We start from the raw sequence: 57671 nt of genomic DNA, 5'->3' as shown, positions 1-57671 counted from the left end.
CTGAAGCGGATCAACAGCAACACTTGGCGCAATACCCGAATCCGCTATCAGCCGGGGCTGGACTTTGATGAGATTGAGGATTTCGTGGCCGGGAAGCCGATGCTGTCCCGCAGTACCTCCAAATGTCTGGCGCTCAGCACCCGGGTGGATATTGCCCCGAACGGGATGGTGAGTGCGTGTAAATTTTTTGGCGAGCTGGCCATTGGCAATGTGGAAGAGCAGACGCTGACAGACATATGGAATTCTGCGCGTTACGACCGGCTGCGGCGGATTCTGGATGAAGGCTTATCCCCCGCCTGCTCCAAATGTAATGTGCTGTACTTGAACACCTATGCTGCGCTGGCTCAGGTATGAGCAGTATGGTAGAGCAGGTAACCTATAAGCTAGGCATTCTGGGCGCCTCGAATATTGCGGTTCCAGCAATGCTGGAACCGTCACGGATAGTGGACAAGGTGAAGATTACGGCGATTGCCAACCGTACCTTGGCGAAAGCAGAGGCCATGGCCGAGGCGTACCAGATTCCCTATGTGGCTGGTAGTCTGGAGGAGCTGCTGGAGCTTGATGGGCTGGATGGAGTGTATATTGCGCTCAGCAATGAGTTACATGCTCAGTGGGCGATCCGGGCCTTGAATGCGGGCAAACATGTCTTGGTGGAAAAGCCGATCTGTCTCCATCCTGAAGAAGCGGAGCAGTTAAGGCTGGCGAAGAACAACCCTGCTGCTCCGAAGCTCGCCGAGGGGATGATGATTGCCTGTCACCCATGGCAGCAGACGCTGAAGGGCATCGTCGATTCGGGCGAGTTCGGCGCGCTGCGCAGGATCAGCACCCGGATCTCCATTCCTGCCAAGAACGGGCATGCCGGGAATTACCGGAGTGTCAAGGGGAAGGGCGGAGGTGTTTTTGCCGATCTGGGCTGCTATTGGCTGCAGTTCGTGCAGACCCTTGCCGGTCTTCAGCCGGAGGAGATCCTGGCGCAGTCTGCCTTTGACGGGCCGGATGGCTGCGACTGGACCTTTCAGGCAGCGCTGCAATACAAGAACGGGCTGAGGGCCGAGTGCCTCACTTCCTTCGAGCTGCCATACCGGGCCTCGCACACCCTGTATTTCGACCAAACGGTGCTGACGGTTCCGGATTTCTTCCGGCCGATCAAAGGGTTCTACAAGCTCAAAATCCGGCATGATCTGCCGGACAACCGCACCACCCTATGTGAATTCGAACCGCTGAACTATTATGTAGGCCAGCTGGAGGCTTTTGCGGCGATCATGAGCGGGCAACAAGCCGAGGGTCTGGGCGCTACCTGGGAACGGGTGCAGCTGCAAGCCCGGATCATGGCCGGGGCTCAGCGGTGCCGGGTTTAGCTGTGAAGCAGACCGACGATGACCGAAACAAACGCCACAGCAGCGCCCCCCTAACCGGAGAGTCGCTGCTAGTGGCATGATTACCTGATAGGACAGGAGCCATCCAGACATCCGGGGCTGGTGGCAGATTCGGTATTATCATCGGATACAGTCTCCACCTTGGACCATGCCTGATCCAGCACCTCTTTGAATACTGATTGATCCCGGGCACCCGATATGGAATATGTTTCATTAAACAGAAAATACGGCATTCCCCGTACGGAGGCAAGGCGGCTATCTTTTTCATCCTTATGCACTTCTGTTGTGTATTGGTTACACTCCAGGACCGCCAGTGATTTCGTCCCATCCAGACCCGCTTCTGCTGCCAGTAAGGCAAGGGTACTAGGGTCGTTTATGTTGAGTCCTTCTGTAAAATAGGCTCTGAAGATACGTTCCGAGAGTGCATAAGCTTTCCCATGGGCGGCCGCATAATGCGTTAGGCGGTGTGCGTTAAAGGTGTTTGCCGGGATGGTCTGATCAAATCGATAATTGAGGCCTGTCATTCTTGCCATATCAGTAACCTGCATATAGGCATGCTTTGCCTGGGAGACACTCATCCCTGCATGTTTGGAAGCCGTTTCGTAAATCGATTCTCCTGCTTGCGGATAATAACCAGGCACCATTTCAAAGCTGTGGAGCACGATTTCTACCTCATTTTTATAATCAAACTGTTCCAAGGCGGCTTCAAACTTTTTTTTCCCAATATAGCAAAACGGACAAGTATAATCGAACCATATTTCTACTCTCATCTTCATCTCACCCTCATTTCTTAATCACGATTTTCCCGCGTTTAGGCTGCATCTCACTTTTACGGTATGCCTGGTATAGGCCTTGGGCGGTAAATGGGTATATTTCATCTACATGAATGCGCAATTTCTCATCCTGTATATTACGGATTATAGTCTCCAGATCGGCACGGTTAGGTCTTGTTTGAAAAAAAACCGAGTCTATGTCCCGGACCTTTGGAGTTTGTCCAATCCCAAAGGCAACGATTGAAATATATTTTCCTCCATTCTTCAGAACAGCATAGCTTTCATTTCCAGTATCTCCTGGCAATCCTGTTTCAAATGTGGATGGGTCCGCGATGGTATCCAAAACGATATCTACAGGCTCGGAAATTTTGTTTACGAATTCATCTGTTGTATAATCAATAACTTCATCCGCACCTAATTCCATGACGAATGGACGATTGGAATCCCTCGCCGTCGTAATTACATACGCTCCGTGTTGCTTCGCTAATTGAATTGCGGCATGCCCTACGCCCCCTGCGCCTCCATGAATAAGAATACGCTGACCCTGCTGAAGTCTGCCATGCTCAACCAGGGCTTGCCAGGCCGTCAATGTAACCGTAGGTATGGCTCCAGCCTCTTCGAAGGAAAGACTCTCCGGGATAACAGCAAGATGATCCTCTTCTACAGCTACATAATCCGTGTAAGAACCAGTGGGGACCATCCCCATCACACGGTCACCTGGTTTGAGATGCTGCACCAATGTGCCAACTTCCTTTACAATACCCGCCACATCGAAACCAAGAATATACGGAAACTGGACTTGAAACATTGCCCCCATCGGACCCTGCTCAATTGCACCTGAGCGTAAATGAGCATCTCCAGGATTTATGGATGAGGCGTGCATCTCCACGAGTACCTGGGTGTCTTTAATTACAGGAACAGACACTTCCTGCTCCTCCAACGATTCAGGAATTCCGAAGCCGGTTAAAGCTATTGCTTTCATTGTTATATCCATTCCTTCCTTTGTAAATAAGTAGTCACAAGTTGTTTAGGCAACACTTGTTTGATATGATATTAGTACGATATTCCCATGAATACAACCAGCAGATATTCACGAAACGTATGTTAAGCAACAGATTATGAAATTTGATGCTTTAAGATAAATTTGCTTTTCTGGAAGAAATTACAGCTCTGGCCTTTGACAACATGATCCCTGAACAAATGGTTGCCGCACAAGTTGATAGTACAATGAAGCGGACTTTACATCGGAGCATTGAATCTCTTTTGAGAAGAAGCGGGGATTCGGTCCATGCAGCTATCAACGCGGCCATGATAAGTGCGGCCATTTACAATGCTGCTTACTACTGGTATGAGACAAACGAGGATGATAATATTGAGCAGCTCACTATTGCGGTTATCCATTTCATTAATCACGGCTTACAAATGAAGAGCTCCTGAATCTGGGCCGAGGCGCAGCAGCGCCGGGTCTATCTGTGAAGCAAACCCGCCAATAGTCTAAACACACAAGCAGCGACTTCCGGTACCGGAGAGCCGCTGCTTGTGTGTTATCGGTTCTGCAACGAAGGCGGCTGCTCTGTCCAGGAGCGTTCGTTGTTCAGCACATATATTCCCAGCGCCTGCTCGAAGGAAAGGCCGTGATTATAGAATGTCAGCATCTTCGCGGCGAAGCGTACACTCTTATCTGCGCTGGGCGACTGCAGCAGATCTGTTGCCAGCGTACGGAAATTCTTCGGCTGGGCTTCCGCAGCACCGACGGCATCCAGCAGCCCCTTGTGGCTTGGAAAAAGCATGCGGTTATAAGCCAGGATCATTCTTCCGCTGAAGAAGACCAGATTGCTGGCAGTATGGGCGAGCAGGTAGGCGTCGTCCTTCCGGGTTGCCTCTTTGGCGAAATACAGCCCGAATAGATAGATCTGGGCGCAAAAGTCCTGCAAATTGCGCTCGCGGTTCTCCTCAGGATAGACGGGAATCCGGGCCACCAGCTCATCCAGCTCCGGGATTCTGGAGAAGAGCACCTCTGCACCAGTAAAAGCATACCTTGTCGGCTCATTGGCCTGCCGGGCTGCAAGCTCCAGAAACCGCCGGTTAATTACCTTGATATCGGCGTATCCGCCTTCATAGGTGCTGACTTCGCGGTCCACATAGGAGAGCCTGTCGTTCCGCTCATATTCCGCATAGGCTTCATCGGTGAAGACCAGATGGACATCCACATCCGAGGTCTCGCTGGCGGTTCCCTTGGCTACTGATCCGCTGGTGATTGCCGCCAGACAAGAAGGGTCTTGCTCCAGCTTCTCCGCCAGCTTCTCCAGTGTCTGTCTGTGGTGCGCGTACATATTGCGTTCAGCCTCCTTGAATGAATTCTGCTGCGTTAAGCGTATCAATAGGAAAGCTTGCCAGCTATGGTCAATTCAGACATTCAGGCTCCCGCCTGCTCTGTCTTCCCCTGAGTCGCCTGCTGCTCTGCGGCACCGCTGCGGATGAGGCTTCTCCGTCCGGCGAGGGTGACCGCCAGAATAGCTGCACCGGAGACGAGCAGAATGAGTGAGCCGGGAAGCCGGTCGAGGAGGACTCCATAGAGCAGCATTCCGAGCGGAGCGATGGAACCGGCGGTGCCCTCTACCAGACCGAATACGCGTCCACGGTACTTTTCCTCGGTAGTCTGCTGCAGATAGACCTGAACCGGAATGTTAATGACCATAATCATGACGCCGATAAGGATCAGCAGCGGCAGGAAGAGAAGGAAGGTGGCATTCGGGGTGAAATCAAGCAGCAGCGGCACTGCCAGCGCGAGGAATAACACTCCCAGTGCGCTTAAGCCTCCGAGGATCGGCTTCACTGGACTCTTGCTCTGGGGAAGTACAGCAAGCAGCAGCGACATCAGAAGTACGCCTGCCGCCAGCATCGCTTCGAGAACTCCATATTGCTTCGAGGAGAGTCCGAGTGTCTGTACTGCAACGTAGGGCAGCACAACATTCAGGGCGACGACGAAGAAATTAATCCAGAACACAATCCCCATCAGGGAGCGGAGGACCGGACGGCGGATCACATAAGCGAAGCCTTCCTTCAGATTCGTGCGGACCCCGTTAACAGCAGTGCCCAGACGTTCGCGGAGCGGCTGGGGGCCTGAGGCTTCGGCAGGTTCACCGGCAGCTTGAAGCCGTGGAGTCGGCTTGTATCTCAGCATGCAGCCCATCACGGTCGAAAAGGTGAAGCCTGCTGCGTTCAGCAGCATGAAATCCTGAAGGGGAAGGAAGGCATACAGAAGACCGGCGAGAATCGGAGCCAGCAGGTGGCCAGCCGATCCGGCAATCTGATTCAGAGATCCGGCCCGCTGGACGGAGCCGCTGTCTACAAGCATCATCATCGAGGAAGAGACTGAAATACTATAGAAGGTAGAGCAGATAGATAATAGAATGAGCGACAGATAGATAGTCCATAGGAACAATCCCTCCAGCGAGACGAACAGAAAGGCTAGGGACATAATCAGGGCACTGGCCAGGTCCGAGCCGATCAGCAGTCTGCGGCGGTTAACTCTGTCGGCGAGCACACCGGCGAAGGGGGACAGCAGGATTCCGGGCAGCAGCCCGCAGAGCAGTGTAACGGCGAAGCTGCTCCCTGAGCCAGTCTCGTTCAGAATGTACAGACCGGCTACGAAGGTATACATACTGGAGCCGAGAACAGAGATCAGCTTGCTGCCGAAGAAGAGGAATATGTTACGGTTAGTCGCTGCCTTATCATGGGTTGCGGATGTTATTTGAGACATAATAGCACTCCCTTAGTCAAAAGTTAAATTTTATTAAACTTATTGTATGAGTAAAAGTTCAGGAATGCAATAAAAAGTTTAATTAAATTTAACTTTACCGTATTTCCAGCTTTCTCTTAGAGTATAGGTAAGCTATACTGAAAAGAAAAGCATCCTGGAAAGTTGGCAAGCAGATGACCACCAAACAAACTATCGGAGAGAAAGTCAAGCAATTGCGCAAGTCTAAGGGACTTACGCAGACGGACCTTGCCGGAGACCATATGACCAAGAGCATGCTGAGCCAAATCGAGAATGGACGCGCCTTGCCCTCGATGAACAGCCTGCAAGTTCTGGCCGGCCGGCTGGGAGTTGACCCGGGCTACTTCCTCGAAGGCGAGGAGGAGGCTGAGCTGGCTCCGCTTGTCCGGGAGATGGAGGCCAAGTTCAAGGCGAAGAATTACAGGGAGGTCATCCAGCGGCTCCAGCCGCTCACGGAGCGTATGCTTCCGATGACGATTGACGCTGCGCGTCTGCTGGAGTTCTATGTAAGCTCCCTTTTCTATACAGGAGACGGAGGCGGAGAAGCGGAGCTGGAGCGGGCAGCGCTAATCTATGAACGCTTCGGCTTATTCGTGGAGCGGGCGAAGGTGCAGTATATTTCCTATGCCCTAAATTTCGCACAGAGCAGGTACGCTGAAGGGCTGGAGCTGATCCGCCGGGTCCGCAAGGAGTACGAGGCTAACAAGGTGGGGAATGATTTTATCTTTGAAATCGATCTTCATTATGCCGAGAGCGTTAGCTTGTCTGCCCTGGGGGATTATGCGGGAAGCCGTGAAGTTACATTGGCGGCGCTTCAGGTGTCGCGGGAAGAGGGGATCTACTATATGACGGATCATCTCTACCGGGTGCTCGGGATTCTGGCGCTGACCGAAGGAGAGACCTTGGCGGCAGAGGAGGCCTTGAAGAAGGCCAGAGCATTCGCAGAATTCACCGAATCTCAGGATTCACTGAAGCTGGTGTTGATCGGAGAGATCAGACTCGCGGTAGCTAAGGGAGAGTACAGTAAGGTTCTTGCGCTGGCAGAGCAGTATCCGCAGGAGGATGAACAGTACGCGCCAAGCGTTCAGCTCATGTCCGGCATCGCCTGGTATCATCTTGGGCAGGACGATGAAGCGCTGATCTGCCTGTCCAAGGCCGAGCCGGGTGATCAGGTCTACCACCCGCTTGACCGCGGCAACCTGTTGACAGCTTTTGCTTACCGGGCACAGATCTGTATGCGCCGGGGTATGAAGGAGGAAGCACTGCGGCTGTCCCAGTTCGCCTATGATCAGGTGAAGGAATACCCGCCTTCCATATACACCGAAATGATCAACAAAACTTACCGCGAGCTGCATAACAAACTATCCTTATAGCGCAGCAAAAAACACCCGTGCGATTTTCCCGCACGGGTGTCCTTCTGCAATGAAATATAGGTGGAACTATAAATCCTCAGATAAAGGAGGGAGCGACGGAGGAGATTTTGAAACTGTAGGAGCGCTAGCGCCCGCCTTTGTTTCCGGATTTCTACCGCTTAGAGCGGCATAAATCAAGAAATTTGGAAACAACAGCGGCCGGAAGTCCAAAATCTCCGCAGTGGCGACTGCTCCTTTATCTGTGCATTTAAGCTCAAGCTATCTGAATAGCTTATTTGCTGCTCCACAGCTCCACACGGTCCTGCACATACTTCGTATAGCCAGCTTCCATTTTCTTAACGCCGGCTTTTTCCAGATCGGCCATGTAATCATCCCAGATTTTATCGAATTCAGCCGGTTTGGCCAGAATCGCCTGCGGGATGCGCTTCCACGTAATATCCTTCATTTTATTGCCCAAGATGGCGACTTCATCCTCGCCAGGGATAGCAATGTTCCAGGCAGCGCCGTATGCTTTTTCCTTGAATTCTTCCTCTTTCGGGAACAGATCCTTCCAAGTCGTAGCTTTGTAGGCTGCCAGCGTCTCTTTCTCAACATCGCTATAGCCCAGCACCAGCTGCTCAGGGAAGTTCTTAGTGTAGTAGTTGCCCGTGGAATCCTTGGCACCGTCACCATAGTGAACCATCATGTTCCAGTAGAAGCCAATGCCTGTTTCCTTCGTGAAGGCGGTATTATCGTTGTTGATGCGGTCCTGGACTTCCTGCGGAACTACGCGTTTGCCGTTCTCCACTTTATAGTGCTTGCCTTCAATTCCCCAGTTGTTCAGGATCTGACCTTCATCGGAGGCCAGGAAATCCAGGAACTTGATCGTCCGGACCGGATCGGGGTTGGTTGTGGAGATGGAGATACCGTAGCCGCCCATGAAGCCGGTAGGCCAGAAGCTGGTTTCCTTGAATTCATCCGTCAGTGTGACCGGATAGTGTCCGTAAGTCTGATCGAATTTGCCGGCCGTTTTGAGGGCTTGCTGCGCGTCATTGTAGTCCCAGTCCTGGTCAATCAGGCCGAGCACGCGTCCAGTGGCTACTTTGGCTTTATACTGGTCGTATTTTTGCACGAAGCTTTCTTTGTCAAGCAGGCCGATATCATTCATGTGGTTCAGCCAGCGGAAATATTCCTTTTCTTCCGGACGGCGGAAGTGGTAGATCGCTTCGTGAGTCTCCTGATCGACGTAATATTCACCATCATCGGAGCCGCCGGTAGTGGCTACCGCAGGGTTAGTAACGGAAATGTACATATGCCAGTCGTCTGCGTTCAGGGAGACACCGATGTTCTTGTTGCCGTTCTCATCGGTAGGGTGCTTATCCAGATACGCCTTAATGACATTTTCATAATCCTTGACCGTCTTAATCTCAGGGTATCCGGCTTCCTTCAGTACGCGGTGCTGCAGCTCGAAGCCGCCGCCCGCTACGAATTTCTTCTCATCCACCGCTGCCCAGGTCGGGATTGCGTAGATCGATTGGTCTTCGTTCGTATACTTGGCCCGGGCGAGATTATCACCGAGCACGCGCTTGATGTTAGGGGCATGCTTATCGATCAGATCGGTCAGATCCAGGACCGCGCCGGCATCCACCAGCTTGCCGATATCACCTTTAGCCGAGATAATGTCGGGATATTCACCGCCTGCTGCAATCAGGGCAATCTTCTGCTGCGGATCACCGACAGCGAATTCGGCATCGAGGGTGACGCCGGTTTTTTGCGTAATGACAGTGCTGACCTCATCCTTCATATTGTTCCAGTTCGGATTGGGGTCTTCCGCGAAGAAGGATAGTGTCAGGGGACTTAAGTCCTCAGCCGCAGCCGTAGCCTCAGCCGTTGCCGTGGCATTGGCGCTGTTCGTAGCCTTGGCCCCGTTATTCTCAGCCGTATTCTTGTTGCCGTTATTATTGCCTCCGCCGCAGCCTGCCAGCACACTGAGCAGCAAGGTCAGCACCATCAGCGCCACAACCGGTTTCGCCGTCTTTCTTGTCATGAATAGAAACCCTCCCTTTGTCTGGTGAAAATCATATTGTATTCACAGGCGTCAGCCTGAAGATACCGCTTTAGCAGATTAGCTTTTAACCGAACCCAGCGTCATGCCTTTGACGAAATAGCGCTGCAGGAACGGATAGACAATCAGAATGGGAACGGTGACGACAATGGTGATTGCCATTTTGACTGATTCCGGGGAGATCTGGGCCATGACCTCAGTCATATTGCGCCCGCGGAAATTATCCGCGTTGGTCGTGGTGCTCTGAATGACCTTCATCAGCTCGAATTGCAGCGTGGTCAGCGAGTCCTTCGAGCCGTTATACAGATAGGTGTCAATCCACGCATTCCACTGGCCGACGGCCAGGAACAGGGCGATGGTTGCCAAGGCTGGCTTGGTCAGCGGCAGAATAACACGCCAGTAGATGGTGAAGTCATTGGCTCCGTCCAGCTTGGCGGATTCCTGCAGGGCGTACGGCAGACCGTCGATGAAGGAGCGGATCACGAACACATTGAAGGCGCTCACCAGACCGGGCAGGACATACACGCCGAAGGTGCCCATCATATGCAGATCCTTGATCAGAATGTAAAAGGGGATCAGACCTCCCGATACATACATCGTCAGTGCCAGGAAGGTGGAGACGAACTTACGGGCCTGGAAGTCTACCCGGCTTAAGGTGAAGGCCAGCATGGACGCACTGACCAGTCCGAGCAGAGTCCCGATAATCGTCCGCAGCACCGAAATTTTGAACCCGGTAATCAGGCCGGAGAAGGCGAAGATCGTCTCATAATTCTTGAAGGTGAACACCCGGGGGTAGATCGTAATCCCGCCCTTGATGCTGTCCGTCGAGTCATTGAAGGAGATCGCCAGCACGTTCAGAAAAGGGTACAGCGTAGCAACAGTTACGACCGTAATCGCCAGATAGACAACCAAATCGAAGATGCGGTCCGACCAGGAGGCCGCAGCCAGTTTTTTAATCATGAGCAGGGCCTCCTATATGATGCTTTCCTTGGTTATTTTTTTGAAGATGCCGTTGGCGGTAAAGAGCAGAATCACACTCACCACGGAGTTGAAAATATTAATCGCCGTCCCGAAGGAGAACCGGCCCATTCCCAGCCCGTAATTCAGCGCATACAGGTCAAGGGTTTGCGAGTAGTCACGCACCAGATTGTTGCCGAGCAGGAACTGCTTCTCGAACCCGATGCTGATCAGATGGCCGATGGACATAATCAGCAGGATCACGATGGTACCCCGTATGCCCGGAAACGTAATATGACGCACCTGCTGGAGCCGGCTGGCCCCGTCCACCCTGGCTGCCTCGTACAGCTCCGGCCCGATGCCCGAGATGGCGGCGAGATAGATAATGGTATTCCAGCCCGTCTCCTTCCACACATCCGATGCGGTGACAATGCCCCAGAACAGATTGCCTTTGGCCATGAACTGAATCGGTTCACTGATGATATGAAGGCCCATTAGCAGGTCATTGACTGCGCCGTTGTCTGTGGAGAGCATCTTGGTAATGATCCCGGCAGCAACCACCCAGGACACAAAGTGCGGCAGATACGACACCGTCTGAACGAAGCGCTTCAGCACCTGCAGCCGTACCTCATTCAGCAGAATAGCGAAGATAATCGGAATGATAAAGCCTGCCAGCAGTCCCATGATACTCATGGCCAGCGTATTGCGCAGGGCGTTGAAGAATTGCTCATCCTGGAACAGCTCCCGGAAGTACTGGAGGCCGACCCATTTTTGCTCGAAAAAGGATTTGCCCGGCTTATACTTCTGGAAGGCCATCATCCACCCCCATAACGGAAGATAGCTGAAGACAAAGGCCCAGAGGACAAAAGGAACAGCCATCATATAGAGGTATTTCTGCTGCCGGAATTTCCCCCAGAAGCTGAAGGAGGATTTCTTCGGCTCCGGCTTCATCGCGGTGGTAATCGCTTTCATTTATGTCCCTCCTTCGATATAGCTTTATCATAATCTGCCGCCTGGCCGGGAAACACCCGAAGATTTAAGTGTAAAAACAGGGGAAAATCAGTCCTTTTCGTAAGCGCTTTCTGAAAAAGCGTTCTCAGGCTCCTTTCTCCGGTAAGCGGAGGGGGAGATGCCTGCGATTTTTTTGAACTTCTCGCGGAAATAATCGACATCGCTGAAGCCGACGCTGCTGGCCGCCTGATGGATTTTGCAGCCCTGGTCCAGCAGCTCCTTGGCCTTCTCAATGCGGATCGTATCCAGATAAGTATTGAAGGAGCAGCCCATGGTGTTCTTGAACAGCTTCCCAAGATACGCACTGCTATAGGTGAACACATCGGCCAGCGTCTCCAGCTTCAGATTCTCGTCATAGTGCCGGTGGATCAGATCGACCATCCGCTTCATCAGGACATCTATATCATCGCGGATAATCCCGGCAGCATATTCCTCCAGCAGACCTGAGATATAGCGCTGGAGCTGGGGGAGGGAGGTATGCCTGTAGATCTGCTGAATCTGCTCCTCCATCCGGCTCTGTGCAGCGCTAAGCTCCTTATAATGAACGGACAGCTTGCCTGACATGGAGGTGACGGCCCGGACATAGTAGGATTTCACCGCCATCTCGGATGAGCCGGCAGCAGCCATGAGGTCCCCTGCTTCCTGGATCAGGGCAGTGATTACACGGAGATTGCCGGTATCCAGGGCAAAATACAGTCGGTCCATTACGGGAGTGAGCCTGCTCTCCGTATCCTGGGGATTCGCAGGCATCCCCTGCTTTAGCTTGAGGGAATCCGGGCCGATCATCCCCGGCTCATCGTAGAAAAAGTGATCCTTCATCCGCGCCAGCGCGGACTGATGAGAGACCTGCAGCTCAGTCAGACTGTCCACCATATCCCCGGCGGTGATGATGCATTCCAGTCCCTCAGCGGCAGCGGCTTCGCGGATCTGCCCGGCCATCCGTTTGCTTACCAGCTCCTTCTGGTACGAGGGCTGCAGCAGCACCCCGAGATAAGAATCGAGCGCGAAAACGATGCCAGAGCGGTTGTCCTCGAAGCTTGAGGTCAGCCGGGACTTGACGCTGCTGGAAGGCCCGTTGTCCGCAGAATCCTGCAGCAGCAGCCGGATCAGCACGATCTGGTAGGAATCCCAGAGCAGCCCCGCTTCCAGCGCCGACTCCATCAGCGCGGGGGCGGGATGCAGACTGCTCTCCATCAGCAGGGATTGCACCAGCATCTCCCGGCTCCAGACCTTAACAGCCTCATGATTCTTGCGGTGCGCCTGCCGCGCATTCAGTACGGTGGACAGGCCGGTAAGATACAGCTGCAATTCCTCCTCATCAACCGGCTTAAGCAGATAGTTATCGATATTGTAAGACAGCGCCCGCTTGGCATAACTGAAGTCGGCATAGCCGCTCAATATGAGAATATGCAGCTCCTCATGATCCTCCCGCAGTTCGCCGATCAGCTCCAGCCCATCCTTCCCGGGCATACGGATATCCACAATCATCAGATCCGGGGAATACAGCTTAGCCTTATGCCTGGCTTCAACCGCATTGGCTGCTGTATCTACCACCCGGTAGCCGAGGCTCTCCCAATCCAGCAGAGTGACTAGTCCTTCGCGGATCGACAATTCATCATCAACAATTAACACACTATACATAGGAATCACTCCTTAAAGGGATGGCGAAGCTGATCTGTGTGCCGTATCCGCTCTGGCTGGCCAGAACCAGGCCGCATTCCGGGCCATAGGTCAGCTTCAGCCGCAGATGGATGTTACGCATTCCGATACTGTGGGTCTCATAGTCATCGTTGTTGTCCAGCATCTGCCGCAGCTCTGCGAGCCGGTCAGGTGAGATTCCGGTACCGTTATCGGAGACCTGCACCTTAAGAAGGCCATCCTCCACCCGGATATCTACCCGGACCATTCCGCCGTCGATCCGGTCCTCCAGGCCGTGAATGACACAATTCTCCACCAGCGGCTGAATAATAAGCGGCGGAATCCTTAGGGTATTCGCTGCCGGATCTACGTATAGCTCGTAGGCCAGCCGGTCATTGTAGCGGAATTTCTGGATAACCAGGTAACAGTTCACGGTCTCCAGCTCACTTTGCAGGGTGATTCTGCCTCCGCCGACCTCTAAGTTTTTGCGCATCATCTTGCCCAGCAGCCGGACAACCTGCGCAATATCGGTCTGGCCGCGGGTGTGGGCCTTCATCCGGATAGACTCCAGGGCATTGAACAGGAAATGGGGATTGATCTGGCTGGCCATCATTTTGAATTTGATTTCATTCTGCTTCAGCAGGATGGCATTCTTCTGCTGGTTGGATTCCTGCACCTCGCTCATCAGGTCATTGACATTGCGGACCATGTGGTTGAACTGCCGGGCCAGCTGGCCGATCTCATCTTTGCCGTCGATCACGAGCCGGGCTTCCAGATTGCCGGAGGCAACCTTGGAGATATGCTTGCTGAGATGCAGCATGCGTCCGGTGAGCAGGCGGGAGAAGTAGTAGATTAGGATGATTGCAAGAAATAGGGAGGAGATAATGACGGAAGAAGCCAGGGAAATAATCCGGTTGGGCTCACTCACAATACTCTCTACCGAGAAAATAGAGATAATCCGCAGGCTGTTCAAGCTGCCCTCGGGCTGCCAGTCGTCGATCAGCATTTTGAAGGACTGCCCGTCAATCGTGATATCCGCAGGCCCGTGCCCCGCAAGGGTGGACAGCGGCTTAAGGTTGATTTCGCGCAGCGACTTGCCGAGAGTGCCCGCCCGGTTGGAGGCGACAACGTTGTCATTCTCATCAACGATAAAGGTCTCGAAGCTCTCCTGCTTCAGAATACTGCTGAGCTGATCCGAATTAACATTCACGACCAGTACACCGGTTGTGCGCTGCTTGAGGAAGTCGACCTTGCGGATCAGGCTGAGATAGTACTGGCCGTTCCGGCTGTCAGGAATATAACTCCAGAACGCCAGCCCCTTCTGGGCGAGGGCGAGCTGGTACCACGGCTCCCTGGTAACCGCTTCGTCAGCCTGGAGGAATTCCCAGTTGTTAAGCACCGTCGGGTTGTCGATATACAGCCGGATGCTGGAGACCTCTTTGTACAGGCGGACGAAATCCCGGAAGTCGGGATAATCCCAGTAGGCCTGCACCACATCATAGACCGATTCGTACTGGTGATTCGCGGCCTCCTCCAGCCGGCTGTCATTGGACAGGCGGTAGACGATATCCACCGGAACGTTCAGCATCTCGCTGGTCCGCTTTTTCACACGGTCGACATTCGCCGTAATCTGCTTCAGCGCATTATTCATCGCCATATTCCGCAATTCACTGGTCAGGAACACCCCCACAATAAGCACCGGAATCAGGACAACACTGCCGAAGGAGAGGAAGAGCTTGGTCCTGAGCTTCAGGTTGTTCATGAAGGTGATGATACGGGTATACACGAATGAAATCCCCTCCGTTAGCACATTTGTAATAACGCTTACAATAGAGTATAGCGCGAAACTGTGAGCCAATATATGTCATGAAAATATTTTTTTGATAAACATTATGGAAAGTCCCATCCCCTCCCAATACGCAATATACCTAAAATCCTGCAACCCTGGCTGAACTTTGAAGCCTTATGATGAGGTAACTAATGAAATATAATAATGATATTAGAACAGTTGGAGGAAAAGAGGGCAGGAGATGGCCAGCATCAGGAGCTCGGCAGGGAAGTGGAAAAGGTGGTTTGCTGATTTATCCATTCATATGAAGTTGATCGGGGCGTATATCGTCATTATTCTGGTCCCGGTCATTGTGATCTCCAACTATTTGTTTGCTGGTTTCTATCAGGATACCGTCAATGACATTATTAAGGAGAACCGCTATCAGCTCAAGAACGAGAGACAAGAGATCATGAGCAAGATTGAAGTAATGGAAAAGTCATTCTTTATGCTTATTTCAGACAGGAGTCTGGGGGAGTATGTGACCGCTGAAGTGGAGCCCGGAGTGAATGAGATTAAGCAATTTCAGGACTATTCGTTAAATTACTTACAGAGCGTGTTGTTTAATAATCCCAATATTGCGAGTGTCCGTTTCTTCGTCAACAATCCGCGGGTCAGTGAGCTATGGCCGATTATTTATCAGGAAGAACGGATTAAAGACAGCCCCATGTACACGAAATTGATGAATCAGAAGGATAATGCCTTATGGGAGATCCAGCCAGAGGATTCTAAATTCGAGAATAGCAGTACAATGGTGGACGAACGGTCAAGCTCCATGGTCGCCTTGGCGGTCAGACTTAACCTGCCCAACCAGCAACATATTGGCATTGTCAAAGTTGAAATGCGGATTGAGGATCTTTTTGACAAGGCGTATAACAACAGCGGGGAACGCGATTCAAGGTTCTTCATTATAGATCAGCAAAGCAAATTGTACACCAACAGTATGGAGCCGCTCCCAGGTTTGAATCAAGCTCAAATCTTGAAGGCTGCCGTTAAGGTTAAGCAGGAAGGTGAGGCATCCTTGCAATTTTCAGCGGGGGGTGAAGATTTCCTGTATCTCCTTGAGCCCATCGACCGCTTACATGTGGATCTGGTTAACGTTATCTCTCTGCAGAGCACCTACTCCAAAATTGACAGCACCAGAAACAGGGTTATTCTGATCATCAGTCTTCTGCTGGTTCTGCTTGCGGTCATTACTTACTGGATTCAATCTATTGTTCTAAAAAAGCTGCATGTACTGAGGGAGTCGATGCAGAAGGTAGGCAAAGGTGACTTTCATGTGGAGATCGATGTGCAGGGCGGTGATGAGATCGGTGAGCTGGCGCGCCACTTCAGGGAGATGCTGGGCACCATCAATGGCTTGATTGCGGAAGCTGTACAGCGCAGCGCTGCCACTAAAGAAGCGGAGCTTCAAGCCTTACGCAATCAGATCGATGCCCATTTCCTGTACAACACCCTGGAGAATTTGAAAATGCTCGCTGAGGTTGAGGGCCAATACACCGTATCGGATGCACTTACTTCACTCGGCAGCATTATGCGTTACAATCTTAGATGGACTGGCGATACCGTGCAGCTGGCAGACGAGTTGAAGCATATTCAGCATTACATCTCGATTATGAACATCCGTTACGATGAGAAGCTTAAGGTTGAGATTCAAGCAGAAGACAGATTCCATGCTCATGAATTATTAAAAATGTCGCTGCAGCCCATCGTTGAGAATGCGTTGAAGCACGGGATGTATTCCGCTCTGATGAGGGGGGACGGGCTGATAATCAATGTGCAAGCGTATGCGGATGATCAATTCTTTTACATAGAGGTAACTGACAACGGGATCGGAATTCCAGCGGATGGGCTACAGCAGTTGAATCACAAGTTGATCATGAGTGACGAAGAATTCAATCAATTAACGCAGGAGACTGCCGGGTATAGCACAGGACATAACGGAATCGGCTTGCGTAATGTGAATCAGCGCATCCGGCTGCATTATGGAGAGGATTATGGAATTTGCATAGAGAGCAGACAGAGAAGTTATACCACAGTGAGGGTGAAGCTACCTTTGTTGACATCAGTTAGAGGAGGAATGCAGAGCCTATGAGACAGCTGCTGATTGTAGATGATGAGAAGAATATCCGGTGCGGGCTCCGGGCCATGATTGAGCGGGAGGTTGCAGGGCGCTATGATATCCACTTGGCTTGTGATGCCTTTGAGGCCCTGGACATGATCGCATCAATGAAAATAGAAATTCTGATTACGGACATTCGTATGCCCGAGTTGGATGGAATTGGCTTGATTAAGAAGCTTCAGGAGTTCAGGCCCAGGCCCGCCATTGTAATTGTGAGCGGGTATGATGATTTCTCGTATGCCAGAGCCGCTATCCGCTATGAAGTGAATGAGTACCTGCTTAAGCCGGTCATTCGTGAGGAATTAGCTGAAGTGCTGGAGCGGATTGAAGAGGAGCTTAACGTTTCGGCAAGCAATCTTCACCTGGGCATGGAGCAGTTTCATACGGCCTGTGAGCAAGCGGAAGTTACAGTGGAAGATTCATTTCTGCAGCCTACTCCCTATACCATACCCATACAGAAGGAGAATAAGGGAATAGAGCATGCCCTGCAATACATCCACGACAATTATTCGCATAACATCAACATGATGATGGTTTCAAGCAAAGTGTCTTTTAACTACTCCTACTTCAGCCAGGCTTTCCGGGACTACACCGGAGAGAATTTTGTAAGCTATCTGAAGCGGCTGCGGATCAATAAGGCGAAGGAGCTGCTGCGGGATACGGAGGATAGAATCTATGAAATAGCCGGTAGGTCAGGCTTCGGGAACACCAAGAATTTTAACAGAGTATTCAGAGAAAGCGAAGGCGTAAGCCCGCTGGAGTACCGCAATCAGCAAAAGCTGTTAACCACACTGATGGAGCAATGATCCCATACAACCCCAAATCCGTTGGTCACTTGCACAATGCATTTCGTCCGTTCATCAATATTCTTTTCCTCCCCCGAGACCTTATAATGAGAGCGTGTTCAACAAGTTCTTAGGGGGATATTTGAAATGGAAGGATTAATCATTGGTTGGTATGGAGCGCTTGCAGGACTGGCAATTGCCATTATTCTGATCCTAAAGAAATTAAATCCGGTCTACGCTCTGTTCCTGGGTGCCATTGTAGGTGCGCTGATCGGCGGAGCCAATCTCGAACAGACCGTGAGCGTTCTTGTAAGCGGTACACAAAGTGTAATGGGCACGGTTCTGCGGGTGCTGGCCGCCGGTGTGCTGGCTGGTGTGATGATGGAGTCGGGTGCGGCTGAAGCCATAGCCCAGGCTATTGTCCGAAAGTTCGGCGGAAGTAAGGCCATTCTGGCCCTCGCGCTGGCCACGATGGTCATTACGGCAATGGGCGTATTCATCTCGGTAGCGGTGCTGATTGTGGCTCCGATCGCTTTATCCGTAGGTAACAAAATGGAGATCTCGAAGCTGGCGCTGCTGCTGGCCTTGTCGGGCGGGGGGAAGGCAGGTAATATTATCTCACCGAATCCGAATACGATTGCTGCTGCGCGCGGCTTTGATCTTGATCTGAGCCATGTCATGCTGGCAGGTGTAATCCCGGCAATCTGCGGATTAATTGTAACCGTTATCTTAGCAACCCTGCTGAAGAAAAAAGGTGTCATGGTTACCCCGGGCGAAGCTGCGAACGGGACAGACAACGCGAATACGGCCGCTTACCCGCCGCTCAGCAGAGCTATTGTGGCTCCGCTTGTGGCCATCGTCCTGCTCATGATTAACCCGATCGGCTCCATCTCCGGGATCGAAGCGTTGACCAAGCTTAAGGTGGATGCGCTCTATATTCTGCCGCTGGCGGGGATCATCGGGATGCTGGCGATGGGGCAAGGCAACAAGGTGCTGCAGTATACATCCTCCGGCCTTAGCAAAATGACCGCAACTGTACTGATCCTAATTGGGGCAGGCGGCATCGCCGGTCTGATCTCCGCTTCCGATCTGTCCGCCCAGGTCGTGCATCTGATTGAGCTGTCCGGGATTTCCGGGACGTTCCTGGCACCGATCTCCGGAATACTGATGGCTGCGGCTACCGCCTCTACATCTACGGGTGTTATTGTCGCTACCGGCTCCTTCGGGCAGGCCATCCTGAATATGGGCACCGCTCCGCTGGCTGCCGCTGTGATGGTTCATACCGGAGCTACGGTCATCGACTCGCTGCCGCAAGGCACTTACTTCCATGTCACGGCCGATAGTATGAAAATGTCGATCAAGCAGCGCATGGGGCTCATCCCGTATGAGGCCATCGTTGGCGGCACGATGACGATTGTGGCTACGCTGGTTTACGGATTTTTACTCTAAGATCAATCATATAGATGAGGTGTGGAAATGAGAGAGAGAACCTTTGTACTGGCGCCGGATTCCTTCAAGGAGAGCATGACCGCGAAAGAAGTATGTGCAGCGATGGAGACCGGGCTCCGCAAGATATACCCTGAAGCAACCTACATTCATGTTCCGATGGCTGACGGCGGGGAGGGAACCGTACAGTCCCTTGTCGACGCTTCCGGCGGAGAGATTCATTATTTAGAAGTCGCAGGACCGCTGGGACATCCGGTAACGGCACAATTCGGCATTCTCGGTGACGGCCAGGCGGCGGCCATCGAGATGGCTTCAGCCAGCGGCATTCAGCGGGTGGACAAGGCGGAGCGGAATCCGCTGATCACCACCACCTATGGTACGGGCGAGCTGATTCTGGAATGTCTGAACCGTGGTATCCGCAAAATCATCATCGGCATCGGCGGCAGCGCCACCAATGACGGCGGTGCCGGAATGGCCGAAGCGCTCGGCGCCCGATTCCTGGATGAAGCTGGGAACTTGCTCCCTCGCGGCGGCGGCAGCCTGGGGCGGCTGGCGAGTGTTGACGTTAGCGGGCTTGATGCGAGACTGCAGCAGGTTCAGCTCATCGTTGCCTGCGATGTGACCAATCCGCTCTGCGGGGAGCAGGGGGCTTCAGCCGTATTCGGTCCGCAAAAAGGGGCTACACCCGATATGGTGCAGCAGCTTGACACCAATCTGGCCCATTATGCAGCGGTTGTGAAGCAGCAGCTTCACAAGGATGTACGTGATCTTCCCGGAGCTGGTGCCGCCGGAGGACTGGGCGCGGGTCTGATGATCTTCACGCAGGCCACGCTGCAGAAGGGAATTGAGATCGTGATTGAATACACAGGGCTTCAGCAGAAGCTGGAGCAGGCGGACTTCGTCTTCACCGGAGAAGGCGGGATTGACTTCCAGACCAAATTCGGCAAAACTCCGTACGGCGTAGCCCGCACCGCCAAGGCCAGCGGCAAAAAAGTCATCGCCCTGGCCGGTTACATCGGCGAGGGAATCGAGACGCTCTACGCCGAAGGAATCGACGCCGTCTTCGGCATCGTTCCCGGCGCTTCGAGCCTGGAGAAGCTGCTGGCTGACGGTCCCGCCAACGTCGAGCGCACCTGCGAGAATATCGCCAGGCTGCTGAAGCTTAGCGGGCAGTAAGGTTAGTTAAGTGAATGGAGCAGCGGAGTTTAATGTAGCGGAATCCAGTGAATAGCGTAGGTAAGTAGATATTAGAATGTAGCTAATAGTTGCGTTGCATAGAATTGCCCCGGTGGATATGATCCTCCTGGGCAATTGTTTTTATTGACGGGATGCTGTAACTCTACTCCCAAATAAGAAGTGGAAAAAGGGCATTTAATTTCTCTGATATCTTATATTGAGGGATTTTAGATGGAAAAAGTACAACTGCTGAGCTGGAAACCTGCGTTTGGCAGGGAGCTGGGTTGAATTAAATGCCCTTTTTCCAATTAAATCCCTAAGCTTGCCTATCAGCCGGAAGTTAGATGTACTTAATCCACCTATCGTCATGCGATAAGCGCCCCATCTTCCCATTGAATAGATTTGCTACGTCGCTCTTCCGGTTCTGTCACCCATCTAACATCCATCCCAACGCTCATCTCAACCCCAGCCTCCAGCATAAGTGTCTACTTTTATACAACACAAACTGTTATTTATACAGCGCCAGCAGCTCATGCGTAAGCTCGAAGAGCTGCAGCAGGTTCCTCGGGTCCTTGCCGGTGATGCTCTCGATCCGCTTCAGGCGGTATTGCAGTGTATTGCGGTGGATATTCAGCTGCTCAGCCGTCTGCGAGACGCTGCAATTGTGATTGATGAAGCTGCGGAGCGTCTCCAGCAGATCGGCGGTATCCTCCAGCTTAATCGCCGTGCCGGGCTTGTCTGACAGCTTCGCCTGACTGAGCTTCACCATGAATTCCGCATCCTCGTAGCGGATCGATTGTTCAGCAGGGCGGAGTGCCAGAAGAACGCCGAGGGCAGCTTTGGCCTGGCGGTAGCCCTCCGCGATACTGGCCTCCAGCCGGCCCGAAGCCAGCAGGAGCTGCGGCTGATTATGCAGCAGCTCCGCAATTAGCCGGCTGCAGTCCGGCCGGTTCTGGACCAGGATTACCCATGTATCCCCGTCGAGCTGGAAGGACGGATGCAGGAACAAGAGCTTTGCCTCATCAAGCTCCGGCTGCACATGCTTGAGATACAGCACGGTGGTCTTCTGCAGAAGGTCGATCTGATAGGCCGCGGCTTCTTTTCGCAGCTTCTGGGAGTATGCTCCCTGATGGTCAAGGAGCATCTCCAGCAGAGCCTTCTTGCGGCTGGCTTCGCTGGCCAGATGCTCCAGCGTGTTTCTTTGTTCAATGAGCAGCGATACCGTGGTCCTCACGATATTGCAGAAGGGCCGGACCTCTTCCGGGCTGCCGGAGATTCCGATTACACCTACGCGGGTGTTGCCTATGACAATCGGTTCGTTGGTGCCTTTTTTCTCATATCGCCCGTCCTCCATGACTTCAACCCTGTGCCCGGTGGACAGCGCTTCAACAGCCCCCTGATGAACGGTGCCTACCCTTGCCTTATGCCCGCTGCCGATGATGATCCCCTGATCGTTCATGATGTTGATGTTATAGGGGATGTCCATCATCATCTTGTCTACAATTTCCTGCGCCTGCTTCTCCGATAGCTGAAACAACCGGAATTCCCTCCTCGTCTTGAGCGGGTAACCGCCAATATTGTCTCTCAATTGCTCATTGTGCATCTGAACAAAATTATAGACCAACCTTCACAGCGAAGAAAGGAGGAACCTCACTCATAGCCTTGCAAGGAACCTCACGAGGAATTTTACGAGGAAGCCTTATAAGAAGCGCTGCTAGGAATAGCACAAAGTATCGCCCAGCACCAAAAAAGCCAGCCCCAACTCGGGCTGACCTTGAAAAATAAGAATAGATGAGTCCGCGCAATAAATATCGCTTACCCTTGGGCAATACCCGCCCGGCTGAAAATCAGCTTCAGCTTCTCCTCATGCTCCGCACTCCATACCCCAGGTGAAGCCAGGCTGAAGGTGGATACTGGAACACCCGACAAGCGGACAGCTTCCTTGATCGAAGCGATGAACGGGTCATCAATGGCATACAGGGCCGGAATTTCAACGATCTGCCGGTTGAACTGAAGGACGCCTGCCAGATCTCCCTTTTTGAAGCTGTCATACACGCCAAGCATCAGCTGAGGAGCGAAGTTCGCACTGGCAGCGATCGCCCCGTCTCCTCCGGCAGCCAGTGTAGGCAGCAAATATTCATCGAAGCCGCAGAAGACGGAGAAGTCCGGACTAACCGCCTTAACCTGCATGATCATCTGGCGGATGTGGCTAAGCTGGTCCACGGTATCCTTGATGCCGAGTACATTCGGATAATGTGCGGCAAGGCGGGCCACGAAGGCCGGGGTCAGATCCTGGCCCGTCATGGCCGGGAAGTTGTACAGCATGAGCGGCACATCGACGGCTTCCAGAACAGCAGCATAATGCGCGAACAGGGCGTCCCCGCTCAGCTTGTAGTAATACGGATTCATAATGACAATGCCGGTAGCTCCATGCTCAGCGGCATGACGGGAGAGGCGAAGGGTCTCAGCAACCGTGTTGCTGCCGGTGCCGATCCAGGCCGGAAGACGGCCATTCGTATACTCCAGGCATAGCTCTGCGATCTCTTCACGCTGCTCTGCGGTGAACAGGGTGAATTCTCCGGCCGTTCCAAGGAAGAACAGACCGTGAACCCCTTTGGCGATCAGGCTGTCGATCAGCAGCTTCATTCCGTCACGGTCGAATTTTCCGGCTGAATCCAGAATGGTTGGAACGGGAGGAATGACACCTGCATTCGGGTGGCTAAGTTTCATTTTATTTTTGCCTCCTGGTTTGGTATTATAAACATATGATTATTATAGTGAACTTGAAAGGCTTAATCAATGGATTTATGAGAGGGGAATGAAGGTGTGGACCAGAAGTATTGGGTTCCGGCATTGGAACGGGCAGATCTGATTCTTAAGGCCATCTCAAGACAGACCGGAGCGCTCAAAATGACAGATCTCTGCGAGGAGACCGGTATTAACAAAAGCTCGATGTTCTCGCTGCTGCGCACAATGGAGACTCTGGGGTGGGTGGTGAAGGATGCGGGTGAGCGGTATGTGCTTGGCGCCGGGATCTCCTACTATAATACCGTCTACAATGATTCGCTTAAGCAAAATATGAATCTGGTAGAGCGGTTCCTGGCAGAATCGGCGCAGAGTGTCGGGGCGGTGGGGGAGACCTTTCAGCTGTCGGTACTGGACCGCGATGAGATTATTTACTTGGCCAAGCAGGAGGGGCAGTCCCTGGTAAGGCTGGAGTCCAGCCCCGGGATGCGGTTCCCGGCACATGCGACGGCGATGGGTAAGATGATGCTGGCGCTGCTGCCGGAGGGAGAGCTGCAGCGGCGTTATTCCGGCAAAAGCTTATCCGCAGTCACCTCACACACGCTGACGGATTGGGCTGAATTCACAGCGGCTTTGGCCGATATTCGCAGGACTGGCTATGCCGTGGACCGTGAAGAGATCATCCAAGGCATCAGCTGCGTGGCTGCACCGGTTCTGGATGCCGCAGGCAAGGCGGTTGCCGCTGTCAGTACTTCGATGCTTCAGCATGCCTTCACCGCGAAGCAGGAGGCGGCGATCCGGGAGGTAACCCTACTTGCGGGGAAGCTCTCGTTGTCATAGACATCCGGGCACATTCATTCTGAGGGAGAGAAGGGATTCATATGAAATTGACCGTAGAAGAGATTATGAAGGAAGACATCATTGAAGCTGTTCCGGTACATACCGCTGCGGAAGGGCCGGCCGGCAGGCTGCCGATCACCGGGGAGGTGCTGAGAAATGCGCCGAGCGGAGAGATTTTTGGCATGACACAGAATGCCGGCATGGGCTGGAATCCGCTGCTGCTGAACCGGCCCCAGTACCTGATTCTCGGAACGATGGGCGGTATCCGGCGTGAGGACGGCACTCCGCTGGCGCTCGGATACCATACCGGTCACTGGGAGATCGGCGTGATGATGGAGGAGATTGCGGAGGAGCTTACCGCGAATGAGGGAATTCCGTTCGCCGGTTATGTCAGCGATCCCTGTGACGGCCGTTCCCAGGGAACCACAGGCATGTTCGATTCCCTGCCTTACCGCAATGATGCGGCCATCGTGCTGCGGCGGCTGATTCGTTCACTCCCTACCCGTAAGGGTGTGCTTGGCGTAGCTACCTGCGACAAAGGCCTGCCGGCCATGCTGCTGGCTCTTGCCGGGATGCACAAGCTGCCGGGAATTATCGTCCCCGGCGGCGTGACCCTGCCGCCAGTGGAGGGGGAAGACGCGGGCAAGGTTCAGAGTATCGGGGCAAGGTACAGCAACGGAGAATTGTCTCTCGAAGAAGCGGCAGATCTCGGCTGCCGGGCCTGCGCGACGCCGGGCGGCGGCTGTCAGTTTCTCGGCACCGCCGCAACCGCCCAGGTAATTGCGGAGGCATTGGGTATGGCACTACCGCATTCGGCCCTGTCTCCTTCGGGGCAGCCGATCTGGAAGAATATCGGCCGCCAGTCGGCCCGGGCCCTTCAGCATCTGGATCAGAACGGAATCGTCATGAGTGACATTTTGACAGATCAGTCGATCCAGAATGCGATGGTGCTGCATGCTGCCTTCGGCGGCTCAACGAATCTGCTGCTGCATCTGCCGGCCATTGCCCATGCCGCCGGGCTGAAGGTCCCAACCGTCGAGGACTGGAACCGGGTGAACCGGATGGTACCGCGCCTCGTTAGCGTACTGCCGAACGGTCCGGTACCGCATCCGACAATTCGCGTGTTCCTGGCAGGGGGCGTTCCTGAGGTGATGCTGCATCTGCGGAAGCTGGGGCTGCTTGACGAATCTGTACTCACGGTTACAGGCCGGACACTGGGCGAGAATCTGGACTGGTGGGAGAGCTCACAGCGGCGGACTGATCTGCGGCAGCGGCTGCTGGAAGCAGACGGCGTAGATCCCGATTCCGTGATCATGAGCCCGGAAGAGGCCAAGCGCCAGGGCATGGCGTCTACTATGACGTTCCCTATCGGCAATCTCTGCCCCGAAGGTGCAGTCATCAAATCGGCAGCCATTGATCCTGCCGTTCTGGACAGTGAGGGCGTCTATCGCCATACCGGACGAGTGAAGGTGTTCACCACCGAGAGAGCCGCCATCCGCAGCATCAAGCTGGGTATGGTCCAAGCGGGGGATATTCTGGCCGTTATCGGCAGGGGGCCAAGCGGAACGGGGATGGAGGAGACCTACCAGCTCACCTCGGCGCTTAAGCATCTGCCTTACGGCAAATATGTCACGCTGATCACAGATGCCCGCTTCTCCGGCGTATCCACCGGTGCCTGCATCGGCCATATGGGGCCGGAAGCGCTGGCAGGCGGCCCGCTCGGCAAGCTTCGCGACAATGACTGGGTGGAAGTTCGCATTGATACCGTGAACCTGGAAGGAAGCGTCAATCTGGTGGGTGAGGGAGATGAGCCGCTGAACAAGGAAGCGGGGACGCTGATCCTTGCTGCACGGACACCGCATCCGGGCCTGGCGGTAGACCCGGGCCTGCCGGAGGACACCCGGTTGTGGGCTGCGCTTCAAGCGGCCAGCGGCGGAACCTGGAAGGGCTGCATTTACGATACTGACAAAATTATTGCCTTACTGGAAGCAGGACGGCAAGCATTGGAGGAGAAACTATGAGCCGAAATCTGATTCATAATCCGATTCTGCGCGGATTTCATCCCGACCCGTCGATCTGCCGGGCTGGAGATGACTATTACATTGCTACTTCAACCTTTGAGTGGTTCCCCGGCGTGCGGATTCATCATTCGCGCGATCTGGTGAACTGGCGGCCGCTGACCTATGCGCTGACCCGCAACTCGCAGCTCAATATGGAGGGGGACCCCGATTCCGGGGGTATCTGGGCACCTTGCCTCACGTACGACAATGGACTCTTTTATCTAATCTATACCGATGTCAAAAGCCGCCAGGGTGCCTTCAAGGATACGCCTAACTATCTGGTGACTGCGGAGAATATCGAAGGCCCCTGGTCTGAGCCTGTCTACCTGAATAGCAGCGGCTTCGACCCTTCACTGTTCCATGATGAAGACGGGCGCAAATGGCTGGTCAATATGTTGTGGGATCACCGCACTGGCCGCAACAGCTTTGCCGGGATTGTGCTCCAGGAATATTCGGCGGAAGAGCAGCGCCTGGTCGGACCGGTTACTAACATCTATAAGGGAACGGAGCTGGCGCTGACTGAAGGCCCGCACCTATATCGCAAGGACGGCTGGTATTACCTGATTACGGCTGAGGGCGGTACGCAGTATGATCATGCGGTAACCGTAGCCCGCGCGAAGCAGATTGAAGGTCCTTATGAGACCGCTCCGGTTAATCCGCTGCTGACCTCTGCAGGCCACCCCGAGCTTGTGCTGCAAAAAGCAGGCCATGCCAGCCTGGTCGAGACGCAGACCGGCGAATGGTACATGGTGCATCTATGCGGCCGTCCTGTGAAGGACAACTACTGCAACCTCGGCCGGGAGACAGCGATTCAGCGCGTCGAATTCACCGCTGACGGCTGGCTGGCCCTGTCTGGGGGAGGGAATGCTCCCGCGCTGACCGTGGAAGGCCCGGATCTTCCGGCGCATCCTTTTGCCGCAGCCGATCCGCGCGACCACTTCGAGGCTCCACAGCTGGATGTCCGCTGGAGCACCTTGCGGGTGCCTGCGGATGAGTCCTGGCTCTCGCTTCAGGAGCGTCCGGGATACCTGCGCCTGCGTGGCAGGGAATCCATGAGCTCCATGCACCGTCAGAGCCTGGTCGCCTTGCGCCAGCAAGCCTTCCGGTGCAGCGCTGAGACGTCAGTGGACTTCGAACCGGAGCATTTCCAGCAGATGGCCGGCCTGATCGTCTATTACGATACGATGGATTACCTCTATCTGCGGATTACGCACGATGAAGTCCTCGGCCGAACTCTGGGACTCATCCGTTCCAAGGATGGAGTCTATGAAGACACTCTGACGCCTGAAGTCCTGCTGCCAGCCGGAGCAAGTGTAGCACTCAAGGTCGTCATCGACGGCGAACTCGCCCAGTTCTATTACAAGGTTGGTGAATCCTCCTGGGAGAAGATCGGCCCGGCCCTGGAAATTTATCATCTGTCCGATGATTTCCCGGCCTACATCCGGTTTACCGGCACCTTTATCGGCATGTGCGCCCAGGACCTCAGCGGCACGCTGCATCCGGCGGATTTTGATTACTTTGAGTATCTGGAGCAGGAGTAGTATCGGCCTATACCTGGAGCATCGAAAAGGATGCTCCCATGAGGCTAAGGCAATAAAGGAAAACTAGGGGAATGAACAATTGAAAGGGATAAATCCCGCTGAATCCGCCAAAAGTGGGCGGAAGGAGGAAATGAAGGGGATAAATCCCTTTCAATTCACCAAAAGTGGGCGGGAGGAGGAAATGAAAGGGATAAATCCCTTTGAATCCGCCGAAAGTGGGCGGAAGGAGAAAATGAAGGGGATAAATCCCACTGATTATCCAGATGCGCGCCAAGTGAGCAAATGAAGAGCACAAGTGCTCCTGAATTTCAGAAAAGTTGGCTAAACGAGCAAATGAAGAGCACGAGTGCTCCTGAATTTCAGAAAAATTGGCTAAACGAGCAAATGAAGAGCACAAGTGCCCCTGAGTCCCGGGAAAGTTGGCTAAACGAGCAAATGAAGAGCACAAGTGCCCCTGAATCCCGGGAAAGTTGCCTAAACGAGCAAATGAGGAGCAGAGTACCTACGCTTCCGCCGCAAGCGCGGGCCAACTCCGCAGTCTAATGTGATTGGTGCCGCAGAAACGCAACACTCAGCTAAGCAGACCGGTTTATACTCTGTCTTCTCCGCCACCGGCCATCCTTACAACACTCACCACACAAAAAAAGGCTAGGCCCTCCTTTTTCAAGGAGAGCCTAGCCTTTCTACTTATGTTCGTGTGTTCGCGCACACCCGCCCACAACTCAGGCGGTGTACTTCTCCAGTGTAGCTCTTACTGCGCCCGGACCAGCCAGCATCTCGGTGAACATGCCCTCGATCGTCCCGCCCAGTCCGGCGGTGTACAGGTCTACGCCGAAGATGGCCTGATCCTCCAGCACTGCGCGCACGCCAGCGGCCGTAGCAGCATCTGCGCCCAGAGCAACGCCTTTAAGCCGCGCTTGCAGCGATTCCAGCAGCGGGTCGGGGCTCAGCGTGAAGGCAGCGCCTTCATCGTTCACGCCGAGCAGATACCGGCACCATGCTGCAATCGCCAGCGGGATGGCCGTTAACTGCGCCGGGTCAAGCTCCTCACGGCGGATATACGACTTGATCGTCTCGCCGAAGCGGATGCCGACCTTCTGCGAGGTATCCGTAGCAATCCGCTGCGGAGTGTCAGGGATGAACGGGTTGGCGAACCGTTCCTGCAGCACCTCGTCCAGGAATTGCTTCGGACTCAGGATGCCCGGATCGACAACCACCGGCAGGCCTTCCTTGTAGCCGATAGTCTCGACCAGCTTCCGCAGCGTGGCATCCTGCATCTCGTCGGCGATGAGTGTGTAACCGAGTAGACAGCCGGTGACTGCCAGCGCTGTATGCAGCGGGTTGAGGCAGGTGGTTACCTTCATGGTCTCCACCTTGTTGACTGTATCGCGGTCTGTGAAGATCACACTGGCTGCTTCAAGCGCCGGGCGTCCGTTCGTGAACTTATCCTCAATGACCAGATACTCGCTGATCTCCGCGTTAACGAAGGGAGCGGTGTACGTGTTCTTGGAGGTGACGATCACATCCATGCCGCCGATCCCCTGCGCAAGCAATGCTGCCTGGACGGATTCAGACGGGCGCGGCGTGATTTTGTCAATCATGGACAGCGGGAAGGTGATCTTCTGCTCATCCTCAAGGTAGGCTACGAACCCTTCTTCTACAAGACCCTTGGCAGCCCATTCCTTGGCGATCGTAACCATGCCGTTCTTCAGCTTGTCACCGTTATGCGAGCAGTTGTCCATGCTGACGAAGGTCATCGGGAACTGGCCCTTCAGGTAACGCTTGTAGGCGAAGGAAGCCACGATGCTCATGGCATGAACCGGACGCTCCGGCCCGCCGGCGATGTCCTTCTCCACGATGCCCAGATACTGTCCGTCCGGTCCCGTGAGGGAGTAGCCCTTCTCCGTAATCGTAAAGCTCGCCATTTGCAGGCTGGGATTCTCAAAAATCTCAGTCAGGCGGCTGTAATCCGCTTCCCGCGTCTTATCTGCAGTGATGCCTTCGACGATGCTGCTGACGATCCGCTTCTGGAAGTCACCCGCCGCATTCATCAGCACCAATAGAGTCAGATTGTCATAAGGCTTGTAGACCTTGTCAATCATCTCGAAGTCAAAGGTCTCGGCGGCGATAATGCCAGTATCGGCCTTGCCGCTGTCCAGCAGCTTCTGGTGCGCATTCGCCACGAAGCCTCTGAAAATATTCCCCGCCCCGAAGTGAACCCACTCTGGCTTCTCCAGCGTATTCGCCGCAACTGCCTCGTAATCAAACTGCGGCAGCTCTACCCCTGCGGCTTCCCAAGCTGCCCGATCAGCAATGCTGCTTCTGTTCAGACTCAGCATTTATTTTGCCCCCTTAACATTCTCCAGGCTGTCCCATACGCCGAGCAGGTACATGATGCCCATCGCTCTGTCGTAGAGGCCATACCCAGGACGGCAGTTCTTTTCTTCACCCCAGAGATGTCTGCCATGGTCCGGACGCACATAACCGGTGAAGCCGCTCTCATGATACGCCTTAACAACCTCCGCAACATCTACACTGCCATCGCGTCCGCGGTGGGATACTTCAATGAAGTCTCCATTATCGAACACCTTCACATTACGGATATGGGCAAAATAAATCCGGTCATGGAACTCGCGGATCATCGCCGGCAGATCATTCTCCGGGTTCGTGCCGAGCGAGCCGGTGCAGAAGGTCAGGCCATTATACGGGCTGTCCACCATGTCCAGGAAGCGGCGGATGGAGTCGCGGCTGCGGATAATGCGAGGCAGTCCGAAGATCGGCCAGGCCGGATCGTCCGGATGAATCGCCATTTTGATATCCACTTCTTCACACACCGGAATGATGCGCTCCAGGAAATACTTCAGGTTGTCGAACAGCTTATCCTCAGTAACGTCAGCATAGGACGCGAATAGCTCATCCAGCTTGGCCAGACGCTCCGGCTCCCAGCCGGGCATCGTGAATTGTCCGGCACCCTTCAGGATGCGGTCCACCATCTCGCGCGGATTATCGGTAATGGCAGCCTTTTCATAAAAGAGAGCGTTCGAACCGTCCGGCAGCTCCTTGTACAGCTCGGTACGGGTCCAGTCGAATACTGGCATGAAGTTATAGCAGATGACCTTGACGCCAACCTTGGCGAGCTTGCGGATCGTATCGATATAGATGTCAATATATTTGTCGCGGGACGGCAGTCCGATCTTAATATCATCATGAACGTTGACGCTTTCAACAACTGCTGTGCTGAAGCCCTTGGCTGTGATCTGATCGGCAACCTTCTGGATGTCTTCCATCTCCCAGACCTCACCGGCCACCTTGTGGTGCAGCGACCAGACGATGCCCATAACGCCCGGGATTTGACGGATGTGGTCAAGAGTGATGTTGTCGTTGCCCTCGCCGTACCATCTCCAAGTCATATTCATTGTCATTTCCTCCTTAGTAGATAAGCATAAATACAAATGTTAACCATCCGAAGCCTTGTGACAATTGACCTTACAGAAACATCGGTTCATATGCGATAATCTTGTATACAAGATTCGATTCGTAATGATCATAGAATATGCGTTCATCTTTGTCAATGAAATTCATATCCCTTTTCTATATAATGGGGGAAGAAGAATCCCGAACAGAAAGTTGGTCTATTCCATGACTTCCAAAAAAGAAATAATGGCCTACCTCAAGCAGGAGATTCTCTCCCTTGAGCTGAAGCCGGGGGCGATGATCAGTGAGACGGCTCTATCCGAGCGCTTCCAGCTGTCGAGAACGCCGATCCGTGATGTGCTGAAGCAATTGTCCCTGGAGCAATACGTCGATATCTATCCCAAAAAAGGCAACCTCGTATCGTACATAGATCTGGAGTCGGTGGAGCAGATCATCTATCTGCGCAATGTGCTGGAGAAGGAGATTATGAAGTCGCTGGCCGGGAATATCCCGCTAAAAGGGCTGCATGAGCTGAGGGATAACCTCGCACAGCAGCAGAAGTGTATCGAGCAGGCGGAGGGGGCGGAGGTGTTCCTGCAGCTCGATGACCAGTTCCACCGCACGATGTTCGGCCTGGCCGGGCGTGAGTTCCTGTGGGGTGTACTCCAGCAGTTCAATGTGCACTACATCCGCTACCGCAAGCTGCATATGCTGAAGGACGAGAAGCTGGCGGCAATTCAGCAGGAGCATCAGCAGCTTCTGGATTATATCGTGCAGGGCGACACCGCGGGGATCGACGAACTGCTGCATCATCATCTGCGGGCAGATATCGACTCCAAGAACCTCCAGGAGCATTTCGCCACGTATATCAAAAAATAGGGCAAGCCTTCATCAAGCCCCGCCCGTGATAGCGCAAAAAGCCCGCCCTCATCATTCATGAGGGCAGGCTTTTACTAAATATAAGGCTGTTCGGGCTTCGAGCTCTGCCTAGCTCCTGCCCTCGCGGTATTCCCGCGGCGACTTGCCGCTCCAGCGCTTGAACTGTCTGCTGAAATGGGCGATATCGCGGTAGCCGAGCAGGCCGGATATCTGGCTGACCGTAAGGCTGTGGTCATCCAGCAGCACCTTGGCTTCATGCAGCATCTGTTCAGACAGGTAGACGCGGGGGGAGAGGCCGAAGACCTGGCGGAAGACCCTGTAGCAGTGCGAGGGGCTGATCCCCAGCTCAGCGGCGATGTCGTCAACGCCATAATGGCTGTCATAAGGCACCTCCTGCTTGAACTGCTGATAGACCAGGCTCTGGAGGCGGCTGCGGATCTGGTGGGCCAGCTCGATTCGCTCATAAGTGCCCGGGGAGGAATTGTCAGCCTCCAGGGAGAAGACCTCCCAGAGCTGGGCGAACAGCTCGAAGACGGCGGACTGCAGCCTCATGCGCTGGGAGATCGTGATGCTGCCGGAGCCGGAGGTGGAAATCTCCACCAGTCTGCTGAGGAGCGGTCCTAATCTGTGGGCAACATTGCTCTCTGAGGTGAATAATACATGATTCAGCCGGCTGAGAAGTGAGATGAACAGCTTGTCATCGATATCGAAATGGATGCAGAAATAGGTGAAGGGCCCGCCGTTTCCGCTGCGGCTGGAATGGATATCGCCCGGCCTCAAGAGGACCAGATCCCCGGCGCGCTGGAGGTAGCTGTGGTTGTTGACCGTGAGCTGCTGCTCCCCTTCAAGCACATAATTGAATTCATATTGGGGATGGGCGTGCTGCGGATAATCCCATTCCCCGCTCACCTTACGCAGATGCATGCCGAACAGGTTGAGCGTGGTTTTCACATCCGGGATGATAGTTTCACTAAGGCTTTGCCCCGGGACCGGCGGTTCAAAAGCTGCAACCAATAGGATCGCCCCCTGATACTTTGCGTTCTCGTGATAGGTATGTATAGGCTGTACACATGTTCTTAGTATACAGGATTCTGCTTGATTTGGGTAAATATTAGCGTGATTTGACAATGTTCCGGGGCTGCGGCTGCGTGGTAGGATGAACCTGAATGAAATCTAGTATACAAGATGTATGCAGAGGAGATATGGACATGAGACAACAATCCGGAAATGAGTATGCTGCACAATATGACAGCGGATACAATGCGTGGTTAAGCTATCCTAAGCTTCAACAAGGCTCCCTATATAAGCAATATGCGAAATGGTGCGGAGCAGTATCCGTTACGGAAGGCGGGGAGACCATCCAGGCTGCACTTCAGGAATGGACAAGAGGCATTGCCTCGCTATTGGAGCTTGAGGCTGTCTCCAAGCCGCAGCCGGAAGAATTCGGTGTGGCCTTCGGCACCTTCGCGGGTGATCATCCGCTGATCCAGGGCTTGTTCGAGGACAAGACGGTCCAAGCTGTGGGAGCAGAAGGATTCGCCATTCGTACCAGCCAGTCCCGTAAATGCATTGCTGTAGGGGCTTCCACCCAGGCAGGTGTGTTATACGGCGTCTTCCATCTTCTACGCCTGATTGCCAGCGGCAAGGACATTGAGAATCTGGATGAAGTAGTGAATCCTGTGAATTCGCTGCGGATGATTAATCACTGGGATAATTTCGACGGAAGTGTGGAGCGCGGCTATTCCGGCAGATCCTTCCTGTATGAGAATAACCAGTTCACGAAGGATATGGACCGGATTACAGACTATGCGCGGCTGATGTCTACCGCCGGCATTAACGCAATAGCGATCAACAATGTTAACGTTCATGCACTTGAGACGCTGTTTATCTCTACCTATCTGCCGGATGTGGCGGGAATCGCCGATATCTTCCGTATCTATGGCATCCGCCTGTACCTGTGCGTGAACTTCGCCGGACCTATGCATGAAGGGGAAGTCGGCAGTGCAGACCCGCTGGATGAAGGTGTACGGGAATGGTGGAAGTCGAGAGCGGCCGACATCTATGCAGCTATCCCTGATTTCGGCGGCTTCGTGGTCAAGGCTGATTCGGAGAATCGTCCCGGCCCGTTCACTTACGGGCGGAACCATGCAGACGGGGCCAACATGCTGGCGGAAGCCCTGGAGCCTTATGGCGGCATCGTGATCTGGCGCTGCTTTGTATACAACTGCAAGCAGGACTGGCGTGACCGCAAGACGGACCGGGCCAGAGCGGCTTATGACCATTTCAAGCCGCTGGACGGCCAGTTCCATGATAACGTCATTCTGCAGATCAAGAACGGCCCGATGGATTTCCAGGTCAGAGAGCCGGTATCTCCGCTCTTCGGCGCACTGGAACGGACTAACCATGTGATCGAATTCCAGATCGCCCAGGAATATACCGGACAGCAGCGCCATGTCTGCTATCTCGTTCCGCAGTGGAAAGAGATTATGGAGTTCGACACACAGGCTAAGGGCGGAACAGCGCCGGTGAAGCGGATCGTTGACGGATCGCTGTGGGGCAACCGCCTTAGCGGCATTGCGGCGGTATCCAATGTGGGTAATGACCGGAACTGGACGGGCCATCTGCTATCCCAGGCGAATCTCTACGGCTTCGGCCGGCTGGCCTGGAATCCTGAGCTGAGCGCGGAGGAGATTGCGGCCGAGTGGATCGCTTTGACGTTCGGCACAGACACAGCGGTGGCCGGGGTAATCAGCCGGATCCTGCTGGATTCATGGGAGATCTATGAGTCTTATACATCGCCGCTTGGCGTAGGCTGGATGATCAATCCCGAGCATCACTACGGCCCGAATGTGGACGGCTATGAATATTCGATGTGGGGTACCTACCACTATGCCGATCATCAGGGCATCGGGGTAGACCGTACCGTGAATACCGGTACCGGCTACAGCGCGCAGTACATGGGCAGCAACGCCGTGCGTTATGATTCACTGGAGGAATGCCCGGATGAGCTGCTGCTGTTCTTCCATCATGTACCGTACACTCATGTGCTGCATTCCGGCAAAACCGTGATCCAGCATATCTACGATACGCATTTCGAAGGTGCAGAGCGTGCCGAAGGGCTGCTGGACGCCTGGGGCGGACTGAAGGGGAGCATCGCAGACGGCCTGTACACTCAGGTGGAGGAACGCCTTAAGGGGCAGGCGGCTCATGCCAAGGAATGGCGTGACCAGATTAATACGTATTTCTACCGCAAGAGCGGAATTGCAGATGCATTAGGCCGGACCATCTACTAAGGGAGCATCTGCGTACCGGACGGCCCTGTCCTGTCTTTTGACAGGCTGTGCCGGGAACTCATTTGAGTAACACCGAGGAGGATAAGATCTCATGGCACTGACTTTCAGTGATTTGATGGAGCACTTGAATGCAGGGGTACAGCTGCCCGTGAATACGGTGGATAAGCTTGCGCCGGACGCTGCGGCAACAGAAGTGCAGGGAATCGTGACTGCCTTCGCCGCTTCGCAATATGTAGTGGAGCAGGCTGTCCGGCTTGGCGCCAACCTGGTGATCACGCATGAAGGTGTATTTTATAGCCACCAAGGACACGGGAGTGCGCTGGAGCAGGATTCCGTCTACCGGCAGAAGTCTGCACTGATTACAAGCAGCGGGGTAGGTATCTACCGCTTCCATGACACGATACACCGTTATACGCTGGACGGAATCGTCGAAGGGCTGCTGCATGAGCTGGAATGGGAAGCGTATGTGGAGCGGCATCTGCCTGAGGTATCGATCCTCACCATCCCTGAGATGACCGTTTCGGAAGTGGCCGCCTATGTGAAGCAGAAGCTGAACATCCCTTATGTCCGTGCTGCCGGGAACCTCTCTGCTACATGCTCCAGGGTGGGGGTGCTGGTGGGTTTCCGGGGGAACGGCAGTACGGTCATCCCGATGTATGAGCAGGAGTCGCTTGATCTGGTCATCGCCGGTGAAGGCTTCGAATGGGAGGTGCCTGAGTATATCCGGGATGCGGTCAGACAGGGCAAGGACAGGGCACTCATCATGCTCGGCCATGCCGAGAGCGAAGCGCCGGGAATGAAGCTGCTGGCAGAGCGGCTGAGCCGGCAGTTCCCCGAGGTGCCGGTGCGCTTTATTCCGGAGCAGCCAGTGTTTCAAATTGTATAGATAGCGCAGCCTCTTTGAAGGTTGAAGACCCGGGGATAATGGCTTTCCCCTAAGGTCTTCTGCCGGCAAAGAGGTTTTGTTTGTCCAGCCGGATGGCATAGTATAGCGGACTTGTTTACAAATTGACGATCTGGTTCATATTGCGGATTGCCCCCTCGGGCACAACTATCATATAGTGGAATTCTATATGAGGTAAGGAGCGTAGAAGATGAAGTACAAGCACCTGAGGTTCAGCAGAAGTGTAGCCTTTAAATGGATCCTCTCCTATTCAGTAATCATGATTATCCCGCTTATTGTTAGCGCTATCATCTACTTGCAGACCAAACAGATTGTCGAATATGAGATTGAGCGTGCAGGCAACGCCATACTTAAGCAGATGCAGAATACTGTAGACAGCGAGATTAATCAAGCTGAGAAATTGGCGATGCAGTTATCGATTCATAGCGGTGTGAACAAATACTTATCCCTCACACCCGGCGCAGAGAGGGCCAGCTCCTTTCAGATCTATCAGATCCGGCAGGAGCTCAGCAAATACAAATCCGCCAATGATTTCATCGATGGGATCTATCTCTATTCAAGCAATCTGGACCGTGTGCTGACGGATGAGACGTATACGGACAGTGAAACCTTTTATGCAATGAACAATAAGATGATCGGATTGTCTTATCAGGAGTGGCTGTCACAGCTGAACGGTGAGACTGCAGGGCGGGAAGCCTCTCTTCCGTTTATTGAGTTTAAGCGCTGGGAGCAGAAGGTTGTGATGATGAAGCCCTTCGCCAGTGCCACTGCAAGCAATGGACAGAAGGGGATGTTGGTTCTTCCGCTGAACGGCAGTAAGATTCATAGCATGCTTAAGAACGTAGACTGGGTAAATAACGGTGATGTGTACATTACCGATGATCATAATCAGGTGTTATTTCGTAATAATGAGGCTTCTCCGCAGCAGCCAATGCCTGACGCTGAGGCTGGCGGTGAGACTGCGGGTACTTCTTTCCAGGATATTGCCGGCACGGAGAATATGGTCTCCTTCATTGATTCCGATAACACGAACTGGAAGTATATCAGCGTATTTCCTTCAAGCGTGTTCTGGGAAAAAGCGCGGCAAATCCGCAATTTGAACCTGCTTGGGCTGTTCATCAGCTTTTTGATCGGGGCGGTGGTTATCTCTTACTTTGCCCGCAAGAACTATAATCCTGTCCGTGAGCTGGTCCATATGTTCTCGCCCTCCGCCGATGAACAGACGCAGCGGGTGCTGGATGAATTCTCCTTCATTCGGGAGAGTGCGCTGGCTACCATCCGGGAGAGGGATGATGTGAACAGCCGACAGTTCAGGCAGCTCCGTGTGCTCCAGACCTATTACTTGTCGCAGCTGCTCAGAGGGCAGGCGGAGAACGGATTATCGCTGGAGGAAGTGGCCAGAGTGCATCATTTCCAGTGGGATTCCGGGGATTTTGCGGTGCTTCTATTCTATATTCAGTCCGGCGGGGAAGAGGGGCCTTCGCCAAGCCTGTCCAATTTCATCGTATCCAATATCATCATGGATTTCACCGGACCGAATCACGGCTTGAGCTTCACCGAGATGGATGGCATGCTGGCGGCAGTGATGAACATTAACACCGGGCGTTCCGGCAGATGGAAAGAGGATATTGAAGAAGCGCTCAGCCAAACCCTGGAGTTCATTCAGCGGAAATACGGCCTGCAGATCGCCATGGCCGGCAGTGAGCTGCTCTCGGGCATGGGAAGTTTGCATCAGGGGTATCTGCAGGCGCTGGAGGCTCAGGAATACCGGCTGGTGCTGGAAGAGGATACGACGGTCTGGTACGGGGATATTGAGCAGCAGCAGACGGATTATTACCTGACGATCAATGACGAGGTTGTTTTTATTAATCTGGTCAAAAGCGGTGACTTCGGGAAGGCATCAGCGATGGTGGAGGAGATTCTGGGCCGCTTCTTCGGCTCCCAGGTGTCTATTGAGCTTGTGAGATATGCCATGATTGATTTAAGCAGCTCTATTATGAAGGCAGTCCCCCAGGAGATGAAGCGCTCGAAGCTATGGGAAGAATGGCGTCCGATGAAAAGGCTTCTGGCCTGCTCAACGCGCGCAGATTTCCGTAACGAGCTGACCGAGCTGATCCAGCTGGCCTGCAGCCAAGCCTCGGAAAAGCTTGCTTCAAATTCTGGAATCGGAGACCAGGTATCTGCCTATGTGCAGGATCATTATGCGGATATCAACCTTAGCGTGTCTATGATTGGTGCCCATTTCGGGATCACGCCGCAGTATGTATCACGGTTGTTCAAAGAACAGAGCGGGCAGGGACTGCATGATTACATCAGTCAGGTTCGTACAGCCGAAGCCAAGAAACTGCTTCAGCAAGGCGTCACCATTGAGGAGATATCCTCCCGTGTAGGATTTTCCAGCAGCAGTGCGTTCATTCGGGTATTCAAAAAGTATGAAGGCATCACGCCGGGGCGGTTCAAAGCTCTGCAATAAACAAACAGAATATACAATTTCCTGACAGGAGGATAGAAGCAGGCCGGATCTATCCTTCTTTTGCGTTTTTGACAATGAATTACGCATTTTGAATATTGTTTGTATACAAGATTCAGCATACATTGTAGAGGCATTAAGTCGTCAACTACACAAATTACGGAGGTCATACTAGTGATCAAATTATCTGGAATGAAAAGGCTCCACAAACCGCTTGCCGTTTTGTTAGGTTTCACCATGCTGGCTGCCGGCTGCACTAGTTCCAAGAATGCAAATGATGAGAGTGTCCCTAACAACCCTGCGGGGAACGGCCCGGCTTCCAATGAAGCCGCAGCAGCTTTTGCTTATCCGATGAAAGGCGGAATAGAGCTGACCTATATGAATGAACAACTGGGAGGCACACCGGAGCGGCTGCCGGTCGATGACGAATATGAGAAACGTACAGGCATCGCCATCAAGCAGCTGGGCGGAACCCCCATGACCGATCAGAAATTCAGTCTGCTGCTGGCATCGGGCGATCTGCCGGATATCTTCCTCAATACCTGGCTGCAATACCCTGGCGGTCCCGATAAAGCCGTTGAGCAGGGGTATATTCTGAAGCTCAATGACCTCATGGATCAATACGCGCCGAACCTGAAGAGAACGCTTCAGGAAAATCCGGATATCGACAAAATGATTAAAACGGATGACGGCACTTATTACGCCTTCCCGTTCATCCGCTCGGAGGCCGGACGGGTCTACGGCGGGCCGATTATCCGCAAGGATTGGCTTGATGAACTGAAGCTCAGTGTCCCGGAGACGATTGACGAATGGCACACCGTACTGACTGCTTTTAAAGAGAAGAAAAAGGCGGCCTCCCCTGTAACCTTCCGCACGATGTTCCTGGGGGAACGGACCGGCGGATTCGCCGGAGCCTTCGGTGTGATGGGGAACTTCTACGTCAACGACGGCAAAGTAGTCTACGGCTATCTGGAGCCTGGCTATAAGGAATATCTGAAAACGATGAGCCAGTGGTACAAAGAAGGCCTGATCGATAAGGATTTCGCTTCGATTGATTCAGCTACAGTGGATAAGAAAATGACCTCTAATGTCAGCGGAGCAACAATCGGCTGGCAGTATTATATTGAGAAATATAATTCAGCCGTACAGGAAGCAGATCCGAAGGCCGACTTCGTAGCCGCTCCATACCCGGCTGCCGTCAAGGGCGGGCTTCCGGAGTTCGGACAGCTGGATAATGCCTATGCGGGGACAAGCTCGGCGGCGATCTCAGCGACAACCAAGAATATCGAGGCTGCTATGCGCTGGCTGGATTACGCTTTTACCGAAGAAGGCAAAATGCTGAATACCTATGGGGTTGAAGGCACTACCTACACGCTCAAAGACGGTAAGCCCGCGTATACCGATCTTGTGGTGCAGAACCCGGATGGCCTCGGCAGCGACCAGGTAATGGGCAAATATTCTCATGGCACCAACTTCCCGATGATTCAGCAGGACAATAATCTGCCGGCGAAGTATCCGGCTACGGCCGAATCCATCGGCATCTGGAAACGAACCAATCATGAGAGCCACCTGCTTCCTCCGGTCACACCGACTGCCGAAGAAGCAGATGAAATGAGCAGTATTATGAACGACATTAACGCTTTTGTGAAAGAGGCTGAGCTCAAGATCATCCTGGGCACTGATTCCGTAGACAATTACGATAAATATGTGCAGCAGATGAAGGACCTCGGTATCGAACGCGCACTGGAAATTCAACAAGCGGCGTATGAACGTTATCTGAACCGTTAATTTGGGCGGGCAGGGGCTGCAACACATACAACAGGTACCGGCAGCCCCGGCCTAAGACCATGAAGTTGCAGCAAAGGAGAGAGGAATATGCTTAAAACCAGACTGGGGAAAGACATCCTGCGTAATAAATGGCTGTATCTGATGGTGCTGCCAGTTATCCTATACTATGTATTGTTCCACTATGTTCCGCTCTACGGGACCATTATCGCCTTTAAGCAATTTGTCCCTTCCCAAGGGATCTGGGGCAGCGAATGGGTCGGATTCAAGCATTTTGAAGCTTTTTTCTCCAGTATCTACTTCATCCGCGTCATTAAGAACACTGTTCTGCTAAGCTTCTTCAATCTGCTGATCGGCTTCCCGGCACCCATTATTCTGGCCTTGCTGCTTAATGAATTGAAAAGCCCGCTTTTCCGCCGGATCACGCAAACGATTACGTATATGCCGCATTTTATAACACTCGTGGTGGTAGCAGGAATCGTGCGTTATTTCACTTTATCGGATGGTTTGATCAACGATGTTATTGCCTTTTTTGGCGGGGCCCGGATTTCGTTCCTGCAACAGCCTGAATTTTTCCGCCCCATTTATATCATCAGTGAGATCTGGCAGCAGATCGGCTGGGGCACAATCATCTATCTGGCAGCCATTACTGGCATTGACCAGCAGCAGTATGAGGCTGCCAAAATTGACGGAGCCACCAAGGTACAGCAGATCCGCCACGTTACCCTGCCCGGTATCCTGCCGACGATTATGATTATGCTGATTCTGGCACTCGGAAATATTATGAATGTCGGATTTGAGAAAATCATTCTGTTATACAGCGCCAGTATTTATGAGACGGCTGATGTCATATCCACTTTTGTATACCGGAAAGGGATTCTGGAATTCAGCTACAGCTACAGTGCAGCGGTAGGCCTGTTCAACTCCGTCATCAATTTCACCATTCTGCTGCTCGCCAACTCATTCAGTAAACGCGCAAGTAAGAACAGTCTCTGGTAAGGAGTGCACACCTATGATTAAAGCGTCGCTCGGCGAACGTATCTTCGATATCTGCAATTCTATTATTATGGTTCTTATGATTATTCTTACACTCTATCCTATGCTATATATCTTGTTCTCCTCCTTAAGCAATGGGAACCGGCTGGTCTCCTTCAACGGCATCCTGCTGTGGCCGCAAGGCTTCTCGCTGGCAGCTTACAAGGCGGTGCTGAACAACCCCGTAATTCTGACCGGCTTCAAGAATACACTGTTCATCCTGGCGGTAGGACTTGTCATTAATATGACGCTTACTGCCCTGGGTGCCTATTTCCTGTCCAGAGAAGGGGTTATGCTGCAAAAGCCGATTATGTTCTTCATCGTATTCACTATGTTCTTCCAGGGAGGACTGGTGCCATTCTACCTGATCGTGAAGTCCTACGGCCTGCTCGACAGCTTGTGGGCGTTGATTCTGCCAACGGCGGTGAGTACGTTCAACTTAATCATTATGCGCACTTATTTCATGGCGATACCGAAGGAACTGGAGGAGTCCGCCTTCCTGGACGGTGCAGGCCATTTCACCATTCTGTTCCGCATCTTTATTCCGCTGTCCATGCCGGTGGTTGCGGTGCTGATTCTGTATTACGGCGTAGGCCACTGGAACAGCTGGTTCAACGCCATGCTTTTCCTGCGTGACCAGAGCCTGTTCCCGATCCAGCTCGTGGTCCGAAACATCATTCTTGAGAATGATAATGCCAGTATGCTGGGGACTACAACACTGCTCCATAGCCGTGATGTGACCGAAACGCTGAAATATGCGGCAATTATCGTAAGCACAGCGCCGATCCTGCTGCTGTATCCGTTCCTGCAGAAGTATTTCGTCAAGGGCGTAATGGTTGGCGCATTGAAGGGATGAGGCATGAAGTCATTCAGGAAGCTTAGCTGTAGTGAGGATAAGGAGGACGTATAGCCATGAGTCTAAAAAGGAAACTCAGCAACGGCTGGCAATTCAGCAAGCAGCCGCTTCATTCGGAGCTTGCCAAGGTGGCCGCAGATGCGGACTGGATTGCTGTTACGCTGCCGCATGATTGGCTGATCTATGATACCCGCAACCTCTACGAGAATGGAGAGGGCTGGTACCGCACCCGCCTCCGGTTCGATGCAGTGCCGGTGAATGAGCTTGTGTTCCTGCGTTTCGAGGGAGTGTATATGAACTCGACACTATATGTGAACGGACAGGTAGCGGGGGAGTGGAAATATGGTTACTCTACCTTTGAATTCGAGATAACTCCGCACCTGGTCGCCGGAGAGAATGAAATCTATATGCGCGTGATCCACGAATCGCCCAATTCCCGCTGGTACTCCGGTGCCGGAATTTACCGGCCCGTCTGGCTAAAGACGGTGCCGAAGACGCATATCGCCGCTGACGGGCTGTATATTGCAGCCAGGACAACGGAAGGTCAGGCCTGGACTGTAGATGTGGATGCTGAGCTGCATACCGCTGAAGCTGCGGGCTCAGGGACGAAGATGAAGCTGCGGCATAGCATTCTGGATGCAGCAGGAACCTTAGTTGCCGGGCAAGTTACTGAGGTGACGGTGCAGGGTGAATTAACCGTACATACCCACAGCCGCCTGACTGTTGACCAGCCCTTGCTATGGGATATTTCAAGTCCCAATCTCTACTGGCTGCAGACCGAACTGCTGGTTGAGGATGAAGTGATCGAAGTGGAGAGGGAGAGGTTCGGCTTCCGGACCCTGGAGCTGGACAGTAACGTGGGCTTCTCCCTCAACGGGCGTCATGTCAAAATATATGGAGTCTGCCAGCATCATGACCTGGGCGCTCTGGGGGCTGCAGTGAACAGAGCGGCGCTGCGCCGCCAGCTCGTCCTGCTGCAGGAGATGGGAGTCAACGCCATCCGTACCGCGCATAATATGCCGGCGGTAGAGCTTATGGAGCTGGCCGACGAAATGGGCCTGCTGATTGTGACGGAAGCCTTCGATATGTGGGAGCGCAGCAAAACGCCTTATGACTATGCACGGTTCTATCCGCAGTGGTGGAAGCGCGATATCGCCAGCTGGGTGCGGCGGGACCGCAATCGTCCAAGTCTGCTGATGTGGAGTATCGGCAATGAGATATACGATACCCATGCAGACAGCCGCGGCCAGGAGCTCACCCGGGAGCTGCAGGAGGAAGTGCTGATTCATGATCCGCGGGGCAATGCCTTCGTTACCATCGGCTCGAACTATATGCCTTGGAAGAATGCGCAGAAATGCGCGGATATCGTCAAGGTGGCAGGCTACAACTATGCGGAGAAATATTATGAGCAGCATCACAAGGAGCATCCGGACTGGATCATCTACGGCAGTGAGACCTGCTCGACAGTGCAGAGCCGGGGAGTCTATCATTTCCCGCTGGCTCAATCTGTGCTTGCCGATGATGACCAGCAGTGCTCATCGTTAGGGAACAGCTCTACCAGCTGGGGCGCCAAAAGCACGGAGGCCTGTATCACCGCAGACCGGGATGCATCCTTCTCGCTGGGACAATTTCTGTGGACGGGCTTTGACTATATCGGGGAGCCTACCCCGTATCACACCAAGAACTCATATTTCGGACAGCTGGATACCGCCGGCTTCCCTAAGGATTCCTATTATATCTATCAGGCGGAATGGACAGATTACCGTACGCATCCGATGATTCATATCTTCCCGTACTGGGATTTCTCGCAGGGCCAGCTGATAGATGTGCGTGTATGTTCGAATGCTCCGCGCATCGAGCTGTTCTTGAATGAAGTCTCGCAGGGCAGCGTGGATATCGACCATGCTCATGGACACAAGCTGCTTGGCGAATGGCAGCTGCCTTATGCGGACGGTGTCCTGCGGGCGGTGGCTTATGATGGGAAGGGGGAGGTCGTTGCTGTAGAGCAAATTTCCTCGTTCGGAGATGCGGCTTCGCTTGTCCTTGCTCCCGACAAGCAAGTAATTACAGCAGACGGTACGGACCTTAACTTCGTAACGATCAGCACTCTGGATCAGGAGGGACGTCCGGTAGCGAATGCCAATAACCGCGTTCACCTCAGTATGGAGGGTCCCGGACGATTGATCGGTCTGGATAACGGGGACAGCACGGACTATGATTCTTACCAGGACGTAAGCCGCCGCCTATTCAGCGGCAAGCTGCTGGCAGTGATTGCCGGAACACTGGAGGCCGGAACGATTACGCTGCGTGCGGCTTCGGCGGGTCTGGCTTCAACTGAGCTTACGCTGCAATCGGTGCTTCCGGCAGCGGGAACGAACGCTGAAGATGAGCTGTACCTGTATGCACATTATCCGCTGGAGGCGGATGCGTCCTCCGGTCATCCGGAGAGCGGCAGCGAAGAGGAGATCCCGGTCCGCAAGCTGGAGATCGTCTGCCCCGGGGGTAATATTCTGACGCCTGATCGCCCGTCGCTTCCAGTCCGTGTTAAGCTTCATCCTCAGGGGGCCACTTGGCAGGATGTCGAGTGGCGGATTACGAATGCCGCCGGAATTGATGCCAATATCGCCACTCTTGAGACGAACGGCCATGAAGCCGTAATCACGGCCTTAGGTGACGGAGAGGTATACATCCGCTGCGGGACAGCCAATGGCGCTGACGGGATTCGGCTCTATTCGCAGATGGAATTCAAGCTTACGGGCTTCGGGCAGGCTTATCTGAATCCCTATGAGTTTGTTTCATCAGGATTTAACAGCAGCCACAGCCGGAATCTGACCAACGGCAATGAGCGGGGGGTTGCCACCGCCCGCGAAGGGGAGAGCCTGATCTGCTTCGAACGGATCGACTTCGGCGGATATGGGGCCGATGAGATTATTCTGCCGATCTTCTCGCTGGATGATCAGGAATTTCCGGTAGAGATATGGGAAGGCGTGCCCGGGCAGCCCGGTGCCGTGCGGCTCACAACCGTGACTTACCAGAAGCCTTCCCTCTGGAATGTCTACCAGGAGGAACGGTATACGCTGCCCAGACGGCTGACGGGGATTACCTCGCTGTTCTTCGTTCTGCGCAAGAAGATTCATTTGAAGGGCTTCACGTTTGTCAGCAAGACCAAGGCGTTCGAGCGTCTGGATGCACTGGCCAACACTGCAGTCTACGGCGATACCTTCACCATAACGGAGGAGGCCGTCGAGGGCATCGGCAACAATGTGTCGCTTATATTTGCCGGAATGGACTTCGGCGCAACGGAATGCTCACGGATCCTCATCTGCGGACGCTCAGCGCTTGCGAACAATACAATGCAAATTCTGTTCAGCGGTCCTGCCGGTGAATCGAAGCAGCTGATTGAATTTGCCGGCAGCGCCAGCTATATGGAGCGTGAATTCACGTTGGAGCCGCCGGTAAGCGGCAGCCAGACCGTCACCTTCCTGTTCCTGCCGGGCAGCCGGTTTGACTTCAAGTGGTTCCGGTTCCTGCCCTCTGTCTAGCCATCAGGGATATCCCGAACAGCCATCATCCGGTGTTTGAGATTTCCCTTTTTGTTTATGGCGGTCAGACGCCAGAATATCCTTGATCATGTTAGCGTTCTTCTTATCTGCGATTAGAATGCCTTCGGGACCGGCTATGGCGACTATACCGGAGACCCCAATGACATGCAGCGGCACCTCCAGCTCATTAATAAGGTGACTGTCCCCGCATTCTCCCCATAGCCCGCCTACTCCAATGACCTGTGATGGCAGCTTGGCCGTCAGCGTATCCCAGCTTCCCAGGTCGGACCATTCCCCTTCATGCCTTACGACAACAGCTTTGGTGCTGCGTTCTGCCACTTCCTTGTCGAAGCTGCGGACCGGAAGTCCTGGATACTGCGCGGTCAATGCTGCGAATTCCACAGGCAGCCCCAGCCTCTCCAGATGCTCCAGCAGGAAGCTCAGCCGCGAAGCGAACACCCCGCAATTCCATAAGGCCTTCTCCCGCATCAGCTCCAGGGCTTTAACCTTATCCGGCTTCTCTGCAAAAGATAACACCTGAGCATACCCGCCAGAGTCTTCCTGTGCCGGGACGATATAGCCGTATTGCTCCGAGGGATAAGAAGGCCTCGTTCCAAGCAGGAGGAGTTCGGCCTCAGAATCGGCCAGAAGTGCCTCGAATTGATGGAACTGGCGGAAGAAATCATCATCTGCGTACATGTCGGCCGGAGCGATACAGATGATGTCCTCCGGCTGTGCCTTTCCGGCTGCAAGCAAGTGCAGCGCCCCAAACGCGGCAGCAGTGAAGGTCCCGCGCTTGCACGGCTCTCCGATTACCGGATAATTGCTTCCGGTATACCGCTGGGTAAGGGCCACCTGCTCCTGATGGGCCACGAGCAACAGGGATTCATCCAGTCCGGCCTGACCGAGCTGACGGCATACCCGCCCGATCATGGATTCTGTGCCCCCGTCCGGTGCAGGCAGCAGCGGCAGGAACATCTTGGAGCGGATGCTGCCGGACAGGGGCCACAGCCGCTGGCCGGAGCCGCCGCACAGAAGAATAGTATGCATCAATATCTTGCCTCCTTAAGGCTTGCCCGGAGTGGAGTATCCCTTGCGCTGATGGAAAGAGAGCGAACGGTAAGTCCCGGCGTACTTGCGGATTTGCGCCTCAGTCAGCGAGCCCGCCGGGGTCTTCAGCGCTTTATTATTGGCATTTTTGAGCAGCACAGAGGTGCGATTGGTGCTGTACACGTAGTTGGCATAGGTCTCGAATTCAGAGAAGCCGAACTGCCGCTTCTTGTCGATGGAGTGCAGAATAGCCGCATGCCAGGACATGCCGTGACGGGCTTCAATTTTTCTTTTGAGACTGGCCAGCTTCGCGGACTCAAACAGCATGTAGTGGGTCACGAACGACTTGGGCGAAGGCGCAGGTACACCGAGCAGCTTGCGGTAGGTGCGGAAATACTCCGGCTGGCTCCAGCTGCGGCAATAGAAGATGCTTTTCCCGCCGGAGCGGAAGCGATGGGGACGGATGAGCATCGTATCTGCATCAATGACCAGGAAGTATTTCTCGCGGCATACCTGATCCCCATTCATCTTGAGCAGCTGCTGATACAGCCAGCCAGACCGGTTCCAGCGGGAGGAGGAATAACGGATTGCTTTTTTGGTGAATGGGAGGACGGTGGTTTCATTGACAAAGACGCAAGCTTTCCGGGAGCACAGCTGTCTGATTCTACTATTCTCCGGCGAGATAATATAGATATTACTGATAGGGTGCTGGACATAACGGCGAAGACTATCAATCACATAAGGGAGGGTGGCGAGGTCCTTTTCGATAGCAGGAATCAGGATGTCGATCGGTGGAGCGCTTGAGGTTACACTTACGGCAGGAAAGGACATGGATTCATCTCCATACACATATTGACATTTGAACGTCTTCACTAGGGTATGCCTGCGCAGCTGTGGTGGAGAGGGCAATTATCCTGCACTAAGTTAATCTTTTCATACGGGGCAAATGATATATTCCATGGCATCTCTACCGGCATAGGATGCAGTGAATATGTTTTTTTATGTAAAAATGGAGCGGAGTCTCCCAGCCCGGACAGGAGAGTGCATAAGTGACAGCCAAACAAGTTCATTCAGGACTGAGCAAATGGTATAAGACACAACTGCTGCTTAAGAACGAGACAATCAAGGGGTTCATCCCCGATACCCGGAGATTTAACAGGCGTAATCTGGAGCAGATGATGCACAGCTATGGAATGATCTATATCAAGCCGGAACGGGGAACGTATGGCATGGGCGTGATCCGCGCAGAGCGGAAGGACCGGCAGGGATATATCTATCAGTATGAGGAGACCGTGCGCCGGTTCGCTACGTTTGATGCTTTTCACCACAGTCTGGCGGCAAGAATCGGCAAGAGGAGCTATCTGCTGCAAAAAGGTATCCACCTGCTGAAGCATCACGGGCGCCGCTTCGATATCCGGGTGATGGTGCAGCTCAGTCCCAAGGGCGTATGGGAAGCTACCGGGATTATCGGGCGGCTCGGGCACCCGCGCAAAATTGTGACCAATTACCACAGCGGCGGCAAACCGACCGCAGTGGAGCATTTGCTCTCCACCCATCTGTCTGCGCAGCAGCTTGTGCAGCTTAAGGGGGACATGAACCGGCTGGGCACACGCATAGCGCAGCAGTTGAAGAAGACTTATCCGCACCACCGGCAGTTCGGTGTAGATGTCGGACTAGACCACTCACTGAAGCCGTGGATTATTGAAGTAAATATGAATCCTGATCCATACATTTTTAATCAGCTGAAGGATAAATCCATGTACCGCAGAGTAATGCGTTACCGGCGTTTGGGCTTGACCAAATAATACGATATGCCAAAGGAAGGCCTGCCAAGCTAAGGAAGGCCTTTCTTTGAAATATAAAAATGTATAGGGTTCACGCTATACATTATCTTTCTATTTCTCGCCGAAACGGTACCGTCCTTTGAAAGGACGGCAAAGCCGTTTCCACTTGGCATAAGTCTGCTGTGCACCCTCACTCCCGCATAGCTAAATCCCGCTGTCTTATAGTAAAATAAGATGAATTTAATGACATAGAAGTTATTGTATGCTAGACAGAGGTTAGGCCTCACGTCCGGCGGGCAATAATGAGCGGAAAAGGTGGATGGACAAGAAAATGAGAAAAAGTGTTGTGTTTAAAGCGGTTTCATGTTACTTTATAGTCAATAAAAACGTTTTTATCAAAAAGGAACATTGATATGGCTAAGATAACGATCAAGGATGTCGCACGGGAAGCCGGGGTCTCCATCTCGACGGTCTCCAACGCCCTGAATGATGTAGATGTGCTGAGCCCGGAGACCAAAGCCCATATTCTGAAGGTGGCCCAGCGCCTGAATTACGTTCCGAATCTGAACGGCAAGCTGCTGAAATCGGGGACCACGAAGATGCTGGGATTCTTCACGACAAGTGTGTCCGGTCCGTACTTCTACAAGCTGGTAGAATCCATGTCCCGTCAGTGCGACCGCATGGGCTATGGCCTGAATGTATTCGTCACCAAGGACAAACAAGTTATTATGAGCAATATCCTCGGACGGCGGGTGGATGGCGTCATTATCTATGAGGAGCTGGGCATTGACGAACAGGACATTGCCGCTATGAAGAAAGACAAGATTAAGGCGGTGTTTCTGGACCGGGTGCTGGAGGATGAAGGGATGGGCAGCATTATCTTTGATTCCTACGAATCAGGCTATGAGGCTACGAAGTATTTAATCAGCCTGGGGCATAAGCGGATTGCCTATATCTCCGGCGTGGATACGATGTTCGACAGCGTGCAGCGGAAGGAAGGCTATCTGGCCGCGCTGCGTGAATACCAGCTTCCGGTGGAGGAGGATTTTATCCTTCAGGGGTATTTTGAAGAGGATAGCACCTATAATGCCGTGAAGTCTTACCTCCGTCTGCATCCCGCGAGAGTCCCTGACGCCTTCCTGGCCGGCAATGATATCAGTGCAATGGGCTGTATTCAAGCGCTCAAGAGCTACGGTTATGAAGTGCCGCAGGATGTCAGCGTGATGGGCTTCGATGATATTGATATCGCCCCTTATTATTCGCCGCCGCTCACGACGGTAAGGAATCAGATTGCAAGACAGGGCATGCTGGCGATTGATCATCTGGTCCGCATGATTCAAGACAAGGAGCAGGGAGCAGCACAGAAGCTGCAGGGCGAGCTTGTCGTAAGAGGCTCAAGTCATGTGAAGCTGGAGCGGAAGGACCGCAGATAGAGGGCAGCTTGTGAAACTGATTTTACAGGAGGGGGATTTTTTGCGCCAAAATAAAAACGTTTTTATTGCCTTGAGCACCAATTTGAGCACCATCCGGATATCTCAATGGAGAGGGGGACAAGATCATGAATAAAACATCAGCGTCTGCTGCATCAGCTTCCATCCCGCCAGCGATCCCGCCGTCCGCCAAGAAGCCCATGGGGCAGCGGATCAAGGATTTTGTAACCGATTACAAAAGGCAGTGGGAGATTCAGTCGATGGTGCTGCCGGGCATTATTTTTATGATTATTTTCTGCTACATACCCATCTACGGGCTAACGATTGCTTTTAAGAATTACACGGTCATCGATACCTTATCCACTGCACCCTGGGTGGGGCTGGACAACTTCAGGATTATTCTGTCGGACGAATATTTCTGGGATGCGGTCGTCAATACGCTGGGCATCAGCTTCCTGAAGCTTGGGATCGGGTTCATCATTCCGATTATTCTCGCCATTATGATCTATGAGCTGAACATGGGCCGCTTCAAAAAATTCGTCCAGACGATCTCCTATCTGCCGCATTTCCTGTCGTGGATCGTACTGGGCGGGATGCTGATCACCTGGTTCTCTACGTCCGGCTTGTTCAATGAGCTGCTGTTGAATCTCGGGCTGATCTCGAAGCCGTCCAACATCCTGCTGGATGCAGGCAAGTACTGGTGGATTGCCACACTGTCGGATATCTGGAAGGAAGCCGGATGGGGCACGATTCTGTATCTGGCCATTATGGCTAAAATTGACCCCACTTACTACGAAGCGGCCCGGATTGATGGAGCTGGCCGGCTGCGTCAGATATGGAATATCACCCTTCCGAACATGAAGGCGATCATCAGCCTGAATCTGATTTTGACGGTAAGCGGCTTACTCGGCTCGAATCTGGATCAGACGCTGGTCTTGATGAACTCGCAGAACCGGGCCAAGGCTGAAGTCATCAATTCCTATGTCTACCGGATGGGGATGACGCAGGGCGATTTCTCTTATGCTACGGCTGTCGGCCTCGGTGTCTCCATTGTGTCGGTAATCCTGCTGCTTATGGCCAACAAGGTCACCAGTAAATTGAACGATAATCAATCCGTGTTGTAGAGGGGGCGCTAGAGTGAATCGGAAGGTCATACGGGAAGGTCTCGACAGCCGGATCTTTGATGCGGTGAATAAGATGCTGTTGATCTGCTTCATGGTTATTATCCTCGTTCCCTTATGGAACGTAATTATTTCTTCCCTTAGTTCAGGCAGGGCGCTTGCCGAGGGCGGATTCATCTTCTGGTCCAAAGAATTCTCGCTGGAGAATTACCGGGCGGTCTTCAATGACAGCACGATCGGTCAATCCTTCGTTGTCTCGGTCGCCAAGACGTTCCTCGGGGTAATCACTCACGTGTTCTTTTGCGCAATGATCGGCTACGGTCTCAGCAAAAGATACATCCGCGGCCGCAAGCTGTATGTGGCGATGGGCGTGATCACAATGTTTTTCTCCGGTGGAATGATTCCGACGTATCTGCTTATCAAATCGCTCGGGCTGCTGAACAGCTTCTGGGTGTATATTATCCCAGCCTTATTCAGCTATTACGATGTGGTGATTCTGATGAACTTTTTCCGGAACGTGCCGGATTCGCTGGAAGAGTCGGCCAAGATTGACGGCGCAGGCGACTGGCATATTTTCCTCAAAATCTTCATCCCGCTGTCCATGCCCGCGATGGCAACCATCGCCCTGTTCAACGGGGTGGGACAATGGAACGACTTCATGACCACGAAGCTGTATATCACCGATCAGGCGCTCTACCCGCTGCAGATGAAGCTGTATGAGATTATAGTGCAGTCGCAGACCCAGTCCATGCAGAATATCGGCGGCTCCGTCGTCATTGAGACCACCACCAAAGGGGTTCAGCTGGCAACTATTGTCATTACCACACTGCCGATTGTTGCGATGTATCCCATTCTTCAGCGGTACTTCATCTCCGGCATGATGCTGGGAGCGGTCAAGGAGTAGAAGAGGTTCAATACATTATAGGAGGTCACGAATATGATCAAGATGACAAAAGTTCTCGGCACAAAAACGCTTAAACCCGCGCTGCTCCTGATGGCAGCTATGCTGGTAGCGGCAGGCTGCAGCTCAGGCGGCGGCAACACTAAGGCGGTAGAGGTGTCCCTGGACAACCGGTATACGGTAGACCCCGAGACTCCGGCCTGGCAGCTGGATAAGAAGAGCGAGACTACGGACTTAACCTGGTATGTGAACGCGGACTGGTGGAATACAGACTTCGGCAAGGATGTAGTCACCAAGAAGATCAAAGAGGATCTGAACATCAACATCAAGTTCATTACCGGGGACGATACGAAGCTGAATACGTTCTTCGCGGGCGGCGATATGCCGGATCTGTTGACGATCTTCGACTCCAATTCCCCGGTTGTGCAAAAGGCCGCGACCTGGGCGCTTCCGCTCAATGAGCTGGCGGAGAAGTATGATCCGTATTTCAACAAGGTGGCCGCTGCCGACACGCTGAACTGGTTCCAGCTGAAGGACGGCAAAACCTACGGTTATCCGAACTATTCCAATACACAAGCGGATTATGACAGCGGTAATATTCCGGCGAAGACGGCTTTTGTCATCCGCAAGGATGTGTATGAAGCGCTGGGCAGCCCTGACTTCGGGACCCCGGAGGCCTTCAGGAAGTCTATGAGCGAGATTAAGGCCAAGTTCCCGGACATGATCCCCTTCGGGTTCAATGCCATCGGGGAAGGGACCGGTTCACTCGGGGATGCGCTGCAGGATTTCATCGGCGTTCCGCTGGAGACAGAGGACGGCAAGTTCTACAACCGCAATCTGGATGAGGATTATCTGACCTGGCTGCGGACGCTGAATGCCGTGTACAGAGATGGGGCGATCAGTGATGATAGCTTCGCGGATGACGGAACCGGCTTTGAGGAAAAGGTAAAGTCCGGCAAATATGCGGCCATGCTGCTCGATGGTACGCCACAGCAGGGCGGCAATCTGCAGATTTTCATGAGCGCCAATCCCGGTAAGGAGTATATGGCTGTTGACGGGCCGCAGAGCACCGTAGGTCATCAGCCGACATTGAATCAATCCGGGATTACCGGCTGGATGATCAATTATATCACCAAGAACTGCAAGGACCCGGCCAAAGCGATTCAGATCTTCACCTATCTGTTGAGCGAAGAAGGGCAGAAGCTGATGAACTACGGGATTGAAGGCGTAACTTATAAATCCAACCCGGACGGTACGGTTGAGCTGCTGCCGGAAGTGAAGGACCTGCAGCTTAATAATGCGGATAAGTTCAAGAAGGACTACCGCATGGGCGAATTCATGTTCTTCGGACATGACCGCCACAAAGCGCTGAGCAAGGACGCGTTCCCAGAGTCGATTAAGCAGATGCAGGAATGGGGCAAAGGCAAGCTGAAGCCGCATTTCATCCTGGAGAATATTAACCCTGATCAGGGGACGCCGGAGGCCCGTGGCCAGACGGCCATTAATACGAACTGGAACACCACGCTGGTCAGCATGATCCGTGCCAAGGACGAGGCTACTTTTGACAGTACGCTGGCCGATCATGAAGCATTCCTCGACAAGAACAACTGGAGCAAGATTGTTGAGGTTCGCAGCGAGAAGATGAAGGCCAACAAGGAAAAGCTGGGCATTAAGTAAGCAAGGTGCAGGGGGAAGGCCCGCTTAAGTAACAGGATGGAGGGAAAGAATATGCGTGAAATTATCATATACCGGTCCAGCGGGGAGAACAGCCTGTTCGTGAAGCAGCCTGCTGCGGCGTTGCCGCAGGCTCCTGCTGGCAGAGTTACGGTTACTGTAGACATTGATGCAAGTAAGACCTATCAGGAGATGGATGGCTTCGGGGCTTCCTTCACTGATTCGTCCGCCTACCTGATTCATCAGGTGCTTGACGCCGGGCAGCGGACAGAGGTTATGCAGAAGCTGTTCGATCCGCAGGAGGGCATCGGCCTGTCCTTCCTGCGGAATCCCATGGGGGCCTCGGATTATGCAAGAACGGTCTATAGTTATAACGACCTGCCTGAAGGCGGGAGCGATCCGGAGTTAGCCGGATTCTCCATCGCCCACGATGAAGCGGACATCATTCCTCTGGTGCAGGAGGCATGGAGGCTGAATCCTGAGCTGAAGCTGATGGCCTCCCCCTGGAGTGCGCCGGGATGGATGAAGACTAGCGGCTCGATGATCGCCGGGCGGCTGAAGCCGGAGTATTACGGAGTCTATGCGGATTATTTTGTCCGCTATATTCAGGCCTATGCCGCTCATGGCTTACCTATCTATGCTGTTACTGTGCAGAACGAGCCGCTCTATGAGCCGCAGCATTATCCCAGTATGCTGATGCTGCCGGAGGAGCAGCGGGAGTTCATCCGCGACTATCTGAAGCCTGCCTTCCGGCAGCACGGGCTGGCCGCCAAAATCTTCTGCTACGACCATAACTGGGACCGGCCGGATTATCCGCTGTCTGTGCTGGAGGAAGCCGCAGCAGATGTCGACGGCGTAGCCTGGCACTGGTATGGCGGTGCGGCGTCCGCGCAGTCGGAGGTGCTGTCGGCTTACCCGGATCATGAGGTCCATTTCACCGAAGGCTCCGGCGGGGAATGGATTCCTCCGTTCGAGGAGGCCTTCTCCAATGTGATGCGCACGGGAATTGAGATTCTGCGGAATCACAGCAAGTCATTCGTGCTATGGAATATGGCCTTGGATGAGCAGAACGGCCCTACGGTGCCCGGCTTCGGCGAGAGCACCTGCCGCGGGGTAGTGACGGTCAACCAGCAGACCCGGGAGCTGACTTATACCCTGGACTACTATGCACTGGCACATTTCAGTAAAGTAATCCGCCCGGGGGCAGTGCGCCTAGAATCTGTCGCCAGCCATGAACCGGTGCGCTCCGTAGCCTTCCGCAACCGCGACGGGTCCATCGCAGTCGTCCTGTTCAACGACGGGGAGACGCCGGAGACCGTGGCTGTGCGGCTGGAGGGGAAAGAATTACTGACCTTTGATATCGCTGCGAAGGGTGCGGTTTCAGTGAGGGCGGGCAGGTAAGAGGGAGTGGAAATATAGGCTGGACGAAGACTTAGGCTGCCGGGATTTTCCCGGGCAGCCTAAGTCTTTTTGACGAGGAGTAGTGCGATGGTACATGGGCGGAATGTATGCGGAAAAGCGAACACATTCGGCGCTGCATGGGTACGCGGGCCAATTGTAATCGGAAAACCGATTACAATGCGCTGTCGCGGGGCATGTGGACCGAATGTAATCGGAAAACCGATTACAATGAGCACACTGGGGTACGTGGGCCAAATGCATGTGAAAAACTGAACATAATAAATGTAGCGTATCCATGTTGCGCATGGTTAATGCCGAACGCTGTGGAGTTGCCCGGAAGGGGCCTGCCAACTCTATAATCTTTTATCAAAATATCTTAAGGCTGCTAGTTCGATAGCATCCCGCATAAAGAGTATAAGCAGTAAATAGGTTAGTAAATTGCTAATAGACATTGTAAATTGAATGTCGGTGAATAGGGTGACAATTAATCCGATACAAACTACCAGATTGAGTAAGTTATTGTAGTGCATTGCTGCATTATTGGCCTTACTCTGGACCAATTTCCACCGTTCATCATTTTTATATTTCGTTATTTTTACAGCCTTGAAGAGTTGTAGGGAAATAGTGCATACCACTACAAACACTATTACTATAATCATTACGATTTGGTAAATCATTCTTCTTCCTCCCCTGGTATAAATACTTGATCAATGGATACATTGAACGCCTTCGCTATATTGAAAGCCAGCTCCAGCGATGGGGTATATTTATATTTCTCAATGGATATTACGGCTTGCCGGGAAATTCCGACCTGCTCTGCCAGATCGGCTTGTGTCCAGTTTCGTTCAGCTCTCAACACCTTAATGCGATTTCGGATCAATGTAACGGACTCCTTTCTTAATGTAATCAACCAGTTACATTATTAGTGTAATCAACCCGTTACATTTTGTCAATAAAAGGATGATGTTCCTCCTACTAAACCTGTCGACAAAGATAAAGGGATGTTTCGCTGTAGCCATTGAAATGGCTGCGGAACATCCCTTTTTTTGGTGCAGAGAATTAGTCGTACGAGTTTGTCTGATAAGCTTACTTAGCACCCTTGCTGCCAAAAATCTCAACGATCTCATCCAGCAGCCGGTCTAGGGTAATCGGGTCATCGAAGTTATATTTGCTGTCGAAGGTGTATACACGGCCTTCCTTAACGGCAGGAATCGCTTTCCATAAACCGCTGTCCATAAGTGCGTTCTGTCTCGCAACTGTTTTGCTGCTGGTGTCGGTAAGGAGGAACATATGCTTTCCGATATACTGTGGCAGCACCTCGTCGGATATGGTTACGAACCGTTCGTCGGCATCGACAAGCTTCTGTACGCCTTCTGCCGGCTTGAAGCCAAGTTGTCCGTACAACGTTTCGTTCAGACCTTTACTGCCCATAATGTACAGCTCCGAGCCAAGCACAAGCAGGGAGGTGGCTGTATCGCCTTCGGTCAGGTTGAGCTGCTTCTTCACGGAGGCAACCTTCGTCTTATAATCATTGAACCAGCGGTCCGCAGCTTCCGTGCGGCCGAACAAGTCAGCGAGTTGCCGGACACGCTCCTCCGTCGGGAAGGTGCCGTCAAGGCCCACCACCACGGTTGGCGCGATTTTACTTAACGCTTCAATCCCGGTCTCGTCCCAATCGTCGAAGATAATCAGGTCCGGGGATAAGGCCAGAATCTTCTCAGCAGAGAACGGATAACCGATGTCCTCAATCCCTTCGAGCAGATCGGGGTAAGCCACCTGAGTACCGATGACGCTTAGCGAAGCACCTGCAGGCTTAATGCCTAGTGCAAGCAAGTCACCCGGATTACTGCCTACATACACAATCTTCTGGGGCTGGGTTGGAATTTCAACCTCCCGTTTCTTGTAATCGGTATACATCCGTGTTGCAGCAGCGGCTCCCGTGACAGCCGCCTTGCTGGCCTCAGGCGCTGTGGTTGCCTGACTTGTGGCGGCGGCTGTAGGAACTGACGCAGTAGTTGTATTATCTGGCTTGCCGCAGGAAGCCAGGATCAAGGTGAAGAGAAGCAGTGTTAACGGGAGTACTAATTTTTTGAGGCTTGGCATGTGCAATGCTCCTTAAGAGAGTATGTATTTTAATGATTATGATAATCATTATCACTTAATTATGATAGAGACGAATAGCTGCGTTGTCAATCCTTAAGCTGCTTTTAGCTCATTTGGAAAAATAACTGAAGGCTGTTTTCTGCTGATGAGAAGCACCCGACGCAATAAAATGATAGAATAATAGTCATAGTCTTATACAGGGAGTGAATTTCTTATGAAAAAGATTGCTGCCGGAGTCATTGCCGGAGCGATACTGATGGTGGGTGCGCAGGCGCTGGGCGCTTCTGCAACACTGGTAGGAAAGGCCATTCAGGCGGAGTATACGATAAATGTGTATGGGAAGAAGCTGGCCGATCCGGCTATTGTTATTGACGGCAAGAGCTATGCGCCCGTGCGCGCCATCGGCGAACTGGCCGGATTCCAAGTGACAGTGAAGGGTAAAACGATCAGTCTGGACGATAAAGGGCGGGCGGCTCCTCCTTTGTCTGACGAGAGAAGCTCGCTGGTTGGTCCTGTGCCGGTTAGCCCCCCTG

General features: G+C 53.2%; 45 protein-coding genes (2 of these 45 only partly in view). 27 read left to right on the top strand and 18 right to left on the bottom strand.

The window, feature by feature from the left end:
• On the top strand, positions 1 to 354 hold the 3' portion of the coding sequence (locus tag NYE24_RS09980) for a radical SAM protein (RefSeq protein WP_342478571.1). It extends 840 nt beyond the left edge of the window; only the last 354 of its 1194 coding nucleotides appear in the window; its start codon lies off the left edge, out of view; its stop codon occupies positions 352 to 354.
• Positions 351 to 1358, top strand: a complete 1008-nt coding sequence (locus tag NYE24_RS09975; protein ID WP_342478570.1) for a Gfo/Idh/MocA family oxidoreductase — start codon at positions 351 to 353, stop codon at positions 1356 to 1358. The genes NYE24_RS09980 and NYE24_RS09975 overlap by 4 nt, the downstream gene beginning before the upstream one ends.
• 80 nt (positions 1359 to 1438) lie before the next feature.
• Here the strand turns inward: NYE24_RS09975 and NYE24_RS09970 are convergent, their stop codons facing one another.
• Together NYE24_RS09970 and NYE24_RS09965 are read right to left on the bottom strand one after the other, a co-directional pair.
• Positions 1439 to 2146 (bottom strand): DsbA family oxidoreductase, encoded by a 708-nt coding sequence (locus NYE24_RS09970; RefSeq protein ID WP_036698849.1) that lies wholly within the window; start codon positions 2144 to 2146, stop codon positions 1439 to 1441.
• A 13-nt stretch (positions 2147 to 2159) separates the two neighbouring features.
• Positions 2160 to 3131, bottom strand: coding sequence for an NADP-dependent oxidoreductase (locus tag NYE24_RS09965; RefSeq protein ID WP_036698650.1), 972 nt, complete (start codon positions 3129 to 3131; stop codon positions 2160 to 2162).
• 245 nt (positions 3132 to 3376) lie between these two features.
• Here NYE24_RS09965 and NYE24_RS09960 point away from each other — a divergent pair, with 245 nt between their 5' ends.
• Positions 3377 to 3586 carry a hypothetical protein gene (locus NYE24_RS09960; RefSeq protein ID WP_342478569.1) on the top strand — a complete coding sequence of 70 codons (210 nt, stop codon included), beginning with the start codon at positions 3377 to 3379 and terminating at the stop codon, positions 3584 to 3586.
• Positions 3587 to 3693: 107 nt separating this feature from the next.
• Here the strand turns inward: NYE24_RS09960 and NYE24_RS09955 are convergent, their stop codons facing one another.
• Both NYE24_RS09955 and NYE24_RS09950 read right to left on the bottom strand, forming a co-directional pair.
• Positions 3694 to 4482: a nucleotidyltransferase domain-containing protein gene (locus NYE24_RS09955; RefSeq protein ID WP_342478568.1), complete on the bottom strand. Its 789-nt coding sequence runs from the start codon at positions 4480 to 4482 to the stop codon at positions 3694 to 3696.
• Positions 4483 to 4565: 83 nt separating this feature from the next.
• The gene (locus NYE24_RS09950; RefSeq protein WP_342478567.1) at positions 4566 to 5912 is read right to left on the bottom strand and encodes an MFS transporter; all 1347 of its coding nucleotides are present in this window, start codon (positions 5910 to 5912) and stop codon (positions 4566 to 4568) included.
• A 173-nt stretch (positions 5913 to 6085) separates the two neighbouring features.
• On the opposite strand from NYE24_RS09950, the gene NYE24_RS09945 reads away from it, so the two are divergent.
• Positions 6086 to 7303, top strand: a complete 1218-nt coding sequence (locus tag NYE24_RS09945) for a helix-turn-helix transcriptional regulator (RefSeq protein ID WP_342478566.1) — start codon at positions 6086 to 6088, stop codon at positions 7301 to 7303.
• A gap of 271 nt (positions 7304 to 7574) precedes the next feature.
• Here NYE24_RS09945 and NYE24_RS09940 read toward each other — a convergent pair whose 3' ends face one another.
• The 5 genes from NYE24_RS09940 to NYE24_RS09920 all read right to left on the bottom strand — a co-directional run bounded on the left by NYE24_RS09940 (position 7575) and on the right by NYE24_RS09920 (position 14739).
• Entirely contained in the window at positions 7575 to 9329 is a 1755-nt protein-coding gene (locus NYE24_RS09940; protein ID WP_342478565.1) for an ABC transporter substrate-binding protein, read from the bottom strand.
• Between the two features lie 78 nt (positions 9330 to 9407).
• Positions 9408 to 10307 carry a carbohydrate ABC transporter permease gene (locus tag NYE24_RS09935; RefSeq protein ID WP_051478569.1) on the bottom strand — a complete coding sequence of 300 codons (900 nt, stop codon included), beginning with the start codon at positions 10305 to 10307 and terminating at the stop codon, positions 9408 to 9410.
• A gap of 12 nt (positions 10308 to 10319) precedes the next feature.
• The gene (locus NYE24_RS09930) at positions 10320 to 11276 is read right to left on the bottom strand and encodes an ABC transporter permease subunit (protein WP_342478564.1); all 957 of its coding nucleotides are present in this window, start codon (positions 11274 to 11276) and stop codon (positions 10320 to 10322) included.
• Between the two features lie 87 nt (positions 11277 to 11363).
• The gene (locus tag NYE24_RS09925; protein WP_076154484.1) at positions 11364 to 12956 is read right to left on the bottom strand and encodes a response regulator transcription factor; all 1593 of its coding nucleotides are present in this window, start codon (positions 12954 to 12956) and stop codon (positions 11364 to 11366) included.
• Entirely contained in the window at positions 12949 to 14739 is a 1791-nt protein-coding gene (locus tag NYE24_RS09920; RefSeq protein ID WP_342478563.1) for a sensor histidine kinase, read from the bottom strand. Before NYE24_RS09920 ends, NYE24_RS09925 begins: the two co-directional genes overlap by 8 nt.
• Before the next feature lie 244 nt (positions 14740 to 14983).
• Here NYE24_RS09920 and NYE24_RS09915 point away from each other — a divergent pair, with 244 nt between their 5' ends.
• From NYE24_RS09915 to NYE24_RS09900, 4 genes are all read left to right on the top strand, one after another.
• Positions 14984 to 16876 (top strand): histidine kinase, encoded by a 1893-nt coding sequence (locus NYE24_RS09915; RefSeq protein ID WP_342478562.1) that lies wholly within the window; start codon positions 14984 to 14986, stop codon positions 16874 to 16876.
• A complete protein-coding gene (locus tag NYE24_RS09910; protein ID WP_342478561.1) occupies positions 16873 to 17709 on the top strand; it encodes a response regulator in 837 nt (278 codons plus the stop codon). The genes NYE24_RS09915 and NYE24_RS09910 overlap by 4 nt, the downstream gene beginning before the upstream one ends.
• Before the next feature lie 126 nt (positions 17710 to 17835).
• Positions 17836 to 19137 (top strand): SLC13 family permease, encoded by a 1302-nt coding sequence (locus NYE24_RS09905; protein WP_342478560.1) that lies wholly within the window; start codon positions 17836 to 17838, stop codon positions 19135 to 19137.
• A 27-nt stretch (positions 19138 to 19164) separates the two neighbouring features.
• Positions 19165 to 20310 carry a glycerate kinase gene (locus NYE24_RS09900; RefSeq protein ID WP_342478559.1) on the top strand — a complete coding sequence of 382 codons (1146 nt, stop codon included), beginning with the start codon at positions 19165 to 19167 and terminating at the stop codon, positions 20308 to 20310.
• Between the two features lie 508 nt (positions 20311 to 20818).
• Here the strand turns inward: NYE24_RS09900 and NYE24_RS09895 are convergent.
• On the bottom strand, positions 20819 to 21847 hold the full coding sequence (locus NYE24_RS09895; protein WP_036698629.1) for a sugar diacid recognition domain-containing protein: 1029 nt from the start codon (positions 21845 to 21847) through the stop codon (positions 20819 to 20821).
• 278 nt (positions 21848 to 22125) lie between these two features.
• On the bottom strand, positions 22126 to 23040 hold the full coding sequence (locus tag NYE24_RS09890) for a dihydrodipicolinate synthase family protein (protein WP_036698626.1): 915 nt from the start codon (positions 23038 to 23040) through the stop codon (positions 22126 to 22128).
• A 96-nt stretch (positions 23041 to 23136) separates the two neighbouring features.
• On the opposite strand from NYE24_RS09890, the gene NYE24_RS09885 reads away from it, so the two are divergent.
• The 4 genes from NYE24_RS09885 (at position 23137) to NYE24_RS09870 (ending at position 27782) form a co-directional block, all read left to right on the top strand.
• Complete coding sequence (locus tag NYE24_RS09885) at positions 23137 to 23895, top strand: IclR family transcriptional regulator (protein ID WP_076154480.1); 759 nt, start codon at positions 23137 to 23139, stop codon at positions 23893 to 23895.
• 65 nt (positions 23896 to 23960) lie between these two features.
• Positions 23961 to 25916: a YjhG/YagF family D-xylonate dehydratase gene (locus tag NYE24_RS09880; protein WP_076154509.1), complete on the top strand. Its 1956-nt coding sequence runs from the start codon at positions 23961 to 23963 to the stop codon at positions 25914 to 25916.
• Positions 25913 to 27496, top strand: coding sequence for a glycoside hydrolase family 43 protein (locus tag NYE24_RS09875; protein ID WP_342478558.1), 1584 nt, complete (start codon positions 25913 to 25915; stop codon positions 27494 to 27496). The genes NYE24_RS09880 and NYE24_RS09875 overlap by 4 nt, the downstream gene beginning before the upstream one ends.
• A gap of 79 nt (positions 27497 to 27575) precedes the next feature.
• Positions 27576 to 27782: a hypothetical protein gene (locus tag NYE24_RS09870; RefSeq protein ID WP_342478557.1), complete on the top strand. Its 207-nt coding sequence runs from the start codon at positions 27576 to 27578 to the stop codon at positions 27780 to 27782.
• Positions 27783 to 28218: 436 nt separating this feature from the next.
• On the opposite strand, the gene NYE24_RS09865 is transcribed toward NYE24_RS09870, so the two are convergent.
• Both NYE24_RS09865 and uxuA read right to left on the bottom strand, forming a co-directional pair.
• Positions 28219 to 29835, bottom strand: coding sequence for a mannitol dehydrogenase family protein (locus tag NYE24_RS09865; RefSeq protein WP_342478556.1), 1617 nt, complete (start codon positions 29833 to 29835; stop codon positions 28219 to 28221).
• Complete coding sequence (uxuA, locus tag NYE24_RS09860; RefSeq protein WP_036698613.1) at positions 29836 to 30912, bottom strand: mannonate dehydratase; 1077 nt, start codon at positions 30910 to 30912, stop codon at positions 29836 to 29838. It lies immediately after the preceding gene.
• A 223-nt stretch (positions 30913 to 31135) separates the two neighbouring features.
• Between uxuA and NYE24_RS09855 the strand changes: the two genes are divergently transcribed.
• The gene (locus NYE24_RS09855) at positions 31136 to 31789 is read left to right on the top strand and encodes a GntR family transcriptional regulator (RefSeq protein WP_209984678.1); all 654 of its coding nucleotides are present in this window, start codon (positions 31136 to 31138) and stop codon (positions 31787 to 31789) included.
• Positions 31790 to 31897: 108 nt separating this feature from the next.
• On the opposite strand, the gene NYE24_RS09850 is transcribed toward NYE24_RS09855, so the two are convergent.
• Positions 31898 to 32803 carry an AraC family transcriptional regulator gene (locus NYE24_RS09850; protein ID WP_036698610.1) on the bottom strand — a complete coding sequence of 302 codons (906 nt, stop codon included), beginning with the start codon at positions 32801 to 32803 and terminating at the stop codon, positions 31898 to 31900.
• 194 nt (positions 32804 to 32997) lie between these two features.
• On the opposite strand from NYE24_RS09850, the gene NYE24_RS09845 reads away from it, so the two are divergent.
• The 7 genes from NYE24_RS09845 to NYE24_RS09815 all read left to right on the top strand — a co-directional run bounded on the left by NYE24_RS09845 (position 32998) and on the right by NYE24_RS09815 (position 45674).
• Positions 32998 to 35082 (top strand): alpha-glucuronidase family glycosyl hydrolase, encoded by a 2085-nt coding sequence (locus NYE24_RS09845; RefSeq protein ID WP_036698607.1) that lies wholly within the window; start codon positions 32998 to 33000, stop codon positions 35080 to 35082.
• Positions 35083 to 35173: 91 nt separating this feature from the next.
• Positions 35174 to 35968: a Nif3-like dinuclear metal center hexameric protein gene (locus NYE24_RS09840; protein ID WP_342478555.1), complete on the top strand. Its 795-nt coding sequence runs from the start codon at positions 35174 to 35176 to the stop codon at positions 35966 to 35968.
• Between the two features lie 208 nt (positions 35969 to 36176).
• The gene (locus NYE24_RS09835) at positions 36177 to 38459 is read left to right on the top strand and encodes an AraC family transcriptional regulator (protein ID WP_342478554.1); all 2283 of its coding nucleotides are present in this window, start codon (positions 36177 to 36179) and stop codon (positions 38457 to 38459) included.
• A gap of 189 nt (positions 38460 to 38648) precedes the next feature.
• The gene (locus NYE24_RS09830; protein WP_342479221.1) at positions 38649 to 40244 is read left to right on the top strand and encodes an extracellular solute-binding protein; all 1596 of its coding nucleotides are present in this window, start codon (positions 38649 to 38651) and stop codon (positions 40242 to 40244) included.
• 87 nt (positions 40245 to 40331) lie between these two features.
• On the top strand, positions 40332 to 41240 hold the full coding sequence (locus NYE24_RS09825; protein ID WP_036698599.1) for an ABC transporter permease subunit: 909 nt from the start codon (positions 40332 to 40334) through the stop codon (positions 41238 to 41240).
• A 13-nt stretch (positions 41241 to 41253) separates the two neighbouring features.
• Positions 41254 to 42132 carry a carbohydrate ABC transporter permease gene (locus NYE24_RS09820; protein WP_342478553.1) on the top strand — a complete coding sequence of 293 codons (879 nt, stop codon included), beginning with the start codon at positions 41254 to 41256 and terminating at the stop codon, positions 42130 to 42132.
• Between the two features lie 56 nt (positions 42133 to 42188).
• Positions 42189 to 45674, top strand: a complete 3486-nt coding sequence (locus NYE24_RS09815; RefSeq protein ID WP_342478552.1) for a glycoside hydrolase family 2 TIM barrel-domain containing protein — start codon at positions 42189 to 42191, stop codon at positions 45672 to 45674.
• A gap of 3 nt (positions 45675 to 45677) precedes the next feature.
• Here NYE24_RS09815 and NYE24_RS09810 read toward each other — a convergent pair whose 3' ends face one another.
• A complete protein-coding gene (locus tag NYE24_RS09810; RefSeq protein ID WP_051493882.1) occupies positions 45678 to 46724 on the bottom strand; it encodes a sugar phosphate nucleotidyltransferase in 1047 nt (348 codons plus the stop codon).
• A gap of 15 nt (positions 46725 to 46739) precedes the next feature.
• Positions 46740 to 47555, bottom strand: a complete 816-nt coding sequence (locus NYE24_RS09805; RefSeq protein ID WP_342478551.1) for a DUF6492 family protein — start codon at positions 47553 to 47555, stop codon at positions 46740 to 46742.
• 218 nt (positions 47556 to 47773) lie between these two features.
• On the opposite strand from NYE24_RS09805, the gene NYE24_RS09800 reads away from it, so the two are divergent.
• The 6 genes from NYE24_RS09800 (at position 47774) to NYE24_RS09775 (ending at position 55035) form a co-directional block, all read left to right on the top strand.
• Entirely contained in the window at positions 47774 to 48529 is a 756-nt protein-coding gene (locus NYE24_RS09800) for a YheC/YheD family protein (protein WP_036698591.1), read from the top strand.
• Positions 48530 to 48921: 392 nt separating this feature from the next.
• The gene (locus tag NYE24_RS09795) at positions 48922 to 49941 is read left to right on the top strand and encodes a LacI family DNA-binding transcriptional regulator (RefSeq protein ID WP_036698589.1); all 1020 of its coding nucleotides are present in this window, start codon (positions 48922 to 48924) and stop codon (positions 49939 to 49941) included.
• A 125-nt stretch (positions 49942 to 50066) separates the two neighbouring features.
• Complete coding sequence (locus NYE24_RS09790; protein ID WP_051493881.1) at positions 50067 to 51062, top strand: ABC transporter permease subunit; 996 nt, start codon at positions 50067 to 50069, stop codon at positions 51060 to 51062.
• 73 nt (positions 51063 to 51135) lie between these two features.
• The gene (locus NYE24_RS09785; RefSeq protein ID WP_143804221.1) at positions 51136 to 51963 is read left to right on the top strand and encodes a carbohydrate ABC transporter permease; all 828 of its coding nucleotides are present in this window, start codon (positions 51136 to 51138) and stop codon (positions 51961 to 51963) included.
• A gap of 33 nt (positions 51964 to 51996) precedes the next feature.
• Positions 51997 to 53637: a sugar ABC transporter substrate-binding protein gene (locus NYE24_RS09780; RefSeq protein ID WP_341026044.1), complete on the top strand. Its 1641-nt coding sequence runs from the start codon at positions 51997 to 51999 to the stop codon at positions 53635 to 53637.
• Between the two features lie 51 nt (positions 53638 to 53688).
• Positions 53689 to 55035 carry a glycoside hydrolase family 30 beta sandwich domain-containing protein gene (locus tag NYE24_RS09775; RefSeq protein ID WP_342478550.1) on the top strand — a complete coding sequence of 449 codons (1347 nt, stop codon included), beginning with the start codon at positions 53689 to 53691 and terminating at the stop codon, positions 55033 to 55035.
• A gap of 673 nt (positions 55036 to 55708) precedes the next feature.
• On the opposite strand, the gene NYE24_RS09770 is transcribed toward NYE24_RS09775, so the two are convergent.
• Both NYE24_RS09770 and NYE24_RS09765 read right to left on the bottom strand, forming a co-directional pair.
• Entirely contained in the window at positions 55709 to 55915 is a 207-nt protein-coding gene (locus NYE24_RS09770) for a helix-turn-helix transcriptional regulator (protein WP_036698582.1), read from the bottom strand.
• A gap of 206 nt (positions 55916 to 56121) precedes the next feature.
• On the bottom strand, positions 56122 to 57138 hold the full coding sequence (locus NYE24_RS09765) for an ABC transporter substrate-binding protein (protein ID WP_342478549.1): 1017 nt from the start codon (positions 57136 to 57138) through the stop codon (positions 56122 to 56124).
• 214 nt (positions 57139 to 57352) lie between these two features.
• Between NYE24_RS09765 and NYE24_RS09760 the strand changes: the two genes are divergently transcribed.
• Positions 57353 to 57671, top strand: the 5' portion of a protein-coding gene (locus NYE24_RS09760; protein ID WP_036698579.1) for a hypothetical protein. Its footprint extends 197 nt past the window's final position; the window shows 319 of its 516 coding nt (coding positions 1–319); it begins with the start codon at positions 57353 to 57355; the stop codon falls past the right edge of the window.

Origin of the sequence: Paenibacillus sp. FSL H7-0350 (assembly GCF_038593195.1) — a bacterium.
Lineage (GTDB): Bacteria > Bacillota > Bacilli > Paenibacillales > Paenibacillaceae > Paenibacillus_AQ.
Note: the sequence above shows the minus strand (reverse complement) of the source record. Positions and strands in the feature narration are given on the sequence as shown.

Coding starts and splice junctions, on each gene's coding strand:
- NYE24_RS09975 (WP_342478570.1), top strand. CDS start 351: ATGAGCAGTATGGTAGAGCAGGTAACCTATAAGCTAGGCATTCTGGGC.
- NYE24_RS09970 (WP_036698849.1), bottom strand. CDS start 2,146: ATGAGAGTAGAAATATGGTTCGATTATACTTGTCCGTTTTGCTATATT.
- NYE24_RS09965 (WP_036698650.1), bottom strand. CDS start 3,131: ATGAAAGCAATAGCTTTAACCGGCTTCGGAATTCCTGAATCGTTGGAG.
- NYE24_RS09960 (WP_342478569.1), top strand. CDS start 3,377: ATGAAGCGGACTTTACATCGGAGCATTGAATCTCTTTTGAGAAGAAGC.
- NYE24_RS09955 (WP_342478568.1), bottom strand. CDS start 4,482: ATGTACGCGCACCACAGACAGACACTGGAGAAGCTGGCGGAGAAGCTG.
- NYE24_RS09950 (WP_342478567.1), bottom strand. CDS start 5,912: ATGTCTCAAATAACATCCGCAACCCATGATAAGGCAGCGACTAACCGT.
- NYE24_RS09945 (WP_342478566.1), top strand. CDS start 6,086: ATGACCACCAAACAAACTATCGGAGAGAAAGTCAAGCAATTGCGCAAG.
- NYE24_RS09940 (WP_342478565.1), bottom strand. CDS start 9,329: ATGACAAGAAAGACGGCGAAACCGGTTGTGGCGCTGATGGTGCTGACC.
- NYE24_RS09935 (WP_051478569.1), bottom strand. CDS start 10,307: ATGATTAAAAAACTGGCTGCGGCCTCCTGGTCGGACCGCATCTTCGAT.
- NYE24_RS09930 (WP_342478564.1), bottom strand. CDS start 11,276: ATGAAAGCGATTACCACCGCGATGAAGCCGGAGCCGAAGAAATCCTCC.
- NYE24_RS09925 (WP_076154484.1), bottom strand. CDS start 12,956: ATGTATAGTGTGTTAATTGTTGATGATGAATTGTCGATCCGCGAAGGA.
- NYE24_RS09915 (WP_342478562.1), top strand. CDS start 14,984: ATGGCCAGCATCAGGAGCTCGGCAGGGAAGTGGAAAAGGTGGTTTGCT.
- NYE24_RS09910 (WP_342478561.1), top strand. CDS start 16,873: ATGAGACAGCTGCTGATTGTAGATGATGAGAAGAATATCCGGTGCGGG.
- NYE24_RS09905 (WP_342478560.1), top strand. CDS start 17,836: ATGGAAGGATTAATCATTGGTTGGTATGGAGCGCTTGCAGGACTGGCA.
- NYE24_RS09900 (WP_342478559.1), top strand. CDS start 19,165: ATGAGAGAGAGAACCTTTGTACTGGCGCCGGATTCCTTCAAGGAGAGC.
- NYE24_RS09890 (WP_036698626.1), bottom strand. CDS start 23,040: ATGAAACTTAGCCACCCGAATGCAGGTGTCATTCCTCCCGTTCCAACC.
- NYE24_RS09880 (WP_076154509.1), top strand. CDS start 23,961: ATGAAGGAAGACATCATTGAAGCTGTTCCGGTACATACCGCTGCGGAA.
- NYE24_RS09875 (WP_342478558.1), top strand. CDS start 25,913: ATGAGCCGAAATCTGATTCATAATCCGATTCTGCGCGGATTTCATCCC.
- NYE24_RS09865 (WP_342478556.1), bottom strand. CDS start 29,835: ATGCTGAGTCTGAACAGAAGCAGCATTGCTGATCGGGCAGCTTGGGAA.
- uxuA (WP_036698613.1), bottom strand. CDS start 30,912: ATGAATATGACTTGGAGATGGTACGGCGAGGGCAACGACAACATCACT.
- NYE24_RS09855 (WP_209984678.1), top strand. CDS start 31,136: ATGACTTCCAAAAAAGAAATAATGGCCTACCTCAAGCAGGAGATTCTC.
- NYE24_RS09845 (WP_036698607.1), top strand. CDS start 32,998: ATGAGACAACAATCCGGAAATGAGTATGCTGCACAATATGACAGCGGA.
- NYE24_RS09840 (WP_342478555.1), top strand. CDS start 35,174: ATGGCACTGACTTTCAGTGATTTGATGGAGCACTTGAATGCAGGGGTA.
- NYE24_RS09835 (WP_342478554.1), top strand. CDS start 36,177: ATGAAGTACAAGCACCTGAGGTTCAGCAGAAGTGTAGCCTTTAAATGG.
- NYE24_RS09830 (WP_342479221.1), top strand. CDS start 38,649: ATGAAAAGGCTCCACAAACCGCTTGCCGTTTTGTTAGGTTTCACCATG.
- NYE24_RS09825 (WP_036698599.1), top strand. CDS start 40,332: ATGCTTAAAACCAGACTGGGGAAAGACATCCTGCGTAATAAATGGCTG.
- NYE24_RS09820 (WP_342478553.1), top strand. CDS start 41,254: ATGATTAAAGCGTCGCTCGGCGAACGTATCTTCGATATCTGCAATTCT.
- NYE24_RS09815 (WP_342478552.1), top strand. CDS start 42,189: ATGAGTCTAAAAAGGAAACTCAGCAACGGCTGGCAATTCAGCAAGCAG.
- NYE24_RS09810 (WP_051493882.1), bottom strand. CDS start 46,724: ATGCATACTATTCTTCTGTGCGGCGGCTCCGGCCAGCGGCTGTGGCCC.
- NYE24_RS09805 (WP_342478551.1), bottom strand. CDS start 47,555: ATGTCCTTTCCTGCCGTAAGTGTAACCTCAAGCGCTCCACCGATCGAC.
- NYE24_RS09795 (WP_036698589.1), top strand. CDS start 48,922: ATGGCTAAGATAACGATCAAGGATGTCGCACGGGAAGCCGGGGTCTCC.
- NYE24_RS09790 (WP_051493881.1), top strand. CDS start 50,067: ATGAATAAAACATCAGCGTCTGCTGCATCAGCTTCCATCCCGCCAGCG.
- NYE24_RS09785 (WP_143804221.1), top strand. CDS start 51,136: ATGCTGTTGATCTGCTTCATGGTTATTATCCTCGTTCCCTTATGGAAC.
- NYE24_RS09780 (WP_341026044.1), top strand. CDS start 51,997: ATGATCAAGATGACAAAAGTTCTCGGCACAAAAACGCTTAAACCCGCG.
- NYE24_RS09775 (WP_342478550.1), top strand. CDS start 53,689: ATGCGTGAAATTATCATATACCGGTCCAGCGGGGAGAACAGCCTGTTC.
- NYE24_RS09765 (WP_342478549.1), bottom strand. CDS start 57,138: ATGCCAAGCCTCAAAAAATTAGTACTCCCGTTAACACTGCTTCTCTTC.